Source organism: Hahella chejuensis KCTC 2396, assembly GCF_000012985.1.
Taxonomy (GTDB): Bacteria; Pseudomonadota; Gammaproteobacteria; order Pseudomonadales; family Oleiphilaceae; genus Hahella; species Hahella chejuensis.
In genome coordinates, this window is the sequence record NC_007645.1 from 5,892,107 (window position 1) to 5,949,777 (window position 57,671).

Genomic DNA, 57,671 nt, shown 5'->3' on the forward strand with positions numbered 1-57,671 from the left:
GCCGGTCCTGGCGATATTCCTCGGGTTGTTGGGAGGCATTTACGGCGGCGTGTTCACGGTCACCGAAGGGGCCGCAATCGGCGCTTTCGCCACCTATTTGCTGGCGCAAATAAAACGTCAGATCAACAAGCAGGCGATGATGAAAATATTCAAAGAGACCGCCATCACCACCGGCCTGGTTTTTTTCATCATACTGGGGGCGGACCTGTTCAATTCCGTCATCGTTCTTTCCAATATCCCCAACGCCTTCGCCGAGACGATCACCGCCATGAATTTGAGCGCAACCGCAGTGATTGTCATTCTGCTGCTGATCTACTTGGCGCTGGGATGCTTCCTTGACAGTATGTCGATGCTGCTGCTGACCATTCCGATATTCTTTCCGGTGGTGATGTCGCTGAACTTCAATATGCCGCCGGAACACACCGCCATCTGGTTCGGCGTGCTGGCGGTGGTGGCGATTGAGATCGGCTTGATCACGCCGCCGGTGGGCATGAACATCTTCGTTCTCAAGTCCCAGGCGGAACACATCAATCTGGTGGAATGCTACAAAGGCGTCACGCCTTTTATCATCGCCGACATGCTGCGCCTGGCGTTGCTGGTGGCCTGGCCCGGGATTGTGCTGGTCTTTCTTTAAGCGCTCTATTTCCCTTTAAAAACGGCGTCGCGTCGCTCCAGAAAAGACGCGATGCCCTCCTGCATATCTTCGCTGTCCATCAGTCCTTTGATCTCACTGAACAACTGTGTTTTCGCGACCTCTTCTCCCTGCAGGCGCGCCAGTCTGGATGACGCCAGACTGCCCTGCACGCCCAATGGCGCCGCCTTGGCGATGCGCTCGGCGATTTCCAGCGCTTTATCGAACTGCATTCCCGGTTCGACAAGCTCCTGCACCAGGCCCCAGCGGTACGTGTCCTGTGCGGACCAGGCGTCTCCCGTCAGCAAATAGCGCTGCGCGTTGGCCCAGCCGATTTCCTGTTGCAAACGCATCGTCGCGCCGCCGCAGGCGAATAGTCCGCGCTTCACTTCCAACTGGCTGAAGCGAGTGTTGTCCGCCGCAATACGCACGTCCGTGTTCAGCATCATTTCCACGCCGCAGGTGTAGCAATACCCTTGCGTGGCCATCACCACGGGTTTATGCTGCGGCTCGCCGCTGATGAAAAAGGGATCTATTTCGCCCTCGCCCAACTCCGGCGGCCGACCGGTCGCAAAGGTCTCCGCCCAGTCATTCAACTCCAGCCCCGATGTGAAGTGCTCGCCTTCCGCCCACAGCAAACCAACTCGCAGTTCAGAATCGCGTTGCAACAGGCCGTAGGCGCCGGCGATATCATGGAACATGGCCACCGTCAGGGCGTTCATTTTCTCCGGGCGATTCAGGCCAATAAGTAAAATATGCCCGCGTTTTTCGACTTTGATGAATGACATAAAGCTCCTCTCCTGAGTGATCCTTGGATATCGTCCTCCCCATACCTTGCAGGAAGACTATACCTCACTTCAATATCATCCGCGTCGCCGCCTCCAGAGCCTATCGTCAACTTCGACGAATATTGGGCTGATCTCGCCATTTGAGTCCCATGCCGTGCGTCGCAGTCCCTTTATGGTCCCAGCACCCCGGCGCCCGCCATCAGGCTCCAGAGCAAGCGCGGCGCCGAAAGGTTTTTGTAAGCCAGATACCACTTGCTTTCCTCTCCCCGGTAGCGGGTTTTGTGGTACGCCAGAGGCGCGAAGGCATAGAGTCCTGAACCATGGCGATACAGCCATTCGCCAATCCGACGCAGCATCGGATTCTCGCCCGGCGCAGCCTGCAGGCCGTGTAAAGGCGCAATGCCCAGAGACAGACGCGCCACGCCTTCTCGGCGGAACTGCTCTATCGCCTGCAGCAACGTATAATCCAACAGTCCCGCTGGTCCGGTTCCAGGCGCGCTACGAAGAATATTGGCGCAGTATCCGGCGACGCCGCCCTGCGAAAAATAGGGATCAAAGTAGATATACCCCAGCAAGCGCTCTCCCTGAAAACAATAAAAGCGACGCGACAACCATTCATCCCGATGCTGCGGAGGACGCGTCAGCAAACGCAGTTCGCCGCGCCGCACCGCCTTCTGCTTCAGCCAGCGTCGCGAAATCGCCTCCACCTCATCAATATCCATTTGCGAAGCGCGCCGTTCCTCTACTCTCAAGCCAAAGCGCTCCCCCAGGTTGGCGGCATGGCGCAGTTGTTTCTTGTGTTTGCCGCGAACGGAAAAGCCCTCCAGCGGGAAACTGAACTCCGTGCCCATTTCATTGGTTCGATACCCCAGATGCGCCAGGAATTGCGCCACTTTGTCCTCAATACCGACAAATATGACAGGGCGACTGCGCGTCGCAAGAAAGTGGTCGAGCAGTGGCGCCAGGTTCTCATCCGCACACACCGGGTTGTTAAAAACGACATCCGCCCCACCTTGCAGCCAACCCAACGGACAATAACTGACAAAGCCACGCTGAGCGGAACCGAAATACTGAACGCCGGGTTGAAAGCTGAAGTACGCGCTGGACTGAGTTCCATACTGCAGTAGCAAACGTCGCCGCTCCGACGCCGACAACGGCGATTCTGACGCACCGGGACAGTAATCAGACTCCACGTAGAGCGTATCGGAAAGGACAGGCAGCATAGGGCCCCCACTTAACTGTTGTTCTTATAGGCTCAAGCGAGCTTAACAACTGCGCTAATGGGGAGAATCCACCTTTGGAAGGGGCGAACGAAGCAGTGATGTGAACAAGTCGGCAGATTAAGGTGAAGAGAGAAACGCCGGAGAGCAAAGGAGCGCTCTCCGGCGACAAACTACATAGCGTACTTCGCCATCAGATAGACGCCTGCGTATCCCACAGAGTATGCGCCCAGCAGCGCAGGCACATACTTGGCGTAACTGCCGAAAGTCAGGCCGCGTACTTTGGACATCGCCACGATGCCCGCCGCGGAGCCGATCACCAGCAAAGAACCGCCGACGCCGACCGCATAGGTCAGTCCCATCCATTCCGCTTTGCTCATGGTGATGCCGGACTTGAGCAGCGCCGCAGTCAGAGGCACGTTGTCAATACAGGCGGACAGCAGTCCCATCAGATAGTTCGCCACCAGCGGCGACACTTGTGAGTACATGGCCAACAGCGACTCCAGGACATGCACTTCTTTAAGTACGCCAACCAACAACAGAATGCCCAGGAAGAACAACAGAGTTTCAAACTCGATAACGCGGATGTATTCCAGGATCGGGTCGTTCTCGATGTCGTCGTTGAAGAAACGCGCCACCAGGAACATGGTCGCCAGACCGAACAGGAAGGTCAGGACGGGAGGAATCTGATAAATCACGTTGAGAACGATGGTGCCCAGAATCGTCGCCAGAAACACGCCGGCGATGGCGATATCAACGCCGCGAACGTCGGTGCGGTGCTGCTGCACAATCACGTCCCCGGACAAACCAAAACTCAACACCGTCGCCATAAACATGACGGCGACGAATGAGGGAATACTGAGCAGCAGCAGATCCAGAATATCCACTTTATCCTGCAGGAAAATCATCAAGGTGGTGACGTCGCCGGTAATCAGCGCAACGCCGCCGGAGTTGACGGAAAAAACCACCAGCGCGGCGAAGCGCAGGGTTTTGGCGAGGTCCATCCGCAGGGACAGAATCAGCGTGACCGAAACCAGAGTCGCGGTGATGTTATCGGCGAGAGAAGAGAATACAAAGCAGAAGAGACCGGTTAAGAATAAAAGCTTGCGCTCCGACACCCGTTTGGGGAGAAACAGATAGATGAGGTTTTCTATCATCCCCTTCTTATTGAGATAGGCGACAAAAGTCATCGCCGCCAACAGGAAAAGCCAGAGTCCGGCTATTTCGGCGATATTGCTTTCCAGCCCTTGAATAACCGCCTCTTGATGTTCGGGATCGCCGCTATTGAATGCAAAGAGTAGAATCCAGGCCAGTGCGCCAAGGAAGAGGGTGATTTTGGCTTTGTTTACGTGAATCACCTCTTCCAGGACCACGCCGAGGAGAGCGAGAATCGCCAAGCCTATCACCGCGTAATTCAACCACATAACAACAATTTCCTCTTTAAATTGGGAAGTCTTGATCGCTCCAGCCGCCAACGCCTGGCGATGAAAAAATGGACAATTATTGGAATCAGGCCCCCAATAGACCATACGCACTGTTACTCACAGGCAGACGGGAATATCAGAAAGATAACGCAGGCGGGCGGATCACCCAGGGAGCGCGCCAATAATACAGGTTTTGATTAAATTTTTCGCCACGCCAAAGGTATCGAATTTAACCAATCCAGCGTTTCCAGCAGTCGCCGCATTTCTCCCGTCACCGGCGCGCAGACGGTCAAAGTCTCGCCGCTGCAGGGATGGGGCAAACGCATTTCCGCCGCATGCAATAGTAGTCGCTGCACGCCGAATTGCTCGGCGAAAAAGCGATTATGCACGCCCTTTCCGTAACTGGTGTCGCCTATCAAGGGATGCGACAGCGACTTGAAGTGGCGGCGAATCTGATGCCGTCTTCCGGTTTGCGGGCGCACCTTGAGCAAGGCGTAACGCGAGGTAGGATAACGGTCCACCGCATAGGGCAACTCGCACTCCGCCAAACGTTGATAATGCGTTACCGCCGGTTGTTCCGGTTTGTCCTTGCTGACGTTACGATCGCCCAGGCGATCCCAGGGCTCCTTTAATGGCTTGTCTATCACGCCCTCTTCAGCGGGGACGCCACGCACTATCGCCAGATAGGCTTTATCAACGCCGGTTTCCCAGGACTCTCCGCATTTCTTCGCCGTATCGGAATCCAGCGCAAACATGAGAACGCCGGACGTCGGTTTATCCAGTCGATGCAACGGATATACCCTGCGTCCAATCTGGTCGCGCAGAAGTTGAATTGCAAACAGGGTTTCGTGGCGATCGATTTCACTACGATGCACTAAAAGGCCGGAAGGTTTGTCGATGGCGACGAGCCATTCGTCTTGATAAAGAATGCTAAGCGGGATCAAAGTCCGCCATCCAGATTATTTGTCAGAGAGTTGGCGTCACGCTCCAGTTGAGGGACCGAGCGGGTTTAATCAGACCAACAACCAGGGAGCGCTGAATGCGCCCCATGATCGTCGTGGAAGTCGTCTTCCTCTCGCCGAAGCTTAAGCTTCTGAGCTGGGAGTGGAAGTCGCAGCCGCTGGAGCCGGATTGGATTCCGCAGTCGCTTTAGCCGCTTCCGGCGCTGCTTCTTTCACAGCAGGCGCAGCCGGTTTCTTGGCGGCGGTCTTACGAGGCGCCTTCGGCTTGGATTCTGTCTTCTTCGCGGCGGGTTTCGCAGCAGTTTTAGCAGGCGTCGCTTTTTTCGCCGCCGGCTTCTTGGCTGTAGTTTTCGCTGCGGGCTTTTTCGCCGCTGGCTTAGCCGCCGTGGTAGACGCCGCTTTGTTGTCCGCCGCTGCAGGCTTCGCGTCAGCCGTTTTGTCCGCCGCGCTCTTTGCGGCTACCGCTGGCTTGGCTGGTTTAGCCGCTGGTTTCTTCGCAGCGGGCTTCTTCGCGGCAGTGGAAGTTTTAGCCGCGGCCGAAGACTTGGCGGCAGGCTTTTTAGCTGCTGGTTTCGCAGCGGCTGTTTTAGCGGCGGACGCAGTCGCCGTGGAGGCGGCTTTGCTGGCCGCAGCAGGCGCCTTCTTGGCCGTAGTCGCAGCGGGTTTCTTCGCTGCCGGCTTCTTGGCCGCTACGGGTTTCTTCGCGGCGGGCGCCTTGGCGGTTTTGCCCGCTGCCGGCTTAGCGGCGGCCGGCTTAACGGTATTGCTGGCTGCAGCAGGCGCTTTGCCAGCAGGCATGATGGCTTCCAGCATTTGCTTTTGGAAATCCAACACAGCTGCGAATCTCGCTTCGAAATCTTTCTGCCACTTATGCATGTTGTCGATCTGTTTCTTTTGCAGATCTTCAATGCGGGCGAATACTTTTTTCAAAGACTGGTCCACTTTCAGGTCAGCTTCAGCCTTAGTCACCCATTGGCCCACATGAGTGTTGAGTTTGTCTTGCGCGCTGCGCAATTCCTCAATAGCCTTGTCAAAGAGTCGATCAAGGCCGATTTTGCCTTTTTTGCTGGTCGCCATCTTGTCACCCCAAATTAATTAAGCAAAGGAGAGAGGAAACACTTCCTCTTTAAATGTAATCGGAAAGTACAATTTGTCTAGAAAACACCCAAGTAAGAATGCGTTTTCTCTATCTTTTTTTCGTGAAAAAAGATTTTTCCGCACCTTATATCAGGCGATAGTTCAATTGACTGGCAAGTATGGACAAAAAAAGATTTGAGGCAAGTGATTATTCGCTTGGCAAGGCGAATTTACGTGATTTATTCACAAGTTAGGCGGACTAACGCGCCATAGACACCTCGTCAGGGCGCGCCAGTTAATCAGACTTTTCCGAGAACGGTTCCTTGAGCCGATGCGCAAAGAACTTCTTCACCGTCCTTCAGACAGAATATTTCACAGGTGCAACACACTACTTTTTTGCCAGTGGTTTCCGCCTTCGCTCTGGCGACAAGCCGCTCTCCCTGCGCCGGCCGCTGATAATTGATTTTAAACTCCACCGTTAACGCATCGCCGAACAGACTGCCGCCGGCGAATGTCAGCGCGTTATCCGCCAGATAGCTGACGACGCCGCCGTGCACATATCCATGTTGCTGCAAGAATTCCGGTTTAATATCCAGCTCCAGATGCGCCGCGCCCGGCTCCAGTTTCATCAATCTGGTTCCCAATAGACGACTGAAAGCCTGCTCATTCAGTATTCGGTTTCCGACCTGCATAATGTCCATGTTTGGCCTCCTGTTTCAGGTTGCTAACGCCGTTGCTTTTTCTCGCTCAACCACATGGTGATCAATGCGCGCGACACCGCTTCGCCGCTCGCGTTTTTCACTATGACTTCGACTTCATAGTTTCCTGACGTCAGCGCCGCCGGGTCAGCAATCTCTGCTGTCGCCACCAGTTCTGTGGTCGCTTTTTTCAGGTATTCGATCTGCATGCCTTTCGGTATCCAACGAAGATGCGCCGGCAACGAGGCTTCCATCAAAGTTCCCGCGCACAGTTCCGCCAGATTTCCCATGGCCAGTGCGTGCACCGAACCCAGGTGGTTGCGCACCCGACGACGGTTTTTGATTTCCCATTCGGACAGCCCTGGTTTTAGCTGCCGTATGCATGGCCGAATGCTGCTAAAATAGGGAGCCTTAATACAAAGCGCGCGGCTGAACAGCCAGGCGCCCAGTGGAAGACGCGCAAAAGAGTGATACAAGCGAAGCATGGAGTTCGCCTGTTCCTGTGGAGCAGTCGCTGCGATCGTCATAATAGCCTCCTGACAGACTAGAATTTTATTCTAGAATATTGTTCCAATATGAAGAATTCAAGCACCCGTTCCAAAAGTCGTCGTGACGACATTCTCAACGCCGCATTAAAGTGTTTCACCCAACACGGCATCGCTGCGACCACCATCGACATGATTCGCGCGGAATCCGGCGCCAGCGTAGGCAGCGTTTATCACCATTTCGGCAGTAAAGAAGCCATCGCCGCCGCCCTCTATATGCTGGGCATGGAAGATCATTTCGCCCAGTTGAAAGACGCGCTCGCGGAGTGCAAAACCGCCGAAGCAGGCGTGAAGTCCGTCGTGCGCGTTTACATTGAATGGATAACGCAGAATCCAGAGTGGGCGCGCTATATTTTCAGCTCCAGGGGCGAAGCCCTCAGTGAAGAGCAACAACAAAAACTCAAGCAGGACAACAAGCGACATTTCACTTATCTGAAAGACTGGTTTACGCCTTACCTCGAAAACGGTGAGATCCGCGCCCTGCCCTTCGATCTTTACCACTCGCTGCTGATTGGTCCGGCGCAGGATTACGCACGTCACTGGCTGGCCGGTCGCGTGAAAAAACCGCCGACGCACTATGTCGATATCTTTTGCGACAGCGCCTGGTCCTCGTTGACGCCTTAAGCGCAAGGGCAAGTTCCCGGGCATTGGCTACACTGTTTATAACAGTTTGATAAATAAGCCGGAGCCTGGAGCAATGCAAAATAGTGATGAGCGGGCCCTGGAGCGCAAGCAGCGCTCTCTCGATATGCGCGAGCAGAACCTGACTCGCAAGGAGCAGGCTCTGACCCGCCAGGAAGAACAGTCCAAACAGCGCGCCAAAAGCAACGATGACAAAGCCAGCGACTTGCGCGACAAAGAACAGGCGCTGAAAGAACGCGAACGCAGCATGGAAGAACGCCAGCGCGACATTGATCAGCGCATGAAAGAGGTGGAGACGCAACTGGCGGCGCAGCAGGCTGCGGCGCAAGCCGCCAGGAAAGGCGGACGTTTGCAGGCCTTGCTGACCGTTCCGGCCATTGTCATCTTCATCGCCGTCGGCTATCTCGTATACCAACTGCAGGAGCGTCAACAAAGCGTGCGCGGCGAACTGGACAACTTACTATCGCAAGCCCAACGTCTGACGAGCGCCTTAACGGAATCGGCGCGACGTAACGAGCAGCTTAATCAAAGTCTCAGCACCAGTCAGGCGGAAGCGAGTAGCGCTGGCGCGGAGCTGCAAGGGCTACGTAAAGAAAAAGCGCAATTACAGCAAGAGAAATCCACACTGCAAAGCAATCTGAACGCCAGTGAAACCAAGGTGCGCGAACTCACTCAGGCCGTGTCCGACGCCAAAAATGAAGCCGCCGGCCTGCACCGGCAGCTTCAGGACAGAGCCTCTGAAAACGCGGAGTTGGCGGGCAAACAAAACGAGCTGGAAGACACGCTGTCCCAGCAACAAGAGTTGATCCAGCAACAAACCGCCCGTATAGAAACTCTGGCCAGTGAACTCGCCGATACGGCGGCTTCTCTACAGCAGGCGACAGACGCGCTGGAGCGCAGCAACAGCGATATCGCCGCCGCGCATGAGCGCGAGCAAAACCTCGCCGCTCAATTAGAGGAAGTTAGAAGCGCGCTGGCTGCGCAAAATACTCAGCAGCAAGAGAGCGACACCGCTCAGGCGGCGTTGACGACTCAAGTCGAGTCGCTGACGGCTCAAGTAAAAACCCTGGAGGCGTCTAACGCCGCGTTAAGCCAGGAGAACGCGACTTTAGCTCAAGAGAATACGACGTTAAGCAAAGATCTGGCGGGTAAAAACAAAGAGGTGGAGTCGCTGACGAATCAAGTCAAAACCTTGCAACAGGAAGTCACCGAGTCACGAGAGACGCCCAAACCGGAAGCGCAGGCGCCTCTGGTTAATCCTGACGCCGGGGTATCTTGATCAGACCAATTCAGTTGGTGCGGCTAGACCAATAATCCATTACGCCGACCAACATCAGCGCTGGACTTTCTATGTCTTCGCGGCTGGCGGAAAGGTACTCAGCCAGCGCATTGGCGGCGTCAAACATCAACGTTTCTTCTTCACTGCTAAAGCCTCGCTCGCTGGCGCTCTGTATATCGCCCTTCTCCAGATAGACCGCGGCTTCGCGCGTCGCGCCGTTTACCTTGACGCTGACTTCGACCAACGCATCCCGCCCCAGAGAGCTGGCGAATTCAACACGGTCCTCGCCCACTTGATAAGCGCCTGAGAACGACTTGGCAGACTCGACTTTTACCGTGAGATTTTCCTGCGCCTGCACATTGGCCGCAAAAAAACCGGCTAATATTAATCCCAGAGCCGCACCTTGCAGGATGTTCTTCATAACGCCTCCCGAATGGATTCCCCTGATTGCCGTTTAAACAACAAGGCAGAGTTTAAAACATTCGTTTGAAACAGTCGTTTTATGTGCTGTAAAGAACTGTAAAACTTTGCTGTGGGTCTAAATCGAGTTGAGAGGAACGTGACAATGAGCCTTGGCTCACTCATGCGGGGGCAAAAAAACCGGGCGCATATACGCCCGGACAATAAGGAAGGGTGTTCAAGCTTGCCAGCGCAGCCAGAGTGACTGCGCTGGAGGCTTCAACTACCGTAGAGTCAGCTGCAGGTTAACGCCGCTGTATCCGCCGTCGGTTTTCAACCACACATGGTAGTAGGTTCCGACATTTGGATTTCTCACTACGATTCTTTCGTTGTTGCTGCGTCTGGCGGACAAGTCATCGTATGTGCTGGCGTCTGGCCAGCCTGCGTTACGCACATACAGATCAACATCGCCGCGACCGCCCCAGGTATTCAGCTCAAAAGCGCGGGTTCCTGCTGGTACAAAGAACCAATAGTACTCGCCATGAGTGGACTCCAGGTTACTGCGCGGCTTGCCGCTTAGCAGTTCAGGCCCCTCAGATGAGTCGCCGCCATCATCGCCGCCGCCCGTGTCGCCACAGTCGGTTGGCGCGTCATTCAAGCCCACGGTCACGCACAGATCGCTGTAGCCGGCGGTGGACGTCAGCAGCACATGGTAATAAGTACCGCCTTCAGGTGAGGAAACCTGGATGCTGTTGTCAGCATTACCGGAAGTGGACTTCTGGTCGTAATCCGTCGTCGTCGGCCAACCGTCGTGTTTCACGTAAACGGACACATCGCCATTATCGCCGCGAGTCAGCAGATGCAGCAGATCCGTGCCGTGTGGCGCGAACATGAAGTAGTAAGCCTGGCTACCTGCGCCCGCTGTCAGCGACTTGGGCTTGCCGGGCTCCAGCGCGCGCGGATCGTCGGAACCGTCGTCGCCACCATCATCACCGCCATCGTCGTCGCCGTCATCACCACCGTCGTCGCCATCATCGTCACCGTCATCTCCGCCATCGTCGTTGCCTTCCAGCACCGCCGCCAGCCAGTTGGCGAAGTGTTCATCGTAACGCTGACCGGTCGAGTTCAACCAGGCTTCGAAGCTTTCGTAATCGCCAGCTCTGAACCAGGACAGAATCTGCGTGGTATCCGATGGGCGCTGCTCCAGCATGTAGCGCGCGGACCAGTATCCCCAGCGATAGATGCGATCAACGCCATCGTCATAGGTATTGCGCAGAATTTTAGACAGCGCGACTTTCTCGCGACGGGCTACGTCTTCCGCTCCAGGATTGTCCTTCAGCTTGGATACGTATTCCGCCAGACCTTCAGTCCACCACACGGTGGGAACCTGCATGCCGGTGTTGAAGTCGCCGTACAAGTCGAAGCGACCATCCAAGTAGTGAACATACTCGTGTTCAAGGTTCCAGACCTGATGTTCGCCTGGGGCGTAATCCGCCTGATAAGCGATGAATCGCGCCTGGTTATTAGGATCGGAAGGCGTGCCTTCCAGATACATACCGCCATTGTTGGTGTCTATGCCAAACAGCAGCCAGCCGAAATCGCCGTACGCGCCGCTGTTTTTAAACACCACCAGCTCCAGCTTGTCGTTGAAGTCGTCAGCAACAGGCTGTTTACCGGTATTCAACATATCGTGGAAGATATTTTCACGCATTCCCAAGGTTTCACAGGCTGACGCCAGTTCCTTGGTCGACATCGCCTGAGCATTCACGGTAATTGTCGGGCTACAATCGTGACGAATGGTAAGCACTACCTCTTTGACCCGCTGCTTCACATTACACGCGTCATACTCGCTGCAGTTTTCCGGGTCATTCAATTCCACGGCGCCCGCCAGCAGCGCCCACATGTTCACGGTATCGGACGCCAACGGATATTTATCCATTAAGCCGCCAATCCAACCACCGACCGCTTTGCGCGTGCCGTCGTACTGCAGGAAGCGTCCCAGCTCTCTGGTGGCGTTAAGCACCAGATAGCTCCGGTCGTCGTTCAGCCATGCGTCATTCTTCATGATGAAGTCATACAGCGCTTTGGCGACGCGAGAGTCGTTGGCGACTTTTTGTTTGAAATCATCGTAGCCATGGCCACGGAAATAGATAGTGAAGATACTGTTCAATGCGCGGGCGTAAGCATCTTCAGTCGCGGCTTTGTCCTGCAGCAGCTGTAACCAGTAAATGGTGTCGTAGACAAAAACGCCCTGGTTCAAAGAGCTGTCCACCAACGTCAAGGCCTCACCCATGACCGATGCGTTTTCCCGCTTATGCAGGTAGTTCAACGCACTATTCATGAACGCGGTGATCGCCGTGGCGGCTTGCTGCTTCAGGTTATTGCTGTAATCGCCCACTTCATCCGAGTGATACCACTGCACGAAGTAACCGGCGCGCATATAAAGAATCAACTGCTCCATACCTGTGGTGTTATCACCCTGGTAACGGCTGGACTCAGACGCGATCGCCTGCGCGACAGTGACCATTTTGCTTTCCTGGAACAGATTGCGCGCCACATTACCGCGCGCCTGAAACAGGTCGTTGATACATCCCATATCGGATTTCTGGATGGCCTGGGTCAAAGCTGACCCGGAAAGAGAAGCCAAATCCTGAGGATCACAATCCGCCGCAATCTCTTTCGCGGCCATCATCATGAAATCCTGGCGGATTCTGGTGGGCGTCATCACTGGCGGTGGAAGCTCAGCCTCATGCTGAGACGGAATGGCGTGCTCGTGAACTTCTATAGGACGGCTGTTAGGCGCGCCCTGCACTGGCGGTAGGGAAGCCTGCGCTGCGCTGGCGAGCAAGGCGGTCCCAATAAATACCCCAACTTTTCTGTTCTTATGAAACATAAGTCAGCCCTTTTTGTAGTTTATATCTCTGAGCGGTGGCCCAAAGTCCTTTAGCATTTTCGATAGAGCGGAAAATGCTATGCATATAACCTTAGACCCACATGGCCGGGCATTCTATTAACGTTGTTAATTTCTTTGTATCGGTCAGGCCGTCTAGCCCTAGGACTAGTCCGTTATCTCTAGTGGATAGTACACAACCAGCCTAACCGGCATGAGTTTGGAGACGCATCGATCTTAAACGTTAAAGCCGCAACCAGCTGAGCCTCGCGCGTGGTAAGGGAAGACGGAGAAGAAAGGAAAATCAGGAGCCTGACTGCAGACGAAATTATCAGGCTCCAGAGGAGGACTAGACTGTCCGAGGCTTACTTATTAATACGCACCATTTGGGTGATGTCGTACCCATTACAGGACGAACTATCTATCCGAATTGTGACGGACTGCCCAGTTGTTAGCTTACATAAAGGCAATACATGGTCTTTGCGCCCTTAAACCAAGCTGAATCCTGAGAGTATTTCACAACAGATCCAAACGGCACGACCACTCACAAAGACCGAGCCACTATCTCCTTCATAATCTCATTCGTGCCGGCGTAGATTTTTTGGACTCGCGAGTCGGCCCAGGCGCGGGCGATGGGGTATTCCCACATGTATCCGTAGCCGCCGTGGAGTTGGACGCATTCGTCCATGACTTTGCATTGCAGGTCGGTGGACCATTGTTTGAGCATGGCGGCGGTGGGAACGTCGAGTTTTTTGTCGAGGTGGAGTTCCAGGCAGCGGTCGAGGAAGACCCGACCTGCAGTGACTTCCGCTTTTAGCTCGGCGAGTTTGAAGCGGGTGTTTTGAAACGCCATGAGCGGTTTGCCGAAGGCGTTGCGTTCTTTGCAGTATTTGATGGTCAGGTCGAGGGCGGCTTCGCAGGCGGAAATTGCAGTGATGCCAACCAATAATCTTTCTTGCGGCAGTTCCTGCATCAGGGCGATAAATCCACTGTTTTCGGCGCCTAGCAGGTTTTCCATCGGCACCATGACATCCTGGAAGAACAGCTCAGAAGTGTCCTGAGCTTTCATGCCCACTTTTTCCAGATTCTTGCCCTTGCTGAAGCCTTTCCAGCTACTTTCCACCAAAAACAGACTGGTGCCTTTAGCGCCTGCTTTGGGGTCCGTCTTGGCGACGACAATTACCACATCGGCATGTTGCCCATTAGTGATAAAGGTTTTAGAGCCGTTCAGGACGTAATGGTCTCCGTTTTTAACCGCTGTGGTTTTCACACCCTGGAGATCAGAGCCTGCGCCGGGTTCCGTCATTGCGATGGCGGACACCATCTCCCCGGTCGCCATTTTGGAGAGGTAGTTTTTCTTTTGTGATTCGGTTCCATAGTGAAGGATATAGGGAGCCACAATATCCGAGTGCAGTCCGAAGCCAATACCGGATAACCCCAGATGGGAAATCTCTTCGGAGATAACCGCACTGAAGCGAAAGTCCACCCCAGAGCCACCGTATTCTTCCGGCATGGTGGGGCATAAATACCCCATCTCCCCCGCTTTATTCCATAACTGTCGATCCACCTGCCCGTCTTTTTCCCATTGCAAATGAAAAGGGGACGCTTCTTTTTCCAAAAACTTGCGGAAGGAATCTCTGAACTGTTCCAGGTCGCTATCGAAAAGTGCTCTCGGTATCATGACCGTCTCCTGTTGTTATTCTGTGCGGAGGTTTCCAATGGTGTGAATGTCAATTCAGTTTCGCAATTACGCCATACCCCACCAATAACGAAAAGTGTCATTTTGATTGACGAAAAGAGACAGTTTGCTCTCAGGCGAATCGCCTGATTCGTCGTCATAACGGTAAGAGGAAGACTAACTTGTCAACAGAGACGGAATCGCTACGGACGGAAATAGAGACGCTGATCGAGCGCTTTAAGACAGTGCAGTTCGCCTGCGTCAATGAAAGCAATGAACCACTGGCGAGCTATGCGCCATTCGTCCGTCATAATGGAGATTTTTACATCTACGTCAGCGCGCTGGCGCCCCACACGGCCTGTCTGAAAACGACTCCGACCGCGAGTCTGCTGTTTATAGAAGAGGAGCAGGTTAGTCGGAATCTATTCGCCAGATTAAGGTTGATACTGCAGTGCTCCGTAACGGAGGTCGGTCGCGATGGCCAGGATTATGAAACCATGCTCGACAGATTCGCCGACAAATTCGGCCCCACGATCGCCATGCTGCGTCAATTGCCGGACTTTAGCTTATTGAGGATGGAGATCACCAGCGGTCGTTTTGTGAAAGGGTTTGGAGCCGCTTATAGCGTGACGGATAAAGCCTTTAACCAGCTCCAACAAGTCACAGGGAAATAGAGGGATGCATATCGCCGCTATTTCCCTTGCGGGCGGATTAAAGCTTTTCTTTCATTACCCAGCCGCCAGAACCTTTAACGTAATCTTTAGGACCGGCTTTCTCTATCAGCAACTTGCCGGCTAATTTACCGACTTCGTCTACAGAGATGCCGCGCTCCGCAGCAATTTTTGCGTACTTCTTGCTACGTTTGTCGTTGGTTTCCAACACCAGCGCGTTGACCTCCGCGCCAGATTTGACTGCGCCCAAATAGCCGTCAGCCTGTTCGCCGACCAAGCCCTTTGCTTTGGCTTCGTCTAAATCCAACGCCCATGCGGGCATACTGACAAACAAACTACAAAATAAAGCCAGAATGATCTTTTTCATACAGAAATCCTCTCTCGCGCCTCTACACACAGGTATGCGGTCGTTTGGTTACTTTTATCGCAACGTAGGGGCGCTGCTTAGAACAAATCATCTTCTTCGGAAAAGAGCTTCTCAAGATCCTTCTCTACTTTCACCCTGATCTCATGCTCAATTTTTACATTGAGGTTTATCGTGATGGGCTTGTCAGGCACCGCCACTTCAACCCTTGGAGCGCATGCGACGATAAGCGGCAAGCATAACGCACACAATATTGAGTTTTTAGTATTCATCAAATAACTAAGCCTTATTTACTTCAGTTAACTATAGCAACCGTAGCTGAACATAAACTGAACTGTCGCTACGGTTAATAAGTCCCTTTTTCCAACTTTTTCTGAATAGAGCCAGGGACCAATATGCTCCGCAGATTATCAATAATATTGGTTTGCAGATTAACGTTCAGCGCAATAGGTGCGCCGGAGTACCGTTTGTTCGCACTCTTGCCCGCGAGTTGAATGTCGAACAACAGAACCCCATTCTGTTGGTAATCCACACGACTGACCAGAGAATTGTAGTTAAAGTTCTCCAGCGCATCGACAGCAAACTGCAGACTGGGGTTGGCGGCGCTGAGCGCGCGCCAATAGTCCACATCCACCAGATTTATCGAGCCTGACGACTGTGCGGCGATGCGGCCGTTGTTGGCGGTGACGCCGCCATCTTTTATGGAGATAGGCAACAGTCCGGCAATGCGGCCGCTGGCTTTAATTTTATCGCTTTCCAGTGCAACCAGCTTACCCAGATCCAGATTGGAGACTTCCACCCACAAATCAGAATGGGTCAACGGGCATTGCACTTTCGCCGGTTGCACCAGCCTTGCCTTGCCATCAAACAGACCAACGGATGCGCGCTCCAGCTGCAGATCGCAATTGAGTCCTTTGGCGAAATCCACCCGCCCGGAAACATCGATCGCCGCCTCCGTGGCCTGCATCATATCAGAGGCTTCCACTGAGTTGATCGCAAGTCGCAGCGGCTGGTTAAAAGTTGCGTCTTGGCCGGTAAACTGAAGGTCTGTCGTCAAGCTTAAGCCTTTAGCTTTGATTTCCTCATAGGTCGCTCCCCAATTGGACAGCGCGACATTAGCGCGACCGTCAATCGCCAGGGCGTCTTTCATTGTCCAATTCACCGCTCCGCGGACGGAGACTGTTCCGAGGCTGAGCGTCAGCGCCTCAGGAAATGAAGCGATGAACGATTTAACGAAGTTGAAGTTGGTCGGCTTGCCTTCGACATCATAAGACAGCCAGCCTTTTCTCTCCGCCGGACGATAAATGATTTCCAGCGGGCTGCTCAGCCCTAACGTTTTCAACTGCGCTTTATCTACAGCGATGCGCTTATCGTCCGCTTTGATCCGGCCCGTAAAGGCCACTTCCGCATTTCGCCCCTGGTGGGACAGGTTGATTTTAGCCTTGGCGTCCGTAGCCAGGTTCCAGGAAAACGCCGGTTTACCCCGGCCGGGCTGAGTTTCTTGGCCCCCTGTATTGATCGTCAAAGCGGTTTTCCCAAACTCTATGCTTCCATCTTTGAGCTCCATCGACGCCTCCTGAAACGACCAGCCGCTCCATGCGATACGCGCGCCCTTATTGAGACTTACCTGCATGTCCGCCCCTAACTTCACATGCCCCTCCAGCGCCACCTCGACCTTCTGCGGATACTGTGGGTCGTTCAGCGTCGCGTCGGTTTGCAGAGCCATGGACACCGTCTTTGTAGCGGCGGCGTATTGCAGCGTGGCCTTCGCATTGAGTTGAGGCTCAGTGGCTGACGCAGGTTTGGAATGCAGCTCCAGCTTCAGTGCGTCAGGGCAACTTGGCTCCGCCGACAGTTGTTCACATCGCACCGCCTCCAGCGTCCTTACCCGCCATGACAAAGGCAAGGATTGTGCAGACTCCGGCCATTGCGGAACATCCACCAGAACCGTCGATGGCTGGATAACAGCAACCTCTGGAGCCATCGCCCCAGTGAGTTCAATTTCCGTCTCACCGGATACCCGAATATTCTGCTGGACCAGTTGTGTTTGGAACGTCGGCTTGATGTTGAACGACCAGGGAGTACTACCTACGACATCCGGAAACGTCAATTCAAAGCCTCCGGACGTCTGTAACGAGGTTATCGGCTCTTGCGGCATACGAATCGCCGCCAGCAACGCCGACCAGTCCGCTGAATGCTCTCCTGTAAAACGCCAGGCGCCGTCATCGCCCAATTCTCCTTTAGCGGTCAACGTCATGCGTTGATCACTCGCCAGACTGAGAGAGAGAGACGTGGGCGCCATCCAGTTTAACGTCAAGGACATGGGGGCATCCTGATACTGGGTTTGAATCTGTAAATCCAGCCCTTCCGGTGTGCGCTCCAAAGACAGGCTCGCGGTCAGCGTCTGCTCGCCAGCAGGCGCTTGCAACTGCTCCACTTCAACCGTAATAAAGGGAATACGCTGCGCCACGCTGTATAACAAGGCGCTCACCGCCACCGGCGCGCTTTGCTCCCCAGCCGCCTTCGTCGCTGGCGTATAGACGATTCGCTGCGCTTTCGCAGTCAGTGATTCTTCAATTTTTTGGCAACAGCGCCAGCCGATTTTAACGTCTTCCCCATAAATGATTGCGCCACCGTCCAGGCCAAGTTCGACCTCCCGTAAGCGCCAGCCGCCCCATCCGGGACGACCAATTTCCAGCTTGCGGATATCCACGCCCGCGCGGCCAGCCAGCTCCTGCGCCAGAGGGGGCAGCCATTGCGGCGCAAACCACCAGGCCACTCCTGTCAGAATGCAGAGCGCCAGCAAGGTGATCAGGCCGCCCCACGTCAGTCGCTTGCGCCACGTCATCGATTAGTTTTCGCTATGCTGTTTGAAAAATTGATACGCGACGCGACCACTGCGGCCGCCTCGGGAGGTGGCGAACTGAATGGCCAGTCTGTGCAGCGCCTCGCGGTCGCCGGTATAGTCATGAAAGTAGTGATCGATAATATCCAGATAACTGTCCTGGTTGAATGGATAAAAAGAGAGCCACAAGCCAAAACGATCCGACAGGGAAACTTTTTCCTCTACCGAATCCCCTTGGTGAATTTCATTGTTGACCATCTTGGCTTCGAGGTTTTCCGACATGTACTCGGGCATCAGGTGGCGGCGATTTGAGGTGGCGTAGATCAACACATTTTTCGGCGGCAATTCAATAGAGCCTTCCAGTACGCTTTTCAGGACTTTATAGGTCTTCTCTCCTGCTTCAAACGACAAGTCATCGCAAAAAATGATAAAGCGTTGGGGCAAGTCGCGCACTTCATCGACAATTTCCGGCAGGTAAATCAGATCGTCTTTATCCACCTCGATAACACGCAGTCCCTGGGGAAAATATTCATTCAGCATCGCCTTGATCAGCGAAGATTTGCCTGTGCCGCGGGAGCCCCACAACAGAGCGTTATTAGCTGGTTTTCCCGCCAGAAAGCGCTCCGTGTTCCTCTGTAGCGCGGCTTTCTGGCGATCCACATTAAGTAGTTCATTGAATCGAATGGGATCAATTTCACGGACCGCGCGGAGACTTCCTTTAAATTGACGCCAGATTGCGGCGGGAGTGACGTTCCAATCAATACTCATAATGCTGCTCGCAATATTTGATTTTTAAATACAGACGGGCGACGAGGATCAGGAATCGTCGCCGCCGGGAGTCGAGGAGGTCCTGCCCCACGCAGGAGTCAGATCCTGGTCAATGCCGAGGTGATTCAGAATGCGGGCGACGATGAAATCGATCATCTGCTCGACGGATTCCGGCTTGTGATAAAAGCCCGGTGAAGCAGGCAGTATAGTGACGCCCATTTGCGAGAGCTTCAGCATATTCTCCAGCTGCACCGTAGAGTAAGGACTCTCTCTCGGCACCAGAATCAGCTGTTTGCGCTCTTTCAGCACAACATCCGCCGCACGTTCAATCAGATTATTGCTGGCGCCGGTGGCGATAGCGGACAAGGTTCCCGTGCTGCAGGGGCACACCACCATTCTGGCCGGCGAGCCCGACCCGGAGGCGACCGGTGACATCCAGTCCTCTTTACCGAATACGCGCAACTGCCCGGGCGCTGCGCCAAACTCCCCAGTCAACGCCTGCTCCAGCTTCGCCGCCTGACCAGGCAGTTTGATATCCGCTTCCACGCTGGCGACCACATAAGCCGCCTTCGACACCATCAAATAAACCTGATGCTGTTTTTGCAGCAACACCTGCAACAAACGCCAGCCGTACTGAAAGCCGGAGGCGCCGGTAATCGCGACAGTAATTGGCTCGTTAAAGCTCACGACGACACCGCCTCCTCCTCGGCGAGCATGCTTTTCAGCTTCGCAGGCAGGCCGGCGAAACCGCCATTGCTCATCAGTACGATATGGGCAGGCCCTTTTACGTCGGCAAGCAGACGCGTGATTTCATCAACCTTATCCACAATCTGGTGTTTGGGGGGGGCATTGCGCACAGCGTCATCAAGCCATTCGTAGCCGTCCAGATTGGCCCAGATCACATGATCGGCCAGTTCCGCAGACGCCAATAGCGTGTCCCGGTGCACGCCCATTTTCATGGTATTGGAGCGGGGTTCGATAATCGCCCAGATTGGCGCATCGCCCACACGCTTACGCAATCCTTCCAGGGTCAATTGAATTGCCGTGGGATGATGAGCGAAATCATCGTAGGCGGCCACTCCGTTGCGCTCGCCCAGTTTTTCCAGACGACGCTTGACCCCGGGAAAGGCGGACAGCGCGGGAATAGCGTTCTGTGGGCGAATGCCGATATGACGCGCCGCCAGCAAGGTCGCCAACGCATTCTGTACGTTGTGGGCGCCGCTCATGCCCCACTCCACAATGCCGCATGACTCGCCGTTTAAAAACACTTCGAAACGACTGCCGTCTTCCGCCAGACACTCGGCCCGAATATCCGCCTGAGCATCGCTCAGAGAGAAAGTCTGCCGCGGCGACCACAATCCCATCGCCAGCGTCTCCTCAACAGCAGGCGTCTGCGTGGGCGTAATCACCAGCCCCTGGCGCGGCACAGTGCGCACGACATGGTGAAACTGGCGTTGAATATCGCCGAGATCGCGGAAGATATCCGCGTGATCAAATTCCATGTTGTTGATGATCAACGTGCGGGGACGGTAGTGAATGAATTTGGAGCGTTTGTCGAAAAAAGCGCTGTCGTATTCGTCCGCTTCGATGACGAAAAAAGAGGTGTCTCCCAGTCTGGCCGAAACATCAAAACCTTGGGAAACGCCGCCGATCAGAAACCCTGGAGCCAGTCCCGCTTGCTCCAGCACCCAGGCCAGCATGCTGGTGGTGGTGGTTTTGCCGTGAGTGCCGGCCACCGCCAGCACCCAGCGCTCCTGCAATACGTGCTCCGCCAGCCATTGTGGACCGCTGGTGTATGGCAGGCCTTTATCCAGAACATACTCCACCAACGGGTTACCCCGGCTCATGGCGTTGCCGACAATAATAAGGTCGGGCTTGGGATCAAGGTGGGATGGATCATATCCCTCGCGCAATTCAATTCCCTGCGCCATCAGCTGCGTGCTCATGGGAGGATATACATTCTTGTCGGACCCGCTGACCTTGTATCCCATTTCCTTGGCGAGCAACGCCAGGCTACCCATGAAAGTCCCGCAAATGCCTAGTATGTGTACATGCATGTTTCTTGCTAATCGCTATCTTTTAATCTGTGAAAAGAATCAGTGTCTCATCCGTCCGACCGTCAACGCAGGCGGTCTGTTTGGCGCAGATTGCGAATTGAACGTCAGAAAACTGAGCTTCGGGCGCATATCGGTCAATTATTACTGACGGGTTCCCTAAGCGCCAGCGCCGAACCGGAAATGGCCCTATCTATTGAGTAAATTTAAGAAAATATCGTGGCGGTGTGTGGAGACATGAAAATAGCATTAAACTCGCGTATGATTCGCGCCCATAAGACGACGAGAGGCGACAACGAATATGACGGTTAAAAACGCGTTTTATGCGCAATCCGGCGGCGTGACCTCGGTCATCAACGCCTCAGCCTGCGGCGTACTGGAAACCGCCCGCGCGCACTCAGACAAAATAGGCAAAGTCTACGCCGGCCATAACGGCATAATCGGCGCTCTGCGTGAAGAGCTGATCGACACCAGCCTGGAAAGCGACGCGGATATCGCCGCACTGAAACACACGCCCGGCGGCGCTTTCGGTTCCTGCCGCTATAAGCTGAAAGACATCAAAACCCATAAAGCCGAATACGAGCGCCTCATCGAAGTCTTCAAGGCTCACAACATCGGATACTTCTTTTACAACGGCGGCAACGACTCCTCCGACACCGCCTACAAAGTCTCTCAGATCAGCGAGCAGCTGGGGTATCCGATCACCAGCATCGGCATCCCTAAAACCGTCGACAACGACCTGCCTATCACCGACTGCTGCCCCGGATTCGGCTCCGTCGCCAAGTATATCTCCACCTCTATTATGGAAGCCTCTCTGGATATTCAGTCCATGTGCGAGTCCTCCACCAAAATATTCGTCATGGAAGTCATGGGGCGTCACGCCGGCTGGATCGCGGCGGCGGCGGGTCTGGCGCAGCGCGAGGAAGGCGGAGCGCCGCAAATCATCCTGTTCCCGGAAACGCCATTCGATAAAGCCAGCTTTCTCAGACGCGTGGATGAAGTGGTCAAGCGCGACGGTTTTTGCGCCATCGTGGTGTCGGAAGGGGCGCAATATGCGGACGGGCGCTTCCTGTCAGACGCCGGCGTTACCGACGCTTTCGGCCACACGCAATTGGGCGGCGTGGCGCCCTTCATCGCCAATATGATCAAAAGCGAGTTGGGCTATAAATACCATTGGGCGGTGGCGGATTACCTGCAACGCTCCGCCCGCCACATCTCTTCCGCCACCGACCTGGATCAGGCCTACGCCGTGGGCAAAGCCGCCGTGGATCTGGCTTTGGCGGGGAAAAATGCAGTGATGCCGGTCATTGTGCGGGAGCAGGACAGCCCCTATAAGTGGTCGGTTGGCGAAGCGCCTTTAGCAAAAATAGCCAACGTAGAAAAGAAAATGCCGAAAGAGTTTATTACCGAGGACGGCTTCGGCATTACTGAGGCGGCGCGCCGTTATCTGCAGCCGTTAATTCAGGGCGAGTCCTACCCGCCCTATAAAAATGGCGTACCAGACTACGTGAAACTGAAAAATCAGTTGGTGGCGAAGAAGCTCGCCCACTCTTTTAACGTCTGACGACGAACCCCATATCGCATTAACGGCGGGACATTCTCCCGCCGTTTTCCAAACGTCATCTCCCGCTTTGTTTAATCCCCGTCCCTTTTCAAAATTCCGTACAGCGAGATTTTCAGAGAATCCAGAATCATCGACTTTTCGCCGCTGCTCTCCGTGCATTTATACATGCCGTCTATCCACAGGCTGGCGATGCCATGCACCATGGACCAGGCGGCGTGGGCGATCAGGGACACGTCTCTGTCGGTGAATACGCCTTCACTCACCCCTTTCGTAGCGATGTTCAAAATAACCTGAAAGGCGCTACTGCCCGCCTCCGCCAGTTCCGGGTAGTCCATTGGACAGGCGATCACTGGGCCAAACATCAATTTGTACAACTCGGGATTATCCCGCGCGAATTGAATATAGGCATTGCCGGAATGGCAAAGCTGGTGTGATGGGTCACTATGGGCGTCGGCTGCTTCCTGGGTTACCCGCTGCAATTCGCGATACCCTTGCGCCGCCAAAGCGGCCAGCAGCGCGTTTTTATCCGCGAAGTGGCGATATGGCGCGGTTTGCGAGACGCCGATTTCACGCGCCAGCGCCCGCAGGCTGATCTTGTCCGGCCCGACTTGCTTGAGCTGCGTCAGGGCTTTGTCCAGCAACTCATTCCGTAAGTTGCCGTGATGGTAGGGCTGGTGCGCGTCAACGCCTGCGACAGCTTCTCTCAAATTACTCACCTTATTCTCTTCTACTTATTCGTGTTATTGGTTCAGGATAAATCCATCTCAAAGTCTCTCCTATGATCCACAGCAGCTTAACGCCGTTTCGTACGATGCTTCCGAAGATAAGCGTTAATTTCCGCTTTAAACCGGATATCTCTGGTAAGTGTGGGGCGCAAAACCACAAGCGTCAACATTGTTGACACAGAAAACATTGTGACCACACAATATTTTCACCGACAACATCATCAGGAATTCACGCCATGCTCGTCCCCATCGCTCTATCCTGGCTTCACTTTATTTGCATCTTTGCGCTGGTCAGTCTGTTGCTGCAAGAGCGTAAAATCCTGAGTATGAATTGGTCACTGGATGCCGCCAAAGCGTTGCTGGCGACGGACCGCTGGTTTGGGCTAAGCGCGATGACGGTCTTGGCAAGCGGGTTTGCGAGGGTCTTTTTCGAGAAAGGAGAGGCTTACTATTTTTCCAACTTCTTCTTTTGGAGCAAGCTTGCGTTGTTTATCACCGCCGGGCTGATTTCCCTTTATCCGACAATACAGTTTCTGCGCTGGCGCAAATCGATCCAGGCCGGCCAGACGCCAGAGTTTGGCGCCGACGATCGCCGCAGAGTCACACGCGCAATCCATGCGCAAATGCTGTTGGTTCTATTAATTCCCTTATGCGCTGTGCTGATGGCGCGAGGTTACGGCTAAACGCCATCAGGCGTTAAGAAACTCGTTGATATACTCCGACATCACCACATGGGTTTTAATTTTGCCGACCCCGTGAATAGCGGTGAGACGATCACGGATTTCATGAATCCGCGCCATGTTCGGCGCCTTCAGAAACAGCATCATATCCGTGTCCCCCGCTACGCCGTGACAGACTTTGATTTCGGGAATAGTTCTGAGTATCTGCGCCATCTCCGTACACTGAATTTCGTTATAGCTGATCTCCAGATACACCGAGACCTGATCCTCCCGCGCCTGAGTAACCAGCACCTGATACCCGCGGATAATTCCCGTCTCCTCCATTTTGCGAATACGATCGGTCACCGCCGAGCGGGACAAGCTCACTTTCTCGGCGATGGCGGACACCGGCTGTCTGGCGTTTTCACGCAATGACTGAAGAATTTTTTCATCAAATTTGTCCACAGGCTCTCCCACTAAAATACTCGACAAATCAACCATAAAGCGCCTTTTAATCCACATTTTGGCGACGCGCCGACGTTATGCCGATCAAACCGGCATTTTGGCGGCGCAAAGCCGCAATTTGCAACGAGGGATTTGATTAATATTGCAAAGGTCCGTCACCGCTCCCTCAATGAAAGCACGACGCTGTCCATAGACCCCGCATAAACCTCAAGGAAAATTATTATGCCGTCGCTCCATCGCTCGCTCAGTTTTAGCCAGGGTCTCGGTCTCTTAGCGTCCGCCCTATTGGGGACTGGCGTCTTCATCGTCCCCGAACTCACCGTTAAGCACTCCGGCGCCAATGCGTTGTGGGGATGGGGGCTGTTAGTGTTCGCCATTATCCCCATCGCCTTCGCTTTCGCCAGACTGGGTAAGCGTTATCCCCACGCCGGCGGCGCCTCCCATTATGTTCACTCCGCATTTGGCGCGACCCAGGGCCGCATCGTGGGTTGGGTTTTGCTGGCCCTGGTGCCGGTAGGGCTGCCCGCCGCAATGGAAATGGCGGGGTGGTTTCTCACCTCCCTTATCGCACTGACGTCGATCGAACTCCTCGCCGTCAAATTGACGCTGGTAGCGGGCATGCTGTGGGTCAACTTGCGAGGCGTGAAACTTTCAGGCTCGCTGCAGACCGCCATCGCCTTCAGTGTGGGTGGTATTGTAGTCCTGCTTTCGATACTTGCCTGGCTCGACGTGATTCCGCCTGCCCCGGCTGAGCCCTCTTCCTTTAATTGGGAGCAAGTCGGCGCCGCGGCGGGGTTGGCGTTCTGGAGTTTTATCGGCATTGAAACCCTGGCTCACTTATCGACAGAATTCAAAAATCCTGAGCGGGACTTTCCGTTATGCCTGATTATCGGTGTGGCGCTGGTCGGACTGGTGTACTGGATGGGGAGCTGGGTGACGCTGCATTATGCATTAGGCGCGGATTATTCCGGCCCCGCCATGGTGTATCTGTTCGATGCGCTGATTGGCGGGCACGGCAAACTGCTGATTGGGCTATTCGGCTTTCTGTCCTGCGTCGCCACCATGAATATCTATCTGGCCGGCTCTTCCCGTATGTTGTGGAGCCTGGGTAAGGATGGCGCGACCTATCCCGCTTTGGGCAAAGTGAACCGCCATGGCGCTCCCGCGAATGCAGTGTTCGTCATGTCCATCGCCAGCATTGCGAGCCTGCTTGTCTTCTCTGTACTTCAGGTTCCTCTGGAAGAGTTGATTCGCATGGCCAACGGCATGATCGTTCTGGTTTATCTGCTGACGATGCTTTCCGCTATTCGCCTGTTCAAAGGCAAGGACCGTATTTTGCCGGGTCTGGGAGCGCTAGTGTGTCTCTATCTGGCGTACACCCTGATGAGTTCCTTGTGGTGCATCGCCGTAGTTTACACCAGTATCTTCATCATCCTGAAAGTACGTAAACCTAAACAGGCGCTGATGGGAGCGCAGGCGTAACGCCTGTCTCCCTCTGTAACTCCATTTCCCCCACCTTATCCCAGCGCTTCGTCCATGATCTCAATCCAGTGCCGGACGGGAACTCTGGCCTCAGACGCAAGGTGTAACTGGCAACCTACATTTGCGGTGACAATGGTGTCTGGATCGTCCTGCACCAGCGCCGCGACTTTCTTCTTTAATAACTGGCGGCTCATCTTCGGCTGCAACAGCGAATAGGCGCCGGCTGATCCGCAACAGAGGTGTTTGTCTCGCGCCGAAGCAAGATCAAACCCCACATCAGTCAGGATCTTTTCGACAATTCCCGGTAACTTTTGCCCATGTTGCAACGTACAAGGGCAATGCACGGCGATTTTTGAGTAGTTCCTCTTTATAGAAAGCACGGACAAATCCTCCGCCGCCACCACTTCGCTCAGGTCGCGGGTCATTTGCGACACTCTGTGGGCTTTTTCCGCGTACTCGGGATCGTCCTTCAAAATATGCCCATACTCCTTCACCAGTTCCCCGCACCCTGAAGCGGTGATAACAATCGCCTCCAAACCCGACTCGATGGCCGGCCACCAGGCGTCGATGTTCTTTTTCATCAACCGTTTGCCCTCATCCTGCGCGCCCAGATGATAACTGACGGCGCCGCAACAACCGGCGTCGGTCGAGGCGATCAGGCTGACGCCGAGACGATCCAGCACTCGCGCCGCTGCGGCGTTGGTATTCGGAGTGGTGATGCTTTGGGCGCAACCATGCAATCCCATCATTACCCTTGGCTGACGTTGAGGCGGCCAGGTAATCGGCACCTGCTTCTCAGGGATTTTCTTGCGCAGATATTCCGGCAATGCCGGTCTCACCCATTGACCGACGACGATCAGGAAGCCGAAACGCTGAGGGTAAGGCAGCAACAGGAGCAGGATTTTACGCAGCAGACGTTCACGCCAGGTGCGGGGGACTTTTTTCTCCACCACGCCACGTCCGATGTCGAGCAATTTGCCGTACTCAACGCCGGAGGGACATGTAGTTTCACAGCTGCGACAAGTCAGGCAACGATCCAAATGCAAGCGGGTGCTTTCCGAGGCCTCGTCCGTCTCCAGCATCTGCTTGATTAAATAGATGCGGCCCCTTGGTCCGTCGCGCTCATCGCCCAGTTCCTGATAGGTAGGACAGGTGGCGTTACAAAAGCCGCAGTGCACGCAGGAACGAATAATCTTTTCCGCTTCATCGCCTTCAGGCGTGTTCTTATATTTAGCGTGAATATCGGTTTTCATCAGTGACCTTTGAGTCCCGGACTCGCTCGCCGCCAATCCGGTTGAATACTAAAGCCAGGAATACAGCCTGCCTGGATTGAAAATGCCGTCAGGGTCCAGAGCCGCTTTCAGCCTTTGATGCAGCGCCCGCAACGGCGGAGAAAGCCGGTGATAAACCTCGCCGTTACGGTCGCCATGACGGTACAGGCTGGCCTGGCCTTGAGCGGAAACCGCATACCGCTCCATGGCCGTTAACGATGATTCAGCCCGCACCCACCTCAGGGCGCCGCCCCAGTCCAACAGCACTGGCGCGTCATTGCCTAACGGCGGCGCGGAAGGTTTGACCGACAAACGCCACAAAGGCATATCGCCGTCAAAGAATTCATGCGTCTGCTCCTGGATCAGGCGCCAGAAGTCCGCCGCCCGCTCCAGCAACTCCCCCCCCCAATAGCCGATGGTGCTGGCCACCGCCTGCTCTGCGCCGGACAGCCGCAAATACAAACGGCCCCCCGTCCAGCACACGGCTGATAACGGACGCGGCTGTCGGCACAATTCAATCATTTTATTGATCGCCGTGGCCTCATTGCATTCCTGCACCAGCGTGGTTTCCAGCTCCGGTTTGGGAATCACCCGGATACTGAGTTCAGTAATGACGCCCAGGGAGCCCATCGCGCCGCACTGCGCTCGCGACAAGTCATAACCCGCGACATTTTTCATCACTACGCCGCCGAAGCGCAGATGTTCGCCTTTGCCATTAATGATGCGTGTTCCCAGCAGGGCGTCGCGTACGGAGCCACGCCAAGGACGGGCGGGACCGGATGTGTTGGCGGCCAGGGCGCCGCCCAGCGTCGCCCGCCCCTCGAATTCTGGAGGCTCAAACGGCAGCATCTGGCTCTGTTCGTCGAGAATTCTCCGCACATCAGCGATGCGCGTGCCGGCTCTGGCGGTAATCACCAGTTCAGAAGGCGAATAGTCCACGACGCCACTGTGCCCGCTCATATCCAGCGTCTCGCCGGCGGCGGCGCGTCCCAGGAAAGTTTTGCTGCCGCCGCCCCGTATCATCAGAGGCCGACTCGCCGTTTTGGCGGTCATCACTTGGTCGACCAGTCTGTCAGCTATGTCCGTCATTTATATATGTTCATCCGGGACGGAGCTTCCGCCCACACTATTAATTGCCTATCGAGCGATATTCCTGACACCTGCGCAATATAGGAACGCCTTTTCCGGGGTTCAAAACACCGCCGGGATCAAAGGCCTCTTTCACGGCGTGAAACTGCTCCAGCTCTGAGTCTGAAAATTGCGAGCGCATCTGCCGTATTTTTTCCAGGCCGACGCCATGCTCGCCCGTGATGCAACCGCCGACGGCGACGCACAGCTCCAAAATTCTGCCGCCAAACTCTTCCGTCTTTTCAAACTCGCCCGGCACGTTGGCGTCAAACATAATCAACGGGTGTAAATTACCGTCGCCAGCGTGAAATACATTCGCCACGCGCAATCCATATTCTTCCGACATTTCCCGCATTCGCGTCAGCACATAAGACAGCTGGCTGCGGGGAATGACGCCGTCCATGCAATAGTAATCAGGTGAAATACGCCCGACCGCAGGAAACGCAGACTTGCGTCCCTTCCACAACAGTGCACGCTCCGCATCGCTTTGAGACGTTCGCACCGCGACGGCGCCAAGCTCACGAAACAGGTCTTCCACTTGTTCCACATATTCCGCCACTTCCTCCCGCACGCCATCAATTTCACATAGCAGGAGCGCCTCCACATTGGTCGGATAGCCGGCGCGCACGAAATCCTCCGCCGCCTGAATAGCGTAACGATCCATCATTTCCAGCGCGGCGGGAATTATCCCTTTGGCGATAACCCCCGCAACTGCGTCGCCCGCTTTCTCCACGCTGTCGAACGCCGCCATGATTACCTGCGCAGCGTCTGGCGACGGCAACAGTTTCACAGTGATTTCGGTAATGACGCCCAACAGTCCTTCCGAACCAATAATCAACGGCAACAGATCGAAACCGCAATTATCCAGTCCCTGCCCGCCAACGCGTACTCTCTCGCCTTCGGCGGTGAGCATTTCAAACGCCAACACGTTATGGACGGTCAAACCGTACTTAAGACAATGAGCGCCGCCGGCGTTTTCCGCCAGATTACCGCCAATGGTGCAGGCGATTTGCGAGGAGGGATCAGGCGCGTAAAACAGCCCCATAGGCTCCACCGCCTGGCTGATCGCAAGATTGCGTACGCCGGGCTGCACCGTGGCGGTGCGCGCTTCCGGGTCGATGCGCAGAATCCGATTAAGGCGGGCCAGAGAAAGTAAAATTCCTTCCGGGCTCGGTGTGGCGCCTGCCGACAACCCTGTCCCGGCGCCGCGCGCGACTACCGGCACACCCCAACGGTGACAGAGCTTGAGGATCTTCTGCACGTTCTCCACAGAGTCCGGCAATACAGTCAGCAACGGGCGTTCGCAGTAAGCGGACAAGCCGTCGCATTCATAGACCCGCAACGTTTCCTCATCTGCGATGATGGAATCGGAAGGCAAGAATTTCGCCATTTCTTCAATGAGCAATTTTTTGCGGGTTTCAAATGAGCTTGTGGAAGTAACGGATGAATACATGGAAAGCCGATTATGATGGAAGGTCTCTCACTAACAGTTTCCCCCTTCGGAAAACACGTATTTTTTAGCATAAAAACGGATTGGCTTGCACCGAAATTTAATCTTTTTCCCTATCGCGCACCAACATTAAGCACAACCGTATTTCATCATCTACACTTTACTTTGGAATTAGTCCGTGGTCTTCAGCCAAATTTATGATGCGCCACGATACCAATAAAATCATGAAGTTACGGCATTACAATTGCATTAACCAAGGTGAAGTTCATTGGATACGTAATTACCGAAATGCCCGAATTTTTGTGTTTACGCATTCTCGTTTTTGCGAAAACACTATGCTAAGTTAAATCCGGTAATAACAATGAACAACAAACAACCAACCGAGGGTAAAAAATGAAGAAGACATTCGTTTCTGCAGTTGCAGCGCTTGGGTTTATGACGGCTACCGGTGCAGCGATGGCTGATGGCACACTGGACGCTGTAAAGAAAAAAGGGTTTGTTCAGTGTGGCGTGAGCACTGGCCTTCCCGGCTTCTCCAACCCGGATGACAAAGGCAACTGGATGGGCCTCGACGTTGACCTGTGCCGCGCAGTTGCAGCTGCGACGCTAGGCGACGCTTCAAAAGTAAAATACATCCCACTCACCGCCAAAGAGCGTTTCACAGCTCTGCAATCCGGCGAAATCGACCTCCTCTCCCGTAACACTACCTGGACACTGACTCGCGACGGCTCACTGGGCCTTAACTTCGCTGGCGTCAACTACTACGACGGTCAGGGCTTCCTGGTAAGTAAAGATCTGGGCGTGAAGAGCGCGAAAGAACTGGACGGCGCAGCAGTGTGTATCCAGGCGGGAACCACCACCGAATTGAACCTGGCCGACTACTTCCGTGAGTTCGGTATGAAATACCAGCCAGTGGTATTCGACACTTCCGACCAGACTGTAAAAGGCTTCGAAGCCGGACGTTGCGATGTTCTGACTTCCGACCAGTCTCAGCTGTACGCTCTGCGCATTCAGCTTTCCAACCCGGACAAAGCCATGGTTCTGCCGGAAGTTATCTCTAAAGAGCCTTTGGGCCCTGTGGTTCGTCAAGGCGACGACCAGTGGTTCAACATCGTGAAGTGGTCTCTGTTCGCAGCGATTACCGCTGAAGAACTTGGCGTATCTTCCGATAACGTAGACAAAATGAAATCCAGCACTAACCCGAACGTACAACGTCTGTTGGGCGCCGAAGCCGGCCAGGGCAAAAACCTGGGTCTGGACGATACCTGGGCTTTCAACATCGTTAAGCAAGTCGGTAACTACGGCGAAATGTTCGAACGTAACGTCGGCAAATCCTCTCCGCTGGGCATTGAGCGCGGTCTGAACGCACTGTGGACCAAAGGCGGTCTGCAATACGCTCCACCTATCCGCTAATACAAGCCATAGTGTCTGGGCGCACGTCCGTGCGCCCTATCCTGTTCTAAACACCCAATTTAATAACTCCTTGCCGATCCTCTGGAGAACATTGAGTGGATATTCAAAACAAAGGACAGGATAAAGCGAAAACAAAAATCTGGAACGATCCTGCAGTACGCTCTGTATTTTTCCAAGTACTTGCTGTGGGCGCCGTAGTCGCTTTTTTCCTGTACATTATTAATAACGCGCTTACCAATATGGAACAGCGCGGGATAACTACCGGTTTCGCTTTTCTTGGCGATCAAGCCGGATTCGGGATTCTCCAGTCATTAATTGAATATGACGAGACCCATTCCTTTGGCCGTACATTCTTTGTCGGTCTGCTGAATACAGTGCTGGTCGCTGTGTTGGGCATTATCCTGGCGACTATTCTTGGATTCTTCATCGGTATCGGACGCCTGTCGCACAACTGGCTAATCTCAAAGCTGGCGACGACCTATATCGAGACTTTCCGGAACATCCCCCTTCTGCTGCAGATCTTCTTCTGGTATTTCGCTGTATTGCAAGGCCTCCCAAGCCCACGCAACAGTATGAGCATCGGCGAGTCTGTATTCTTCAATATCCGCGGCTTATACCTTCCCGGCCCCGTCTATGAAGATGGTTTTGGCGCCGTCGCTTTTGCAATAGTGGTCGCCATCGGCATTATTATCGGCCTGGTAAGATTCGAGCGTAAAAGACAGCGCGAGACAGGCAAGACTTTTCCCCTGTTCTTGCCGTCCGTTGGTATTTTGTGCGGCCTTCCTCTGATTGTTTACTTCCTCGCTGGTTCTCCCATGCATTGGGATTATCCTGTGTTGACGGGCTTCAACTTCAAAGGCGGTTTGACGATTATCCCAGAGCTGATTGCGTTGTTGATCGCGCTGACTGTCTATACCGCAGCCTTCATCGCCGAGGTGGTGCGTTCCGGTATTGAAGCGATTCCGAGAGGTCAAAGCGAAGCGGCCAATGCATTGGGACTGTCGAATGGGCAGCGTCTGCGTCTGGTTATCATTCCTCAGGCGATGCGGGTCATTATTCCCCCGATGACCAACCAGTACCTCAACCTGACCAAAAACTCTTCGCTGGCGACCGCTATCGGTTACCCGGATCTGGTATCCGTGTTCATGGGCACAACCCTGAACCAGACAGGTCAGGCGATAGAGATTATATTTATGACAATGGCCGTCTATCTGTTCCTCAGCTTGAGCACCTCCGCTCTGATGAACTGGTACAACAGCCGTATTGCACTGGTTGAGAGGTAATCGACATGAGCAATAAATTTGTTCCATTGCCCGACTTGCCCCCGCCATCCAATACGGTAGGCGTCGTCGGCTGGCTCAGAACCAATCTGTTCAGCAGCCCGGTGAACAGTGTCCTGACCATTATCGCCTTTTACCTGATTTATTCAGGTATTTCCTGGTTTGTTTCTTGGGGCGTCATTAACGCAGACGTCATTGGAACTTCACGGGAAGACTGCACATCCGGCGGCGCCTGTTGGGTGTTCATATCCGTACGTCTGCCTCAGTTCATTTACGGTTTCTACCCGCCGGACGAGGTCTGGCGCATTAATCTGATGTTCGCGATCGCCATCATTGGCATTGTCGCGCTGATGATCGACAAAACGCCGAAGAAAGGCTGGATTGCGCTGTTTATGCTGGTCATTTTCCCGATCATTGCGTACTTCCTTCTGTATGGCGGCGCTTTCGGTCTGGAAGTGGTGGAAACCCATAAATGGGGCGGCTTGACCCTGACGTTGGTCATCGCCACCGTCGGTATCGTTGTCTCCTTGCCGATCGGCGTCGCACTGGCGCTGGGTCGTCGTTCTGAGATGCCCATCGTCAAGAGCATCAGTGTGGTCTACATTGAGTTCTGGCGTGGCGTTCCCTTGATCACGGTGTTGTTCATGGCCTCGGTCATGCTGCCGCTGTTCATGAGCGAAGGCACGGAAACCGACAAGTTGGTGCGCGCCATGATCGGCGTCATCATGTTCCAGAGCGCGTATATGGCGGAAGTCGTACGCGGCGGTCTGCAGGCGATTCCCAAAGGTCAATATGAAGCGGCTCATTCGCTGGGTCTGAGCTACTGGAAGATGATGTTCTTCATCATTCTCCCGCAAGCGCTCAAACTGATGATTCCCGGCATCGTCAATACCTTTATCGCTCTGTTCAAAGACACCAGTCTGGTATTGATCATCGGCCTGTTCGACCTGCTCGCCATCGTGCAGTCAGCATTGCACGATCCCAAATGGCTGGGCTTCTCCGTTGAAGGTTATATTTTCGTGGCTTTCTTATTCTGGGTGTTCTGCTTCGGAATGTCCCGCTACAGCCAGGCGCTGGAGCGTAAACTGAATACCAGTCACCGATAGGCAAGTTTTCTGGAGTACGACATGAATACGAATACTAACAGCGCAGAATCCCGCAAGAGCATGATCCACCTGCGCGGCGTCAACAAATGGTACGGTAAGTTCCATGTATTGAAAGACATCAATCTGGAAGTGTACAAGGGCGAACGTATCGTTGTTTGCGGGCCATCGGGCTCTGGCAAGTCCACCATGATCCGCTGCATCAACCGCCTGGAAGAGCATCAGCAAGGGGACATCATCGTTAAAGATATTCCTCTGACCAACGACCTTAAGAACATCGACAGCGTACGCCGGGAAGTCGGTATGGTGTTCCAGCACTTTAACCTGTTTCCTCACCTGACTGTGCTTCAGAACTGCACGCTGGCTCCAATCTGGGTGCGTAAAGTACCGCAGAAAGAAGCCGAGGCGGCAGCGATGAAATACCTGGAAAAGGTTAAGATCCCGCATCAGGCGCACAAATATCCGGGACAGTTGTCAGGCGGTCAGCAGCAGCGTGTGGCCATCGCCCGCAGTCTCTGTATGAACCCTGAAATCATGCTGTTCGACGAGCCCACTTCGGCGCTCGACCCGGAGATGATCAAAGAGGTGCTGGACACTATGATCGAGCTGGCGGAATCCGGCATGACCATGATCTGCGTCACCCACGAAATGGGCTTCGCCAAGACCGTGGCCAACCGGGTTATCTTCATGGACGCCGGCCAGATCATAGAGGAAAATGAGCCGCACGAGTTCTTCAACAATCCACAGAACGAGCGGACCAAACTGTTCCTCAGCCAGATCCTGCAACACTAAGGACAAAGCTTGCAAACATTGACGTTGCGCAGAGCGGGGGCGGCAGACGCCGCCGCTCTTCTACCCCTGATCGAGCAGCTGGGGTACTCCCTTACCCAGGCCCAGCTCGATCATACTCTTTCTATATTACTCCACGACTCCCACGCGCATTTCATGGTCGCCGCCAGCGACGATAACATCCACGGCTTCATCCAGAGCAATCTCAAGCGCACCCTGATCGCAGGCGGCTATGTTGAAATCGTCAGTCTGGTGGTCGATGAAAGCGTACGGGGACAAGGCGTCGGCGGAATGCTGATCGAATCTGTGAAAGAGTGGGCAAAACAACAGGGAGTATATAAAATTCGATTAGGGTCGCGAATTCATCGGGAGCAGGCTCACCAGTTTTACGAGGGTCTGGGTTTTACCCGCATCAAGACACAACACTGGTTTGAGATCACTTTATGAGTAAGCATCAGTACTTTCAGGTTGACGCATTCACTTCCAACGTATTTTCCGGAAACCCCGCCGGGGTTTGCAGCCTGGATGACTGGCTGCCGGACGACACGCTCTGCAAAATCGCCGCAGAGAACAACTTATCGGAAACGGCGTTCTACGTGCCGCGCACGAATGGCTTCGATCTCCGCTGGTTTACACCGGAGGCGGAAGTGGATTTATGCGGCCACGCCACGTTGGCCACGGCATTCGTCCTTTATGAACTAAAGGGGTTCAAGGGACCTCGCATTCAATTTCATACCCGCAGCGGTACGCTGGAGGTTTCTCCCCACAAGCAGGGCGGCTACGCCATGCTGTTCCCCAGCCGTAAAGGGGAACTGGTTGAACCGGAACAGGCCCTGCTGGAGGCGCTCGGCGGAGTAAAACCGCTGGAAGTGCTTAAGTCCAGGGATTACATGGTCGTGCTGGAAAACGAAGCCGCCGTGCGCGCCGTCTATCCAGACATGCGCATGCTGAAGCTCATCGATTCCCTGGGCGTGATTGTCACCGCCAAAGGCGACAAGGTCGACTTCGTATCCCGCTTCTTCGCCCCCAAAGTCGGGGTGCCGGAAGACCCGGTCACTGGCTCCGCCCACTGCACACTGACGCCATACTGGTCAGAAAAACTGGGCAAGGTGGAACTGACCGCCAGACAAATTTCCCAACGAGGCGGCGAAGTCATGTGCCACTACCGCGGTTCTAACGTACTGCTGGTGGGCCAGGCGCGACTCTATCTTGAAGGCGTGATTAACGTTCCTGGGGAGAGTTGATGGCCCATGTATAGCAGCGCTTGCCAGACAAACCTAAGCGCTGCTTTACTTTCAATATTAACGTCCTCCGAAAAGCCGAAGGGTTTGCTCCAAGTCGCAACTCAAGTACAGAACATAGGGCGCCTCGACTTTGTGAATACTCCATTTCCCTTCACTTATTATTAGCCGTTTGCGCTGATGCCCAAAAAGGGGCCGGCGAAATATTCCGATAGAACATGGCTGACTATCATTATCCGGATTTCTTAAAAAGTCTTCGATGAGACTGTCTTCATCTCTTAAACTAAACGGTAAATCGAAATCAGCTATCACGCCAAAAGCTTTCAATGCACTACACAAATACGAAAGCATGTCGCCAAAAGCTTTTATATTTCTACTATCCATGTATTTTTTTACCGAAACTATGTCAAAGTCTATATAGACATAGCCGACGGACTCTCGCTCAAAAAAAACACAATACTGAGTCCGCTCATTCCATATAAACTCCTGAGAATAACCGTGGTGTTTTTTCAAGAACTCAGTTAGTGGCTCTCCGTCAAGAAACACTTCATCCCCGTGCTCATCAATTACATTTCTATCTTCATCTAATGTGACAGAGTAAATCCCTGGAGTCTTTGAAAACCCTAATGTATAAAGGAGTCGATTCGTTTCACGGCTTAGCTCAACTAGTTTGATATTCGGAACAAGGAAGCACGCTGTTAGCTTAGTATCCATTAGTTAACCACCTCCACTTCAAATCCAGACTTTTCGTACATTTCTTTTAGTTTCTGGTGATCTTCATTTTGTCCATCAATCTTGGCTCTCGGAGGCAAAGATGGGTCAAACAGCTTGGATTGAATATCTCTTAACCGCTTCCTTTGTTTACCTTTCTTCCTGTACTGTTTAGCATTTGTACTCTTAGCCTCACCTATTTGCCTATCTCCAACAACATCTACCTCCTGATCTTGACCACACTTTTTACATTTGTACTCAGCACCTGCACTTACAAGATTCATCTTTGGAAGGTTGTCTTCTATAGCTCTGTTCTCGAACGCATAGCCTCTTTTTTGTCCAGACCTACTCGCCTTATTACCAAGCTTATCTATTAACTCCTTATTAGCTTCAGTGGCTTCTGCAACAGGCGGTTGCGAAATAGCTTCCCAATCATGATCGCAATCTTTTTGGGCTAAATCTGCGTTATCCTCACTACTTGGGCAGGCTCCGTGAATTTTCTCCAAGGAAGATTTATTACCCATCTCTTTCTTAAATTCTTCATCCATTACTTAGAGCACTCCTTACCATCCGTAGAGTTGCCAAACTCATTCCGCTATATGTAATTTGTTTTTGGTTATTAATACAGTATGCAGGTAATCAGCCTAACATTTATTCATTAAAACTTGGATGATGGATTTATTTAAGCGTCTATCCACACCCTACTTTACAAATTCCAGTAGCGGTTTTTACAAAAAAACTGAATAGCGTTCAGTAAAAGAAGTTCTTGTTCTTCATGGTTAATTTCCTCTGAGCCCAGTGATTCCGCGGGATTACCGTCAATCAGCAGTTCATTTCTCATTTCAGGCATAGATCCTGCGATAGGGGAATAACGACTCAGACCTACGCGGAGCGTTGGAGTTGAGATGGTCGGTCGCTGAGAGCCCGGTTTCGGCGGTTGTACGAACAAAGAGAGCTAACTGTAGAAAAATAGGATGAGCATGATGAACATGGTGAAAGGAACCTGGAAACAAACCTTTTTAGCGCCGTTGGCGTGCGCAATCGCCCTGTCGGGCTGTCAATTGAGCGATGATGAAGAGAAGGAGACCTCTGAGTCCCGCCCCTTTAGCGCGCTCTATGTGTTTGGAGATAGCCTGTCTGACACCGGGAATATCGGCGGCTATCTCTCCCTGGAAACGGACCTGCCCTCTCCCTTTTACGACAATCGGATTTCTAACGGTAAGTTGATCGTGGATTACGTGGCGGAATCCCTGAATCTGGAGGTGGAGCCCTCCCTGTATCTGGGTGAAATTACCGACGGAACCAACTACGCCGTGGCCGGAGGACAAGCGGACGCAGATCAGAATATCGATCTGGATTTCCAAGTGGACACCTATATGGAGTATCACTCTGAAGAAGCGTCGCCCAAAGCGCTGTACCTGTTCTTTATCGGCGGCAACGATATCCTTGAACAACGCGGAGAGACCTCTCCGAACAACACCAACGCCCTGAATCTTGCTGCGGACAAAGTCGCCGCGAATGTTCAGGAGGTGATCGACAAAGGCGGGAAAAACATCGTCGTGCTGACGGTCCCGGATGTGGGTAAAACGCCGAAAGTGTTAAAAGAATCAGCGGAGCCCGGACAGGAGGGACGCTCGCAACTGGTCAGCGATCTCACCGTGTACTTCAACAGCCAAGTGGAGTTAAAGCTATCGCAACTGAACATGGGCGATACGAAAGTCACCATGATCAACTCCTATCAGATCGCCCTGGATATCCTCAACAACGCCGCCGACTACGGCTTCACCAACACCACCGACGGCTGTTACGTGACGGAAGATCTGGAGTTCAGCGACATCTGTAGCGAAGAACAGTTCGACAACTTTTATTACTTCGACAACATTCACCCTTCCGGTAAAACCCACCGCCTGATCGGTGAGAAAGTGGCGGCGGAAATCCCTGATCCCGCTGAATCGTGAGCGCTACCGCAACAGGTGCAGCAACCACAGCAAGGTGGCGAGCTGAGTAAGCAGCAGTATCCCGCTTAGCGTGCGCCAGAAGGCCAAAGGATTGCGTTCGACGATGGGCAGCGCGCTATCCGGCATCAGTCGGGAGTTGGGATAAGTCATGTCCTGCAACCATTCGGAAAAGCTGTCGTAGCGACGACGCGGGTCCAGTTGCAGGGCTTTCTTCAAAGCGCCGTCCATCCACACGGGAACCATGGGATTATGATGATAGGCGGGCGTATATTTTAATTTAGCCAACGCCGTCGGCGACGCGGCTTTTTCATAGGCTTCGCCATAAGGCGAATGTCCGGTGAGCATTTCATACCCAATCACCGCTACGGAAAACAGCTCGGAGCGCGTCGTGGCTTTCGCCCCCAACACATATTCCGGCGCACTGTAACTGGCGGTGCCTAACGCCCTTTCCCGCTCAATCGGCAGATACATTTCCTCCACTCCTGGAATACGGCAGGAGCCGAAATCCACCAGCGTCACATGATCGTCATTGCCGATAAGGAGGTTGTCCGGCTTGATATCCTGGTGCAAGGTCTCTTTGCGATGTAACGCCCGCACGCCTTTGACAATCTGTTCCAGAATGCGGGTCACCCGGTGAATATCCGAGCGGGAGTTATCGCGAATCCATCGGGACAAGGGCGCGCCAGGTACGAATTCCGTCAGATAATAAAGACAGCTACGCGCGCGTTTACAGGGAACCAGGCCCGCCACATGGGGATTGTGCACCCGTCGCGCAATCCACTCCTCCATGGTGAAACGTTCGATATAAGCGGGATCATCCACAAAATTGAGAGAGGGCGTTTTCATTACCGCACGCTCCCCAGTCTCCATATCAGTGACCTGATAGACCTGGCTGCGCGCGCTTTCATGCAGAATACGGTCGACGCGATAACCGTCCAGACTCTGCCCGACTTCCAGCGGAGGCGGAAACGGCAGGCGGCTGAGTTCACGGCAACAGGAGTCCGCATCGCGTAAGCCCAGACTGTCCACGCGCAGAATCTGGCAGCTCAGATTGTCATCGCTGCCCGCCTGCAGAGCTGTCTGCAACAGGTCGGCGGCAAGTCCCTGAAAAGGCGTTTGCGCCGCTTCTCGCAGTCGCTCCCGCAACTGACTGTGCGGGACAAAGTCGTGCAGTCCATCCGTGCTCAACAGGAACAAGTCTCCGGCCTGTACCTCCAGAACACGGTAATCAATGTCGAGATTGGGGGAAAACCCCATGGCTCTGGCCAGATACGTGCGCTCCGCATCGACGCGAGCGGTGTGATCCGTCGTGACCTGCTCCAACTCGCCATTTCTGTACAGATAGATGCGACTGTCGCCAACATGAAAGATATGCGCCTGCGTCGACTTCAACACCAGAATGGACAAGGTGCACACGTAACCTTTGTCGTCATTCAGCGTGCGCAGACTTTGCCCGTACAGCCATCGGTTCAACGCCTGCAACACTTTCTGCGCGGCGTTTTTCACCGACCAGGAATCTGGAGTGCAGAAATAATCACTCAGAAAATTGGTCACGCAGGCTTCGCTGGCTTCCTTGCCCGCTTCCGCCGCGCTGACGCCATCCGCGATGACCGCCACAGCGCCTTTCAGTTGCAACGTCTCCCGGTCAGGAATACGTACGCCGATGCAGTCTTCATTGCGAGGCTTTACCCCCGCAATACTGTGTTGGTCAACCGATAGCGACAAATCGCTGGCGAATATCATGCGCCACGAGCCCTGCTGCGAAAATTAAAGTAAGTACGCCGTAGCGGTACGTCTATGTCAATCAGTTCACTTCAATCAACTGGACGCTGCCGTCTTCGCCTACTTCCACCATATGCCCTTCCGGTTCCTCCAGAAACTGCACCGCGAGGAAACATACCGCCGCCGCCCCGGCGATAGCCACAAAGAATGTGGAGGCGTCGACAAACGAATACACCGTCAGGAAAGTCACGCCGCCCACATTGCCGTAGGCGCCAGCCATACCTGCGATCTGACCTGTCATACGACGCTGCACCAAGGGCACCATGGCGAACACGGCGCCTTCCCCCGCCTGCACAAAGAAGGAACACAGCATGACCGCCGCCACCGCCGCCGGGATCATCCAGGCTGAAGAAATCTGACTCAGCAGCAAGTATCCCACCGCCAGGCCCGCAATCAGAATAGACAAGGTTTTCTTGCGGCCAAAGCGATCCGACAACAGACCGCCGCCAGGACGGGCCACCAGGTTCATCAGGGCGAAAGCGCCCCCCAACAGACCCGCCTGCACTGGCGACAGGCTAAAGGTTTCCATGAAAAAAGCAGGCAGCATCGACACCACCGCCAACTCTGATCCAAAGGTCACGAAATAGGCCCAATCCAGCACCGCCACCTGCTTAAACTTATAGCGCTGCATTTCCGGCACGCCCTGCTTCAGACGCTCATGATTGACGTTGTAGATCTGCCAGAACTGAATGAGGAACAACACGCCCAATCCCACCCACAACATCAGCGCCGTGGCGTCGGATAACAGCCCCAGGCCCGCAGGCGATAACTTCCAGGTCAACACCGCCAAAGCGATGTACATGGGCAGATTCATGGCGATGTAAAACCAGAAGTCTTTCCAGGAACTGACTTCCAATCCGCCGCTCTTCTTGGGTTTGAAATAGGTGGAGCCTTTCGGCGTATTGCGGACCTTGCGATAGAACAGCATTCCATAAAAGAAAGCGACCACGCCGGTGGTGGCGATGGCATAGCGCCATCCGTCATCGCCGCCATAGAGATAAGCGGCGACCGCAGGCAATGTCCAGGCCGCCGCCGTAGAGCCGAAATTGCCCCAGCCGCCGTATACGCCTTCCGCCACGCCGACAGTTTTCGCCGGAAACCACTCTCCCACCAGACGAATGCCGATGACGAACCCGGCGCCGATAAATCCACACAGAAAGCGGAATAGCGCGAGCTGCTCAAAACTGGTGGAAAACGCGAATCCCCAACATAAGAAAGCGGAAATCATCAACAACAGGCTGTATACCGCGCGGGGGCCGAACTTATCCACCAACATGCCGATGACGATGCGAGCGGGAATGGTCAGCGCCACGTTCAAAATCAGCAGCGCTTTCCACTGCTCGTTGGTCATATTGAAGGCTTCCACGATGAACGGCTTCATCGGGGCATGGGAAAACCACATCACAAAAGTTAGGAAAAACGCGAACCAAGTGTAATGCAACGTTCGGACGCCCCCCTGGGACAAATCCAGAATGTTCAATTTATCGGATGACATAAATCTTCCTGTCTTATTTGGCAGTTGAGTTCTAGTAGAAAAGCATTCACTAGAACTACAAAAGCTGTGCCAACCACTCAAAATGGCCCATTCAAGCCCTTCAACGCTTTTTCCAGCCACCGCGACGCTACCGCCAATAAGCAAAATTACCTTTAGATATCAAACAACTAAATTTATTACGCCCATCGTTAGGTTTTTTCATCGCCACAGAACGCACCAGTTAAGCGCACAACAGAATCATGCGATCGCACCAAATTAATCACTCTTGTTGGGCGCCATCTGAAATTAGCGCACTTTTTTAGAACAAAACTTGGTCGTGAATCCGCACCATTCGCAGGCAAACTTCCTCGAAACGCATCGAAAATCACTTTTTATCTCTTTAATTACAGTCACTTAAAAACAACGAGATTTCGATTGGCGCCATTCATGCTCTACCACCGTCAATTAGCCTGTAGCGGATTCAGCGAGCTGGAGAAGGTCCATGAAAGAAAAATTAGTCGTCGTCGGAAATGGAATGGCTGGAATGCGGACGGTCGAGGAGTTACTCAAAATAGCGCCGGATAAATACGACATCACCGTGTTCGGATCAGAGCCCCACGGCAATTACAACCGCATCATGTTGTCGCCATTGCTGTCTGGAGAAAAGACGCTCGAAGACATCATGATCAACGACATGGAGTGGTATAAAACCCACAACATCACCCTGCATGCCGGATGGGAAAAGCGTGCGCAGAAAGTGGACCGTCGCAACAAAATCGTTTATGCGGCGGACGGAACAGAGGCGGCCTACGACAGGCTGTTGCTGTCCACCGGCTCCAACCCTTTCATTATTCCTGTACCAGGCAAAGACCTGAAAGGCGTCATCACCTTCCGTGATATTTCCGATGTGGACACCATGCTGTCCGCCGCCAAATCCAAACAGCACGCCATTGTGATCGGCGGCGGCCTGCTCGGTCTGGAAGCCGCCAACGGCCTGCTGAAACACGGCATGGACGTCACCGTGGTGCATAACCTGGAAATACTGATGAACCGCCAGTTGGACGGACCTTCCGCCCGCTTTCTGCAGGCGGCTTTGGAAGAACGCGGCATGAAGTTCCGCATGTCCGCCAACACCTCTTGCCTGGAAGGCGATGAACACGGCTACGTCAAAGCCATCAAGTTCGACACTGGCGAAACGCTGCCTGCGGATATTGTGGTGATGGCGGTGGGCATTCGTCCCAATACCGAACTGGCTCAATCCTGCGGCCTGTATTGCGAGCGCGGGGTCGTGGTCAACGACACCATGCAAACCTTCGATCCCAGCATCTACGCCATTGGCGAATGTGTGCAGCATCGGGGCGAATTATTCGGTCTGGTGGCGCCGATCTGGGATCAGGCTAAAGTCTGCGCCAACCATCTGGCGGGATACGGCATCGGCATCTACAAGCAGAAAGAGGTCTCCACCAAGCTCAAAGTTACTGGCATCGATGTGTTCTCCGCCGGCAATTTCCTCGGGGACAACGATAGCGAAAATATCGTGTTTCAGGACCCGAAACGCGGTGTCTATAAAAAAGTGGTGGTCAAAGGCGACAAAATCATCGGCTCCGTGATGTTCGGCGATACCGGCGACGGCTCCTGGTACTTCCAGCTGATGCGCGACAAAACCAACATCAGCGACTTCCGCGACACCCTGCTTTTCGGTCAGCACCTGGTGGGCGACTCGGGGCGCCAAGGCATCAGCGCCGTGGCGGAACTGCCTGACGACACGGAAATCTGCGGCTGTAACGGGGTTTGCAAAGGCGATATCGTCAAGGCCATCACCGACAACAAGCTCTTTACCCTGGACGACGTGCGCGCCGCTACCAAGGCGTCCGCTTCCTGCGGTTCCTGCACCGGTCTGGTGGAGCAGATTCTGGCGGTGACCGTAGGCGGCGATTACAGCACCGCTCCCAGTGAAAAGCCGCTCTGCAAATGCACCAGCTACGGCCATGACACCGTGCGCAAAACTATTGTCGACAATGGCTTGAAAACCTTTCACGAAGTGGCCGCTTTCATGGAGTGGGACAAACCCGACGGCTGTCACGTCTGTCGCCCGGCTATTAACTATTACCTGGTTTGCGCCTGGCCGGACCAGAAAGTGGACGATCCGCGCTCCCGCTTCATCAATGAACGGGTGCACGCCAACATCCAGAAAGACAACACCTACAGCGTCGTGCCGCGCATGTGGGGCGGCCTCACCACCCCCAACGAACTGCGCGCCATCGCCGACGCGGCGGACAAATACCAAGTGCCCTGCGTCAAAGTCACCGGCGGCCAGCGTATTGACCTGCTGGGCGTCAAGAAAGAGGACCTGCCCCATATCTGGAAAGACCTGAACGACGCCGGCATGGTGTCCGGCCACGCCTACGGCAAAGCCTTGCGCACTGTGAAAACCTGCGTCGGTTCAGAGTACTGTCGCTTCGGCACCCAGGATTCAACCGGCATGGGCGTCAAACTGGAGAAGATGACCTGGGGCTCCTGGACGCCGGCCAAAGTGAAAATGGCGGTATCCGGTTGCCCGCGCAACTGCGCGGAAGCCACTATCAAAGACTTTGGCGTCGTCGCAGTGGACTCCGGCTGGGAGCTATACGTGGGGGGCAACGGCGGCATGAAGGTGCGCGTCTCCGACTTCCTGGTCAAAGTGTCCACCATGGATGAAGTCATGGAGTACGCCGGCGCGCTGATGCAGATGTACCGGGAGCAAGGACATCACAACGAGCGCACCGCACCCTGGGTCGAGCGGGTTGGCCTCAGTTACGTCAAATCCGAACTGGTGGACAATCCGGAGCAGCGCAAGGCGTTCCACGCCCGCTTTCTGGAGTCGCAAAAACTAGCGCAGATCGATCCCTGGGCGGAACGGGCCGCTCAAGGCGTGGAGAAGCAGGAGTTCATCCCTCTCACGCAATTGAACTGAGTCGCACTAACAATCAAAACGTGAATACTCCCGAGACGTAAGACAGAAGAGATATCAGCTATGACACAGTGGATCGAGGTAGGCAGTCTTGAAGAAATACCACGCCTGGGCGCCCGCGTAGTGCAGTCCCGCTTCGGCGACCTGGCGGTGTTTCGCACCAAGGACGACAAAGTGTTCGCCCTGCGCGACAAATGCCCCCATAAAGGCGGCGCCTTGTCCCAGGGAATCGTCCATGGCGACAACGTCACCTGCCCGCTGCACAACTGGGTGATCAGTCTGCAGAGCGGCGAAGCCCAGGGTTATGACACCGGCTGTACGCGCAGGTTTCAGGTGCGCATGGAAGGACAGCAGATTTTCGTGGCCCTCACCGCCACGGAAGAGAGCGATTGAGAATGGTGAGCTTGGGGACGCTTTTCCCATTGAAACGGCGGGACCGCACTCCCCGCCGCGGTTTCGCCGTTTCACCCTTTTTGCATCAGGCCCGAGTTTATGACTTCTAATCGCACTCTACACACCACTTGCGCCTACTGCGGCGTGGGTTGTGGCATCCAGGCGGTCGTGACGGACGCCGCAACCCGGCAGATCCACATTCAGGGCGACCGCAACCACCCCGCCAACTTCGGACGCTTGTGCTCGAAAGGCGCCGCACTGGCGGAAACGCTGACCTTGCACGGCCGGTTGTTAAACCCTGAAATTAACGGGGAAACGGTATCCTGGGACGCCGCCCTGGATCTGGCGGCGGAGACGCTGAGCGCCACGGCGCGTGAGCATGGCCCTGAGTCCGTGGCGTTCTATCTTTCGGGACAGTTGCTGACGGAAGACTATTACGTCGCCAACAAACTGATGAAAGGCTTCATTGGTTCCGCCAACGTAGACACCAATTCACGCCTGTGCATGTCTTCCTCCGTCGCAGGCCACAAACGCGCTTTCGGCGCGGATGTCGTACCGGGATGTTACGAGGACCTGGAGCAGGCCGACCTGATTATCCTGACCGGCTCCAATACCGCCTGGTGCCATCCTATCCTGTATCAACGCATCAAAGCCGCCAAACAGCAGCGCCCCCAGATGAAAGTGGTAGTGATCGACCCGCGTCGCACCGCCACCTGCGATATCGCCGACCTGCACCTGCCACTGCAGCCAGGCTCTGATGCGTGGTTATTCAACGGTCTGTTGGCATACTTGGCGCGTCTGGGCGCGCTGGACTACGAATACTTGGAACAACATACCGAGGGCTTTGGCGTCGCCATCAAAGCCGCGCGCGCCGCCGAAACTGCGGATATCCCGTCGGTGGCCCGCCATTGCGGACTGAAAGAGGGCGAAGTGGCGGCGTTTTACGACTGGTTCCGCAAAACGCCGAAAACAGTGACGGCGTACTCTCAAGGGGTGAATCAATCCAGCAGCGGCAGCGACAAGGTCAACGCCATTATCAATTGTCATCTGGCTACCGGCCGCATCGGGCAGCCGGGAATGGGGCCACTCTCTCTCACTGGCCAACCCAACGCCATGGGTGGCCGCGAAGTGGGCGGTCTGGCTAATCAGCTCGCAGCGCATATGGACTTCACCTCGGATAACGTAGAGAGAGTCGGCCGCTTCTGGAACGCCACCCGCATGGCCAGCCAGCCCGGCCTGAAAGCCGTGGACCTGTTCGACGCCGTGGCGGACGGCCGCATCAAGGCGATCTGGATCATGGGCACCAATCCAGTTGTCAGCATGCCGGATGCGGACAAGGTCGCCCAGGCGCTGTCCCGCTGCGAAAACGTGATCATCTCCGACTGTATCCGCCGCACTGACACCACGGAATACGCCAACATCCTGTTGCCAGCGCTGGGCTGGGGCGAAAAAGACGGAACCGTCACCAACTCCGAGCGCCGCATCTCCCGCCAGCGCGCACTTCTAACGCCTCCCGGCCACGCCAAACCGGACTGGTGGATCATCAGCGCCGTCGCCCAGCGCATGGGTTTCGGCGCAGCCTTCAATTATCGCAATAGCCGGGATATTTTCATTGAGCACGCCGCTTTATCCGGGTTCGAAAATACGCCGGAGCAAACACTGCGGGCTTTCGATATCTCCGCCCTGGAAATCCTGACTGACGCTGAGTACGACGCCCTTGAGCCAATCCAGTGGCCGGTTAACGCCGCCACGCCGCAAGGCGCAGCCAGACTGTTTCAGGACGGTGGTTACTACAGCCCGAGCCGCAAAGCGTTGCTGTCGCCCATTACGCCTCAGCCGCCGCGAGGAAAGCTGGATGAGAACTATTCCTTCGCTCTCAACACCGGCCGCATCCGCGATCAGTGGCACACCATGACCCGCACCGCTCTGGCCCCGCAACTGAATGCCCATATTTCCGAACCCTATTGCGATATGCATCCGCAAGACGCGGAACGTCTCGGTTTCGAGCAAAACGATCTGGTCAGGATTCGCTCCCGTCATGGCGTTATGATCGCCAGAGCCCATATCACCGACGAGCAAGCACCCGGGCAGCTGTTCGTCCCCATGCATTGGACGGCGCAATACAGCGCGGTGGGACGGGTCGGCGCGTTGGTCAATCCTGTTACCGACCCGTACTCCGGGCAACCGGAAAGCAAGCATACTCCTGTGGCGCTGGAGCGCTTTGAGGCGGCTTGGCACGGGTTTATTTTCGCCCGGGAAGAATTAAATCTGGAAGGCGCGCCTTACTGGACCAAGATTCGCGGAACCCGCTTTTATCGTTATGAGCTCGCCGGGGCCGCGCCTATTGAGGATTGGAGCCAATGGGCGCAATCCCTGCTGAGCGCGTCCGATCAGAGTGAGAGCGAGTGGCTGGAGTATCAGGATAGCGCGACAGGCAAGTACCGCAGCGCCTGCTTTACTGGCGACCGTCTGACGGCATGTCTGTTTATCGGCCCTACGCCGGATTTGCCGGAACGCTCCTGGTTGGCGAGCCTGTTCGACCTGGAGGCGCTGACCCACAATGACCGTCTGGGCCTGCTCGCCGGCGTTCCGCGCTCCGACGCCGCTCATGCCGGCCGCACCATCTGCGCCTGTTTCGGCGTGGGGGAAAACACCCTGCGCCAGACTATTCGAGAAAAAGGACTACAGACGGTGGAAGCGATTGGACAATGCCTGAATGCGGGCACCAACTGCGGCTCCTGTATTCCTGAGCTGCAAAAACTGCTGTAACGCTTCCCATTGGAGGGGAAGCCATATTTGTCCGGCGAGAAATTCGGTTTAGGACGAAGTTCGATTTGAGGAGAAGCAAAAGCAACGACCCTTGCTCCTCTGCGTTTGGGAGCCTTCGCGCTCCCTTTTTTAACCTGCCGCGAATTTTAACCTGCCGCGAACCTGACTTGTCCACTTTCCATCCATCTCCACCCCACACACTCAGGCTTCATATAATTCCAGCGGCAAATCATCGGGATCGGCGAAGAAAGTGAAACGCTTACCGGTATATTCATCCACCCGGATATCCTCCACCGCCACGCCCTGGGACTCCAGATAAGCCTTGGCTTCCTCCACCGATGGCGTGACAAAAGCCAGATGCCGCAAACCGCGCGCTTCCGGATAACTGGGTCGGGGCGGCGCATCGGGAAAGGAAAACAGTTCTACCTGAGAGCCGTCCGGCAACTGCAGATCTAATTTGTATGAATTTCGTTGCGCACGGAAGTTCTCAGCCAGGATTTTCAACCCCAGCACCTCCGTATAAAAACGTTTTGACGCCCTATAGTCCGAACAAATAATGGCGGCATGATGAATGGCGGTGAGTTTCATTTATCGCGAAATCCCAAAATAGAATGTCAGACAAGCCCGTTATTCTCGCGACTTTACCGACGCTTTTCAAAACTCCCGCAACCAGGCGTATTCCCGCGACGTCCTCAACCGGAAGCGCCCTGTCGCCCCCGTGGCGAAAATCTAACGCTTATCCCTCGCATTTCATTCAAGGTAACACTGTGTAACTTATCCCCAACAAGCCCTTGCCATTAGACTTACATCAGCTAACATGTCGAAATAAATAATAAAATCAGCGTATGTGCAGAATAATAACCCGATCTAAAAACAGAGCCTGCTAAGACACAATCTGTATTCACTTTCCCATAAGGAAAACATATGTCGACATACAATGCCTTCAGAGCGCTGGCGCTTTTTCTTACTACTCTCTTCGTTTCCAATCTCGCCGCCGCGCAAACAGATATCGTCTTCTGTAGCGACAACAACTACTGGTATCCGTTCACCTACGTAGACGAACAAGGCGAAGCCGCAGGCATGCATGTGGACATCGTGAAAAAAGCCGCCGACAGCCTGGGCTATAAAGTCGAATTCAAACCCATGCTGTGGCAGGAATGCCTGGATTCCGCCCGCGGCAACCTGGTGCACGGCGTCGTTACCGCCTCCTACAAAAAAGAGCGCGCGGAGTTCATGAACTATCCCGCCGACGCCGCTACCGCGCAACGCTCCGCCTCACGGGTGGCGCAAGTGGAATATATTGTAGTGGTCTCCAGCGACGCCAAATACGAATTCAAGGGCGACCTCAATACGCTGCCGGAACCGGTGCGCGTGGCCCGCGGTTACTCCATCGTCAGCACGCTGCGGGAATCCAACCGGCGCATATACGAAAGCCAGACCGGGGAACTGCGCAACATCGAAAAGCTGGCCAAGCTGGGAAGCGGTTCGGTGATCACCACCCCGGAAGTTTACCAGCACCTGATGCGGCAGGCGGAATACAAAACCAAGCTGAAATCCGACCTCAACCCCCTCAGCAGTAAATCCTACCATCTTACTTTCGCCAAAGGCTCTCCCCTCACTACTGCGGAACAGACCGCCATCTGGAAAGAGATTTCGCGTCTGCGGGACGACCCTGAATACATGAGCGCACTGACGGCCAAGTATCTGAAATAAAAGACCCCGATCAACTCGCATTCGGGTCGACAGGGATAATGTCACCCCGATGCGGGTATGCTGTGACCGGATCAAAAGAATTGGGCGATAACAACAAAAACGCCTGACTAAAGGGGCGCAAGCTCCATTATCACATCAATCGACTATGCAATAAGGAAGTCTATGCTAAGAAGAATACATTCTTGGAAATTATTGGCCAGCGCAGCAGCAATTTCGGCCTTGATGGCGGGATGTCAGTCCACCATGGACAAGAAAACCACCGCCAACGAACCGGAAGTTAAAAACGTGATCATGATGATCGGCGACGGCATGGGGCCGCAGCAGATCGGATTGTTGCACGAATACGCCGTCAATGCGCCGGACTCCATTTACCGCGGTCAGCTCACCGGCATGCAGAAGTTCATGGACGCCGGCGTTCTGGGTCTGTCCCGCCACACTCCCGCTTACAATCTGGTTGTCGACTCCGCCTGTTCCGCCACGCAATTGGCCACTGGCGAGCCTGCGCCTTCCGAGGTCATTGGCGTGGATAAAGTAGGCGACCACGTTGAGACCGTACTGGAGAAAGCCAAGCGCATGGGTAAATCCACCGGCCTGGTGTCCGACACCCGTCTGACTCACGCCACTCCCGCGTCTTTCGCCGCTCACCGTGCGCATCGCTCCATGGAGAACCAGATCGCGGAGGACATGCTGGCCAATCAGGTGGACGTCATGCTATCCGGCGGTCTGCGTCACTGGCTGCCCAAGTCCGTGAACGACAAAGGCGACCTGTATCACCAGTTGGAGAAGCAAACCGAAGGCGCCGTGCAATTGAAGTCCAAGCGTAAGGACGACAAAAACCTGCTGGCGGAAGCCGACTCCATGGGATATCAGCTGGCGTTCAACCGCCATCAGCTGGACGCCGCCAAGGGCGATAAGCTGTTGGGCCTGTTCAACTACTCCGGCATGATGAACGGCATCCGTTACACTCACAGCAAAGACGATCCCAAGCGCACCGAACCGACTCTGAAAGAAATGACCATGAAGGCGCTGGACATTCTGTCCCGCAACGAAAAGGGATTCTTCCTGATGATCGAAGGCGGCCAGATCGACTGGGCGGGCCACGACAACGACGCGGGCACCATGCTGCATGAGATGCTCAAGTTCGACGAAACCATCAACTACGTTTACGAATGGGTGAAGAACCGTCAGGACACATTGGTCATCATCACCGCCGACCATGAAACCGGCGGCTTCGGCTTCAGCTATTCACGCTCCGACATCCCCGAAGGCGAACCGCTGAACGGCGAAGCGTTCAAAGAGGCGGCCTACGCGCCTAACTTCAACTTTGGTTCATTCGAGACTTTGAGCAAGCTGTACCAGCAAAAAATGAGCTTCCCGGATCTGTTCGCTCAGTACGACGGCGACAAACAGTCCCCAGAAGCACTCATGAAACTGGTGAACGCCAACAACGCCTTCCCTATCACCCTGGAGCAGGCCAAGGCGGTTCTGGAGCAAGAGCCTAACTACTTTCAGGTAGACGGCCACGACTACCTGAGCGCCAAGATGTTCCCGAAAGTGAATGACTTCAAGTCGTTCTACGTGTACGGCCAGGAAGTGCGCCATGACCTGTTGGGTCGCGCCATGGCCGAAAGCCAGAACATCGTCTGGGCCACCGGCACTCACACCAGCACGCCTGTGCCTGTTGTAGCGTTTGGTCCCGCCAGCGCGACTGAGGGCTTCTCCAAGATGCTGCACCATACTGATATCGGGCAACTGGCCAAGAGCGCGATTCACTAATTCGCGCTGAGGTTGATAAACCGATAAGGGGACTCTGGGTCCCCTTTTTCATGCGCCTTCTCCCATTTTTCTCCCCAGAGATAAGGCTTTTCCGAGATTCATTTTCGCTTCTCGGCGTCGCTCGCTTGTTCCCGGCGAACGCTAAAAGCCCTCTTCCAAACCTCATTTTCGGGCGAAATCCTGTATTTAATTTTGCAAAGTTTTTCACCGCAATGTACGGCGAATTTGGGCGATTTCTCACCCGCCGTTTTTCTTTACCTTCTCGACTGAAGCAAAATCAAACGCTTAGCTGCATACGTGAATACGGACACGCTTTCACTATTCGTAACAATTTTCCCTCTCCAATTACATCACGCAATGGGAACCGCGAACTAGAACGTCAATTTATCGACGTTTATTACTATTGTTTACGAGCATGTTTTTGACAAATTTAACATTCATTCCAATAATCCAGGCAACAGTGATTAGTTTTTAATCACATCGAAGCAGTTCACTTAGTCGTTTCGTAATCAGACCCAAAGGAAAGACCGCAAGGTCGAGGAGAGGGTTTCATGGACAAGATTATTATTTCGCATGTGGGGCTAATGGAGAAAGACTTGGTCCTGCTTCGAAATCTGTCTCATCTGGACGAAACATGGTTTGGAAACTTCCAGCTGGCCAGTGAGCCCGGAACCATGGAAGGTCAGATACTACTGGTGGATGTCGATAAGCCAGAAAGCCGCAGCCTTTGGCAAAGAATGAAGGCGGCTACCCACTTCGAGAAAACCATCGTCATCAGTCGCAGCAAACAGCCTGTCGACGATGGCGCGATCCATCTGACCCGTCCCCTGATTTTTCGTCGCCTGCGCGAGGCATTGCAGCAGGCCACGCAATCGGACCAACAAGAAGCGAAGACCCACGTAAAGAACATTCTCGTTGTCGACGACAACTTGCCGGTGCGCACCTTCATGAAACAGAAGTTGCACGAAATCCTGGATTTCGAAGCCGGCGTGGATGTGGCGGAAAGCGGAGAAGAAGCGCTGCTGAAGGTGCGCGACTGCCGCTACGACCTGGTGTTCATGGATGTGATGATGCCTGGCATGGATGGTTATCAGGCTTGCCGCTCAATCAAGCAACAAGTGAAAACCAAAGTGGTGATGCTGACCAGCAAATCATCCACGTTAAACCGCGTCAAAGCAAAAATGTCCGGGTGCGACGGTTATATCACCAAGCCCCCGGAAGACCGGGAACTGGCGGAAGTCGTACGCCGCTATCTCGGCGCAACCAAAACGGAAACGCTCATATTTCCACAATTAGCAGCTCTAGGGAGATAACCTATGAACAAGAAAGTACTTATCGTCGATGACAGCGAAACCGATCTGAAACATCTGGAGCAGATCGTCTCCGGCGCCGCCTATCAAACGGTGACCGCCCGTTCCGGCGAAGAAGCCATCAGCAAGGCGCGCAAAGAAAAGCCCAGCCTGATTCTGATGGACATCATCATGGGCGACATGGATGGATTCAGCACCTGTCGGGAAATCGCCCAGGACCCGGAGCTGTCCAAAATTCCGGTGGTGTTCGTCTCCAGTAAAAACCAGAAGGTGGACCACATCTGGGCGGCCAAGCAAGGCGCCAAGGCGCTGGTGTCCAAGCCTTACAAGAACGAAGAAATTCTAAGTCAACTCCACAGCTACGCCTGAAGCCGATTCAGGGACGAGGTGAGACGCCATGAACAGCGTGTCAATCCCGGTAGAGAGCAAGCGAATACTGCGGCCTTCCGAAGCCTTCGCCCTGCTCCGGCAAATTAACGCGGAAACCCGGGAGGAAGTCCGCGAAAATCAGGCCACCGCATGGTTCGCCCTGCGGCTGGCCGTCAAGGAAGTCGACGCGGAAACGGCTGATCAGGGCAACCTGGGCCTGCTGATTCGCGAGGACTGCTACAAGGAGCTGCTGGAGTCCCCGGAAATCTGCCCGGTCCCTTACGCTCCCAAGTGGTTAAGCGGCTTCGTAAATGTCCGCAGCCAGGTAACGCCGGTTGTCGACCTGGAGATATTTTTCGGCCTGCGCGAAGACGCTGAAGCCATCGCGCAGCAACGTAAAGTCGTGCAGCGGACCAGCCCCTCTTACCTGCTGTATTTCGATCAGGGGCAGGAATCCTTCGCCATTAAAGTGCGTCGTTTTCCCAACAAGCTGATGATGACGGCGGACGAGCGCATGACTCAGCCGCCGCCCCTTTCCAACGCTCTGATGGCCTGCGTCAATGCGGTCTACAGACAGAACGGCATTTGGTGTGAATGGAATCTGGAAACATTCAAAAGGAGGCTGACCGATATGCTGAGCACGAGTTAAGCCTTACCCCGATAGACAAGCCTGTCAGCGATAGCAGTAAACATCCGCCCCTCAAGGCGCAGGCTAAACCCTGGTTGCTTAAACGGAATTTCCGGGAAAGTCAGGACCGGAGAGGGTGGGCTACGCCCCAAAACCCACTTCGGAAGCGTTATTAAAAGGAGTCCCATGGGAGGATAACATGAGAAAGACCATCTCACTCTTATTCGGTCTGGCCCTGAGCCAACTTGTCGCCGCACAATCACCCGGCGTCTATGGAGATCGCATTGTCGTCGGCGGCGTACTGGACCTGGAGGGTCAGTCCCGCGGTCTGGGCCTGAACATGCGCGACGGCGTGCTCGCGGCGTTCGAAGGCGTCAGCATCAAAGGCAGACGGCTTGAATACGTCACCCTCAACGATTCATACACCCCAGACCTGACCGTTGAGCAGATCAACCGTCTGATCCGGGACGGCGTGTTCGCCATGATCGGCAATGTCGGCACCCCGACCGCACAGGTGGCGCTGCCAATCCTCGCCGATAACAAAGTGCCCGCCGTCGGCTTCTTTACCGGCGCAGGTCTGCTGCGTCCCGGCGTTGGCGACGTCATCAACTTCCGCGCCAGCTATGTGCAGGAAACCGCCAAGGTCATCGAACAAGGTTTCCGCGCGGGTCTGCAAGCCTCCGAAATCTGCGCGTACGTGCAGAACGACGCCTATGGCATGGCGGGAGTGGAAGGCATCAAACTGGCGCTGCAAAACAACGTGCGTTCCCGCGACATCGTGGAAAAGCTGGACACTATCCTGGCCAAATCCGGCGACTCGCCTGAGCGCAACGGCATCGGCCCTGTCGGCGTTTATCAACGCAACACCCTGACTTCCCGCGCCGGTTTCGAATCACTGAAAGAATGGGAAAAAGCCAGCAACAGCCGCTGCCGCCTGGTGGTTACAGTTGGCACTTACAACGCGATTGGCCGCTTCGCCGCCTATTCCAAACAGCGTGGCGAAGACTGGCTGATCAGCGCGGTATCCTTCACCGGCGCGGAAAACCTGCGCGACACCCTGGACCGCTTCGGCGTGACGGACAAAGTCATTCTGACCCAAGTGGTGCCTGACCTGGAATCCGACCTGCCTATCGTAAAAGAAGCCAGATCAGCGCTCGGCGAACGCCTGAACGTGGTAAGTCTGGAAGGCTATATCGTCGGCAAGATGTTCGTGGCCATCATGCAAAGCATAAAAGGCGACCTGACCCGGGAAAGCTTTGTGCGCGCCACCCGTAACGCGGAGTTCAACATCGGCGGCGTCGCTCTCGACTTCCGCGGCGACAATCAGGGATCGGACTTGGTGACGATGACTTACTTCAACAACAAGTCCTATCTCCCCATAGAAGGCTCGCAACTGGCCAGATTGTTCTGAATGGCATGAAGCAACGGGTTATACAGGCTCGATAAGCAGGAGCATTATCATGAAATTGAACCGTACTTTTTCTCTCAGCAAACTCAGCGTAGGACAACGACTGCTGTCGCAAACGCTGGTTATGGCGTTAACGCTGGTGATCATCGGATCTCTGGCTTTCTTCGCCCTGACTTACGCCAGAAACTCATCCGAGAAACTGCATAATCAGGTCAACGAAACATCACGGTTGACGCACTTGATCAACACCTTGCAGGAAGGCATGGTGGACACCATCAACAGTCTGAACACCGGTGTCGTCACCTGGGCGGACGCTGACGCCAGACTGGCGTTGGCCCGTAAACAGTTTGAAGCTGACTGGCAGGCTTTAAGCGCCTCCACCAGTTCCCAGGCCGGCGAACAGCAGTCCGCCTTCGCCGACATGCAGAGAACCGTCTCCGGCGTATTCGCCGCCTTCGATCAGTTCAAAGCCATGGGCGGCAACCAGTCCCGCGCCGACTTGGAGCTGTTCCTGTTGAACGACTTGTCTGAGTTCATCGGGCCCTTCAACGACGCGTCCACGGCTTATGCAGACCAGTTAACCCAACAAGCGCAGATCGCGTTTGAAACCTCCGAAGGCGTATTGAATATCGCCCTGATCGCCGGTTCCGCCATCATTCTGCTGAGCTTGGGCGGCGCTATCGGTCTGTCGCAATACATCCGTCGCTCCATCCTGCGTCCGGTCAACGTCATCGCGGAAACCGTGGACAAGGTCAAACAAGGCGACTCCGAAGCCCGTACTGCGCTCACTGGCACCGACGAGCTGGTGACGCTGGGCCAGGCCCTCGACCAGCTGCTGAACGAGAAAGTGGCGACACTGATCCGCATCGAGAGAGAGAACGAAGTCCTCAACAACTCGGTTATCGAGCTGCTGGAAGGCACCTCCAAACTCAGCGACCGCGATCTCACCACCAAACTGATCGTACGCGAAGACATTACTGGGCCGGTTGCGGACGCCTTGAACCTGGTCACCAAGGAAACCTCCGAAGCCTTGGGCAAAATCCGCTACGTCAGTAACCTGGTCAGCGCCTCCAGCGTCATGGTGGATGAACAGACCCGCAAGGTTGTCGGCGTCGCCGATCAAGAGCGGAAACTGATCGAGCAGACTATCCAGAAACTGGATGGCGTCGCCAAACACATGGCGCAAATCGCCAAGTGGTGTCAGTCCTGTAACCAGATCGCGCAAAGCGCCTCTTCTTCTACCGACAAAGCCTATGAGGCGGTAGGAAACACGGTCGAGAGTATGGATGAAATCCGCGACTCCATCAGCGAAACGGAAAAACGCATCAAGCGTCTGTCAGAACGTTCGTTGGAAATCAGCGGCATCATCGACATCATCAACAGCATCGCGGAACGTACTCACGTACTGGCCTTGAACGCCAGTATGCAGGCGGCGGCGGCAGGTGAAGCCGGTCGCGGATTTGCGGTGGTTGCGGACGAGGTGCAGCGTCTGGCGGAAAGCTCACGTAACGCCACCTCTCAGATCAGCAGCTTGATTCGCAATATCCAGACCGAAACGGCGGATGCGGTGGACACCATGAACAACAGTATCACCCAGGTGGTCAACGGTTCCAAACGCGCCACCCAGGCCGGCTCTCAGATGCAGGAAACCCAGAAGACCACTCGCGAGCTGGTAACAGCGGTAGAAAAAATAGCGCAGAACTCTCTGGCCCAGGCCAAAGAAACCCAGAATGTGTGTCAACAAACCGGCGAAATCGAAGCCAGCACCCGCGTCACCGACATGGAGCTGAAACGCCAGTCCCTGCACACAGAAAGACTGCGCACCGCCTCTGGCGTTCTGCAACAAACGGTGGAGTTGTTCACCTTGCCGGCTTCCGTATCCACCAATATCCGGATACCGGAGCTGTCTACCGAGTCGCTGGAAACCAGCGCCTCTACGCCAAGCAAGCTGATGATTCCAAGCGCGGGCGCTCCGGCGAAAGAAGAGCCGGGACGCCTCAAGCAGGCCAGCTAGAAGGCAGGAGGATTGCGGCTGGCGTTATCGCAGGATGCGCCAGCCGCCGGGAAAAGGTTGCTGTTTAAACCTGATGTTTGGCGCGCTCCCCCGGAGCGCCCGCAACCACTAACCAGGATGGATTCCGTCTATGCACAAGCAAGACCCTGTTTCACCCACCGTCGAACTCATTCGCACCTTTACTGCGGAACTGGAGGATGTGGCGGCGACGCAACGGACCGTCGATGCGGAATTAGTCTTCGCCGCTCTGGAAAACGTCAACGACGCTTTGGAGATGGCGGCCATGCCGGAATTGCAGGCGCGCCTGCAACGCCTGTATGCGAATATCGCCAGCGACGGCCCAAAAGATCCGCGAAGCAATGAAACCATGCCGAATTTCCCGGTTGAAGCGAAAAAGGTCTGGTCCATCATCGATTGGCTGCACAGACTGGAACCCCTGGCGGAAGAACAATTATCACTGCAAGCGCAGCAAAACGCCGCCGGCCCCGAAAGTTGGAATGACTATAACGCATCACAACCAGAGGGCGCCGTAGCGGACACAAACGCTTCCGCCGAGACTATCCCCGCGATGGAAGTAACGGAAACCGAAACGGACAACGCCGACGAGCTGGTCGCGGAAGTCTATGAAGAAGATTTCGTCGACATTGCGGCAGAACTCGGCGTCACCTTGCCGGCGATGGATGTGGCGGAAGTCACGGAAGAGGAACCGGAAATAACATTCGACCTCTCCGACTTCACTCCCCCCGCGGATCTTCCCGAATCTCACCAGGAAATTCTGGCGTCGCTGTGGGAGGAAACCGCCGCCCTGCTGCCGGAATTCGCCAAGCAGGCGGAAAAAATGCGGGACTCCATCAAAGCCCGCCATTGTTATTGCGAACTGCTGCAAACCCTGGGCGAAACCTGCGCCTATC

52 protein-coding genes (2 of these 52 running past the window's edge) are annotated in these 57,671 nt (G+C 54.6%); 26 read left to right on the plus strand and 26 right to left on the minus strand.

Annotated elements, in window-relative coordinates; genetic code table 11:
• A protein-coding gene (locus tag HCH_RS25900; protein WP_011399486.1) for a TRAP transporter large permease crosses the window boundary here: on the plus strand, positions 1-634 show its final stretch. The gene continues 674 nt to the left of window position 1, outside the view; only the last 634 of its 1,308 coding nucleotides appear in the window; its start codon lies beyond the left edge, outside the window; the stop codon is at positions 632-634.
• Between the two features lie 5 nt (positions 635-639).
• On the opposite strand, the gene HCH_RS25905 is transcribed toward HCH_RS25900, so the two are convergent.
• The 7 genes from HCH_RS25905 to HCH_RS25935 form a co-directional block, all read right to left on the minus strand.
• Positions 640-1,419: a crotonase/enoyl-CoA hydratase family protein gene (locus HCH_RS25905; RefSeq protein WP_011399487.1), complete on the minus strand. Its 780-nt coding sequence runs from the start codon at positions 1,417-1,419 to the stop codon at positions 640-642.
• Between the two features lie 170 nt (positions 1,420-1,589).
• Complete coding sequence (locus HCH_RS25910) at positions 1,590-2,642, minus strand: DUF2156 domain-containing protein (RefSeq protein WP_011399488.1); 1,053 nt, start codon at positions 2,640-2,642, stop codon at positions 1,590-1,592.
• 170 nt (positions 2,643-2,812) lie between these two features.
• On the minus strand, positions 2,813-4,063 hold the full coding sequence (gene nhaD, locus HCH_RS25915) for a sodium:proton antiporter NhaD (protein ID WP_041599966.1): 1,251 nt from the start codon (positions 4,061-4,063) through the stop codon (positions 2,813-2,815).
• Positions 4,064-4,260: 197 nt separating this feature from the next.
• The gene (locus HCH_RS25920; RefSeq protein WP_011399490.1) at positions 4,261-5,007 is read right to left on the minus strand and encodes a tRNA pseudouridine(65) synthase TruC; all 747 of its coding nucleotides are present in this window, start codon (positions 5,005-5,007) and stop codon (positions 4,261-4,263) included.
• A gap of 141 nt (positions 5,008-5,148) precedes the next feature.
• Entirely contained in the window at positions 5,149-6,102 is a 954-nt protein-coding gene (locus HCH_RS34330; protein WP_011399492.1) for a hypothetical protein, read from the minus strand.
• A gap of 299 nt (positions 6,103-6,401) precedes the next feature.
• Entirely contained in the window at positions 6,402-6,803 is a 402-nt protein-coding gene (locus HCH_RS25930; RefSeq protein WP_011399493.1) for a PaaI family thioesterase, read from the minus strand.
• Positions 6,804-6,826: 23 nt separating this feature from the next.
• Positions 6,827-7,327 carry a hotdog fold domain-containing protein gene (locus HCH_RS25935; RefSeq protein ID WP_011399494.1) on the minus strand — a complete coding sequence of 167 codons (501 nt, stop codon included), beginning with the start codon at positions 7,325-7,327 and terminating at the stop codon, positions 6,827-6,829.
• Positions 7,328-7,375: 48 nt separating this feature from the next.
• Between HCH_RS25935 and HCH_RS25940 the strand changes: the two genes are divergently transcribed.
• Positions 7,376-7,969, plus strand: coding sequence for a TetR/AcrR family transcriptional regulator (locus HCH_RS25940; RefSeq protein WP_011399495.1), 594 nt, complete (start codon positions 7,376-7,378; stop codon positions 7,967-7,969).
• A gap of 73 nt (positions 7,970-8,042) precedes the next feature.
• The gene (locus tag HCH_RS25945) at positions 8,043-9,266 is read left to right on the plus strand and encodes a hypothetical protein (RefSeq protein WP_011399496.1); all 1,224 of its coding nucleotides are present in this window, start codon (positions 8,043-8,045) and stop codon (positions 9,264-9,266) included.
• A 10-nt stretch (positions 9,267-9,276) separates the two neighbouring features.
• Here HCH_RS25945 and HCH_RS25950 read toward each other — a convergent pair whose 3' ends face one another.
• From HCH_RS25950 to HCH_RS25960, 3 genes are all read right to left on the minus strand, one after another.
• Entirely contained in the window at positions 9,277-9,687 is a 411-nt protein-coding gene (locus HCH_RS25950; protein ID WP_011399497.1) for a hypothetical protein, read from the minus strand.
• 261 nt (positions 9,688-9,948) lie between these two features.
• Positions 9,949-12,558 (minus strand): M9 family metallopeptidase, encoded by a 2,610-nt coding sequence (locus HCH_RS25955; protein ID WP_011399498.1) that lies wholly within the window; start codon positions 12,556-12,558, stop codon positions 9,949-9,951.
• Positions 12,559-13,099: 541 nt separating this feature from the next.
• Positions 13,100-14,236 (minus strand): acyl-CoA dehydrogenase family protein, encoded by a 1,137-nt coding sequence (locus tag HCH_RS25960; RefSeq protein ID WP_011399499.1) that lies wholly within the window; start codon positions 14,234-14,236, stop codon positions 13,100-13,102.
• Positions 14,237-14,415: 179 nt separating this feature from the next.
• Between HCH_RS25960 and HCH_RS25965 the strand changes: the two genes are divergently transcribed.
• Positions 14,416-14,907 carry a HugZ family protein gene (locus HCH_RS25965; RefSeq protein ID WP_011399500.1) on the plus strand — a complete coding sequence of 164 codons (492 nt, stop codon included), beginning with the start codon at positions 14,416-14,418 and terminating at the stop codon, positions 14,905-14,907.
• Positions 14,908-14,944: 37 nt separating this feature from the next.
• Here the strand turns inward: HCH_RS25965 and HCH_RS25970 are convergent, their stop codons facing one another.
• The 6 genes from HCH_RS25970 to mpl all read right to left on the minus strand — a co-directional run bounded on the left by HCH_RS25970 (position 14,945) and on the right by mpl (position 20,938).
• Positions 14,945-15,271 carry a YdbL family protein gene (locus tag HCH_RS25970; protein WP_011399501.1) on the minus strand — a complete coding sequence of 109 codons (327 nt, stop codon included), beginning with the start codon at positions 15,269-15,271 and terminating at the stop codon, positions 14,945-14,947.
• Between the two features lie 77 nt (positions 15,272-15,348).
• On the minus strand, positions 15,349-15,540 hold the full coding sequence (locus HCH_RS25975; RefSeq protein ID WP_041598940.1) for a YnbE family lipoprotein: 192 nt from the start codon (positions 15,538-15,540) through the stop codon (positions 15,349-15,351).
• Positions 15,541-15,614: 74 nt separating this feature from the next.
• Positions 15,615-18,116, minus strand: a complete 2,502-nt coding sequence (locus tag HCH_RS25980) for an intermembrane phospholipid transport protein YdbH family protein (RefSeq protein WP_011399504.1) — start codon at positions 18,114-18,116, stop codon at positions 15,615-15,617.
• Positions 18,117-18,119: 3 nt separating this feature from the next.
• Positions 18,120-18,881, minus strand: a complete 762-nt coding sequence (locus HCH_RS25985) for an ATP-binding protein (RefSeq protein ID WP_011399505.1) — start codon at positions 18,879-18,881, stop codon at positions 18,120-18,122.
• 48 nt (positions 18,882-18,929) lie between these two features.
• Positions 18,930-19,568, minus strand: coding sequence for a flavin prenyltransferase UbiX (locus tag HCH_RS25990; RefSeq protein ID WP_011399506.1), 639 nt, complete (start codon positions 19,566-19,568; stop codon positions 18,930-18,932).
• Positions 19,565-20,938 carry a UDP-N-acetylmuramate:L-alanyl-gamma-D-glutamyl-meso-diaminopimelate ligase gene (gene mpl, locus HCH_RS25995; RefSeq protein WP_041598941.1) on the minus strand — a complete coding sequence of 458 codons (1,374 nt, stop codon included), beginning with the start codon at positions 20,936-20,938 and terminating at the stop codon, positions 19,565-19,567. The genes HCH_RS25990 and mpl overlap by 4 nt, the downstream gene beginning before the upstream one ends.
• 298 nt (positions 20,939-21,236) lie before the next feature.
• On the opposite strand from mpl, the gene HCH_RS26000 reads away from it, so the two are divergent.
• Positions 21,237-22,499 carry a 6-phosphofructokinase gene (locus HCH_RS26000; RefSeq protein ID WP_011399508.1) on the plus strand — a complete coding sequence of 421 codons (1,263 nt, stop codon included), beginning with the start codon at positions 21,237-21,239 and terminating at the stop codon, positions 22,497-22,499.
• A gap of 71 nt (positions 22,500-22,570) precedes the next feature.
• Here HCH_RS26000 and HCH_RS26005 read toward each other — a convergent pair whose 3' ends face one another.
• Complete coding sequence (locus tag HCH_RS26005; protein WP_238384933.1) at positions 22,571-23,215, minus strand: TetR/AcrR family transcriptional regulator; 645 nt, start codon at positions 23,213-23,215, stop codon at positions 22,571-22,573.
• 245 nt (positions 23,216-23,460) lie between these two features.
• On the opposite strand from HCH_RS26005, the gene HCH_RS26010 reads away from it, so the two are divergent.
• Positions 23,461-23,907: a DUF2214 family protein gene (locus HCH_RS26010; RefSeq protein WP_011399511.1), complete on the plus strand. Its 447-nt coding sequence runs from the start codon at positions 23,461-23,463 to the stop codon at positions 23,905-23,907.
• A 6-nt stretch (positions 23,908-23,913) separates the two neighbouring features.
• On the opposite strand, the gene HCH_RS26015 is transcribed toward HCH_RS26010, so the two are convergent.
• Positions 23,914-24,348, minus strand: coding sequence for an Lrp/AsnC family transcriptional regulator (locus HCH_RS26015; protein ID WP_041599968.1), 435 nt, complete (start codon positions 24,346-24,348; stop codon positions 23,914-23,916).
• Positions 24,349-24,570: 222 nt separating this feature from the next.
• Here HCH_RS26015 and yjeH point away from each other — a divergent pair, with 222 nt between their 5' ends.
• Positions 24,571-25,830 (plus strand): L-methionine/branched-chain amino acid transporter, encoded by a 1,260-nt coding sequence (gene yjeH, locus HCH_RS26020; RefSeq protein WP_011399513.1) that lies wholly within the window; start codon positions 24,571-24,573, stop codon positions 25,828-25,830.
• 35 nt (positions 25,831-25,865) lie between these two features.
• Here the strand turns inward: yjeH and glcF are convergent, their stop codons facing one another.
• The 3 genes from glcF to HCH_RS26035 are packed head-to-tail and all read right to left on the minus strand — an operon-like array spanning position 25,866 to position 29,682.
• Complete coding sequence (gene glcF / locus HCH_RS26025) at positions 25,866-27,083, minus strand: glycolate oxidase subunit GlcF (protein ID WP_011399514.1); 1,218 nt, start codon at positions 27,081-27,083, stop codon at positions 25,866-25,868.
• Positions 27,084-27,131: 48 nt separating this feature from the next.
• Positions 27,132-28,190 (minus strand): glycolate oxidase subunit GlcE, encoded by a 1,059-nt coding sequence (gene glcE, locus HCH_RS26030; RefSeq protein WP_011399515.1) that lies wholly within the window; start codon positions 28,188-28,190, stop codon positions 27,132-27,134.
• Positions 28,191-28,230: 40 nt separating this feature from the next.
• Entirely contained in the window at positions 28,231-29,682 is a 1,452-nt protein-coding gene (locus HCH_RS26035) for an FAD-linked oxidase C-terminal domain-containing protein (protein WP_011399516.1), read from the minus strand.
• A 401-nt stretch (positions 29,683-30,083) separates the two neighbouring features.
• On the opposite strand from HCH_RS26035, the gene HCH_RS35270 reads away from it, so the two are divergent.
• The 7 genes from HCH_RS35270 to HCH_RS26065 all read left to right on the plus strand — a co-directional run bounded on the left by HCH_RS35270 (position 30,084) and on the right by HCH_RS26065 (position 35,508).
• Positions 30,084-30,143 (plus strand): hypothetical protein, encoded by a 60-nt coding sequence (locus HCH_RS35270; RefSeq protein ID WP_370454959.1) that lies wholly within the window; start codon positions 30,084-30,086, stop codon positions 30,141-30,143.
• Complete coding sequence (locus tag HCH_RS26040) at positions 30,136-31,092, plus strand: amino acid ABC transporter substrate-binding protein (RefSeq protein WP_420794881.1); 957 nt, start codon at positions 30,136-30,138, stop codon at positions 31,090-31,092. Before HCH_RS35270 ends, HCH_RS26040 begins: the two co-directional genes overlap by 8 nt.
• 95 nt (positions 31,093-31,187) lie before the next feature.
• Positions 31,188-32,375, plus strand: a complete 1,188-nt coding sequence (locus HCH_RS26045) for an amino acid ABC transporter permease (protein WP_011399518.1) — start codon at positions 31,188-31,190, stop codon at positions 32,373-32,375.
• Between the two features lie 5 nt (positions 32,376-32,380).
• Complete coding sequence (locus HCH_RS26050) at positions 32,381-33,478, plus strand: amino acid ABC transporter permease (RefSeq protein ID WP_011399519.1); 1,098 nt, start codon at positions 32,381-32,383, stop codon at positions 33,476-33,478.
• 60 nt (positions 33,479-33,538) lie between these two features.
• The gene (locus HCH_RS26055) at positions 33,539-34,267 is read left to right on the plus strand and encodes an amino acid ABC transporter ATP-binding protein (RefSeq protein ID WP_148212843.1); all 729 of its coding nucleotides are present in this window, start codon (positions 33,539-33,541) and stop codon (positions 34,265-34,267) included.
• A gap of 9 nt (positions 34,268-34,276) precedes the next feature.
• Positions 34,277-34,711, plus strand: coding sequence for a GNAT family N-acetyltransferase (locus HCH_RS26060; RefSeq protein WP_011399521.1), 435 nt, complete (start codon positions 34,277-34,279; stop codon positions 34,709-34,711).
• Entirely contained in the window at positions 34,708-35,508 is an 801-nt protein-coding gene (locus tag HCH_RS26065; protein WP_011399522.1) for a PhzF family phenazine biosynthesis protein, read from the plus strand. Before HCH_RS26060 ends, HCH_RS26065 begins: the two co-directional genes overlap by 4 nt.
• 57 nt (positions 35,509-35,565) lie before the next feature.
• On the opposite strand, the gene HCH_RS26070 is transcribed toward HCH_RS26065, so the two are convergent.
• Positions 35,566-36,219 carry a hypothetical protein gene (locus HCH_RS26070; protein WP_011399523.1) on the minus strand — a complete coding sequence of 218 codons (654 nt, stop codon included), beginning with the start codon at positions 36,217-36,219 and terminating at the stop codon, positions 35,566-35,568.
• Entirely contained in the window at positions 36,219-36,764 is a 546-nt protein-coding gene (locus HCH_RS26075; protein WP_011399524.1) for a hypothetical protein, read from the minus strand. Before HCH_RS26075 ends, HCH_RS26070 begins: the two co-directional genes overlap by 1 nt.
• Positions 36,765-37,190: 426 nt before the next feature.
• On the opposite strand from HCH_RS26075, the gene HCH_RS26080 reads away from it, so the two are divergent.
• A complete protein-coding gene (locus tag HCH_RS26080) occupies positions 37,191-38,174 on the plus strand; it encodes an SGNH/GDSL hydrolase family protein (protein WP_041598942.1) in 984 nt (327 codons plus the stop codon).
• Between the two features lie 3 nt (positions 38,175-38,177).
• Here the strand turns inward: HCH_RS26080 and HCH_RS26085 are convergent, their stop codons facing one another.
• Together HCH_RS26085 and HCH_RS26090 are read right to left on the minus strand one after the other, a co-directional pair.
• Positions 38,178-39,917: a bifunctional protein-serine/threonine kinase/phosphatase gene (locus tag HCH_RS26085; RefSeq protein WP_011399527.1), complete on the minus strand. Its 1,740-nt coding sequence runs from the start codon at positions 39,915-39,917 to the stop codon at positions 38,178-38,180.
• Between the two features lie 61 nt (positions 39,918-39,978).
• Positions 39,979-41,451, minus strand: a complete 1,473-nt coding sequence (locus HCH_RS26090) for a NarK family nitrate/nitrite MFS transporter (protein WP_011399528.1) — start codon at positions 41,449-41,451, stop codon at positions 39,979-39,981.
• Positions 41,452-41,932: 481 nt separating this feature from the next.
• On the opposite strand from HCH_RS26090, the gene nirB reads away from it, so the two are divergent.
• The 3 genes from nirB (at position 41,933) to HCH_RS26105 (ending at position 47,542) form a co-directional block, all read left to right on the plus strand.
• Positions 41,933-44,383 (plus strand): nitrite reductase large subunit NirB, encoded by a 2,451-nt coding sequence (gene nirB, locus HCH_RS26095; RefSeq protein ID WP_011399530.1) that lies wholly within the window; start codon positions 41,933-41,935, stop codon positions 44,381-44,383.
• 60 nt (positions 44,384-44,443) lie between these two features.
• Positions 44,444-44,773 (plus strand): nitrite reductase small subunit NirD, encoded by a 330-nt coding sequence (gene nirD / locus HCH_RS26100; RefSeq protein WP_011399531.1) that lies wholly within the window; start codon positions 44,444-44,446, stop codon positions 44,771-44,773.
• Positions 44,774-44,872: 99 nt separating this feature from the next.
• Positions 44,873-47,542, plus strand: a complete 2,670-nt coding sequence (locus HCH_RS26105) for a nitrate reductase (RefSeq protein WP_011399532.1) — start codon at positions 44,873-44,875, stop codon at positions 47,540-47,542.
• A 201-nt stretch (positions 47,543-47,743) separates the two neighbouring features.
• Here the strand turns inward: HCH_RS26105 and HCH_RS26110 are convergent, their stop codons facing one another.
• Entirely contained in the window at positions 47,744-48,130 is a 387-nt protein-coding gene (locus HCH_RS26110; RefSeq protein WP_011399533.1) for an SMU1112c/YaeR family gloxylase I-like metalloprotein, read from the minus strand.
• A gap of 336 nt (positions 48,131-48,466) precedes the next feature.
• On the opposite strand from HCH_RS26110, the gene HCH_RS26115 reads away from it, so the two are divergent.
• The 8 genes from HCH_RS26115 to HCH_RS26150 form a co-directional block, all read left to right on the plus strand.
• A complete protein-coding gene (locus HCH_RS26115) occupies positions 48,467-49,255 on the plus strand; it encodes a substrate-binding periplasmic protein (protein ID WP_011399534.1) in 789 nt (262 codons plus the stop codon).
• Positions 49,256-49,417: 162 nt separating this feature from the next.
• Positions 49,418-51,031, plus strand: a complete 1,614-nt coding sequence (locus HCH_RS26120) for an alkaline phosphatase (RefSeq protein WP_011399535.1) — start codon at positions 49,418-49,420, stop codon at positions 51,029-51,031.
• 551 nt (positions 51,032-51,582) lie between these two features.
• Positions 51,583-52,344 carry a response regulator gene (locus tag HCH_RS26125; RefSeq protein ID WP_011399536.1) on the plus strand — a complete coding sequence of 254 codons (762 nt, stop codon included), beginning with the start codon at positions 51,583-51,585 and terminating at the stop codon, positions 52,342-52,344.
• A 3-nt stretch (positions 52,345-52,347) separates the two neighbouring features.
• Complete coding sequence (locus tag HCH_RS26130; RefSeq protein ID WP_011399537.1) at positions 52,348-52,710, plus strand: response regulator; 363 nt, start codon at positions 52,348-52,350, stop codon at positions 52,708-52,710.
• Positions 52,711-52,738: 28 nt separating this feature from the next.
• A complete protein-coding gene (locus HCH_RS26135; RefSeq protein WP_011399538.1) occupies positions 52,739-53,359 on the plus strand; it encodes a chemotaxis protein CheW in 621 nt (206 codons plus the stop codon).
• Between the two features lie 178 nt (positions 53,360-53,537).
• The gene (locus HCH_RS26140; RefSeq protein ID WP_011399539.1) at positions 53,538-54,749 is read left to right on the plus strand and encodes an ABC transporter substrate-binding protein; all 1,212 of its coding nucleotides are present in this window, start codon (positions 53,538-53,540) and stop codon (positions 54,747-54,749) included.
• Between the two features lie 49 nt (positions 54,750-54,798).
• Positions 54,799-56,760 carry a methyl-accepting chemotaxis protein gene (locus tag HCH_RS26145; protein ID WP_011399540.1) on the plus strand — a complete coding sequence of 654 codons (1,962 nt, stop codon included), beginning with the start codon at positions 54,799-54,801 and terminating at the stop codon, positions 56,758-56,760.
• A gap of 130 nt (positions 56,761-56,890) precedes the next feature.
• Positions 56,891-57,671: the 5' portion of a hybrid sensor histidine kinase/response regulator gene (locus HCH_RS26150; protein ID WP_011399541.1), read on the plus strand. The gene runs 2,675 nt beyond the window's last position; only the first 781 of its 3,456 coding nucleotides appear in the window; it begins with the start codon at positions 56,891-56,893; its stop codon lies beyond the right edge, outside the window.

Coding starts and splice junctions, on each gene's coding strand:
- HCH_RS25905 (WP_011399487.1), bottom strand. CDS start 1,419: ATGTCATTCATCAAAGTCGAAAAACGCGGGCATATTTTACTTATTGGC.
- HCH_RS25910 (WP_011399488.1), bottom strand. CDS start 2,642: ATGCTGCCTGTCCTTTCCGATACGCTCTACGTGGAGTCTGATTACTGT.
- nhaD (WP_041599966.1), bottom strand. CDS start 4,063: ATGTGGTTGAATTACGCGGTGATAGGCTTGGCGATTCTCGCTCTCCTC.
- HCH_RS34330 (WP_011399492.1), bottom strand. CDS start 6,102: ATGGCGACCAGCAAAAAAGGCAAAATCGGCCTTGATCGACTCTTTGAC.
- HCH_RS25930 (WP_011399493.1), bottom strand. CDS start 6,803: ATGGACATTATGCAGGTCGGAAACCGAATACTGAATGAGCAGGCTTTC.
- HCH_RS25935 (WP_011399494.1), bottom strand. CDS start 7,327: ATGACGATCGCAGCGACTGCTCCACAGGAACAGGCGAACTCCATGCTT.
- HCH_RS25940 (WP_011399495.1), top strand. CDS start 7,376: ATGAAGAATTCAAGCACCCGTTCCAAAAGTCGTCGTGACGACATTCTC.
- HCH_RS25945 (WP_011399496.1), top strand. CDS start 8,043: ATGCAAAATAGTGATGAGCGGGCCCTGGAGCGCAAGCAGCGCTCTCTC.
- HCH_RS25950 (WP_011399497.1), bottom strand. CDS start 9,687: ATGAAGAACATCCTGCAAGGTGCGGCTCTGGGATTAATATTAGCCGGT.
- HCH_RS25955 (WP_011399498.1), bottom strand. CDS start 12,558: ATGTTTCATAAGAACAGAAAAGTTGGGGTATTTATTGGGACCGCCTTG.
- HCH_RS25960 (WP_011399499.1), bottom strand. CDS start 14,236: ATGATACCGAGAGCACTTTTCGATAGCGACCTGGAACAGTTCAGAGAT.
- HCH_RS25970 (WP_011399501.1), bottom strand. CDS start 15,271: ATGAAAAAGATCATTCTGGCTTTATTTTGTAGTTTGTTTGTCAGTATG.
- HCH_RS25975 (WP_041598940.1), bottom strand. CDS start 15,540: ATGAATACTAAAAACTCAATATTGTGTGCGTTATGCTTGCCGCTTATC.
- HCH_RS25980 (WP_011399504.1), bottom strand. CDS start 18,116: ATGACGTGGCGCAAGCGACTGACGTGGGGCGGCCTGATCACCTTGCTG.
- HCH_RS25985 (WP_011399505.1), bottom strand. CDS start 18,881: ATGAGTATTGATTGGAACGTCACTCCCGCCGCAATCTGGCGTCAATTT.
- mpl (WP_041598941.1), bottom strand. CDS start 20,938: ATGCATGTACACATACTAGGCATTTGCGGGACTTTCATGGGTAGCCTG.
- HCH_RS26000 (WP_011399508.1), top strand. CDS start 21,237: ATGACGGTTAAAAACGCGTTTTATGCGCAATCCGGCGGCGTGACCTCG.
- HCH_RS26010 (WP_011399511.1), top strand. CDS start 23,461: ATGCTCGTCCCCATCGCTCTATCCTGGCTTCACTTTATTTGCATCTTT.
- yjeH (WP_011399513.1), top strand. CDS start 24,571: ATGCCGTCGCTCCATCGCTCGCTCAGTTTTAGCCAGGGTCTCGGTCTC.
- glcF (WP_011399514.1), bottom strand. CDS start 27,083: ATGAAAACCGATATTCACGCTAAATATAAGAACACGCCTGAAGGCGAT.
- glcE (WP_011399515.1), bottom strand. CDS start 28,190: ATGACGGACATAGCTGACAGACTGGTCGACCAAGTGATGACCGCCAAA.
- HCH_RS26035 (WP_011399516.1), bottom strand. CDS start 29,682: ATGTATTCATCCGTTACTTCCACAAGCTCATTTGAAACCCGCAAAAAA.
- HCH_RS26040 (WP_420794881.1), top strand. CDS start 30,136: ATGGCTGATGGCACACTGGACGCTGTAAAGAAAAAAGGGTTTGTTCAG.
- HCH_RS26050 (WP_011399519.1), top strand. CDS start 32,381: ATGAGCAATAAATTTGTTCCATTGCCCGACTTGCCCCCGCCATCCAAT.
- HCH_RS26055 (WP_148212843.1), top strand. CDS start 33,539: ATGATCCACCTGCGCGGCGTCAACAAATGGTACGGTAAGTTCCATGTA.
- HCH_RS26065 (WP_011399522.1), top strand. CDS start 34,708: ATGAGTAAGCATCAGTACTTTCAGGTTGACGCATTCACTTCCAACGTA.
- HCH_RS26070 (WP_011399523.1), bottom strand. CDS start 36,219: ATGGATACTAAGCTAACAGCGTGCTTCCTTGTTCCGAATATCAAACTA.
- HCH_RS26075 (WP_011399524.1), bottom strand. CDS start 36,764: ATGGATGAAGAATTTAAGAAAGAGATGGGTAATAAATCTTCCTTGGAG.
- HCH_RS26080 (WP_041598942.1), top strand. CDS start 37,191: ATGAGCATGATGAACATGGTGAAAGGAACCTGGAAACAAACCTTTTTA.
- HCH_RS26085 (WP_011399527.1), bottom strand. CDS start 39,917: ATGATATTCGCCAGCGATTTGTCGCTATCGGTTGACCAACACAGTATT.
- HCH_RS26090 (WP_011399528.1), bottom strand. CDS start 41,451: ATGTCATCCGATAAATTGAACATTCTGGATTTGTCCCAGGGGGGCGTC.
- nirB (WP_011399530.1), top strand. CDS start 41,933: ATGAAAGAAAAATTAGTCGTCGTCGGAAATGGAATGGCTGGAATGCGG.
- nirD (WP_011399531.1), top strand. CDS start 44,444: ATGACACAGTGGATCGAGGTAGGCAGTCTTGAAGAAATACCACGCCTG.
- HCH_RS26105 (WP_011399532.1), top strand. CDS start 44,873: ATGACTTCTAATCGCACTCTACACACCACTTGCGCCTACTGCGGCGTG.
- HCH_RS26110 (WP_011399533.1), bottom strand. CDS start 48,130: ATGAAACTCACCGCCATTCATCATGCCGCCATTATTTGTTCGGACTAT.
- HCH_RS26115 (WP_011399534.1), top strand. CDS start 48,467: ATGTCGACATACAATGCCTTCAGAGCGCTGGCGCTTTTTCTTACTACT.
- HCH_RS26120 (WP_011399535.1), top strand. CDS start 49,418: ATGCTAAGAAGAATACATTCTTGGAAATTATTGGCCAGCGCAGCAGCA.
- HCH_RS26125 (WP_011399536.1), top strand. CDS start 51,583: ATGGACAAGATTATTATTTCGCATGTGGGGCTAATGGAGAAAGACTTG.
- HCH_RS26130 (WP_011399537.1), top strand. CDS start 52,348: ATGAACAAGAAAGTACTTATCGTCGATGACAGCGAAACCGATCTGAAA.
- HCH_RS26135 (WP_011399538.1), top strand. CDS start 52,739: ATGAACAGCGTGTCAATCCCGGTAGAGAGCAAGCGAATACTGCGGCCT.
- HCH_RS26140 (WP_011399539.1), top strand. CDS start 53,538: ATGAGAAAGACCATCTCACTCTTATTCGGTCTGGCCCTGAGCCAACTT.
- HCH_RS26145 (WP_011399540.1), top strand. CDS start 54,799: ATGAAATTGAACCGTACTTTTTCTCTCAGCAAACTCAGCGTAGGACAA.